The following is a 57,671-nucleotide window of genomic DNA, read 5'->3' as shown; positions in this document are numbered from 1 at the left end:
CCCGGCGCACGCGGCGCCGAGCCGTAGGTGGCGAGCACTGTGCACAACCATACCCGCTGGCCGTTGCAGGACCACTGCAAAGCCTGACGGATCACCTGTAGATCGAGATGCTGCACGCTTTACTCCGCCTTCAGCTCGGCGAGCTGCTGTAGGTTCAGGTCGCCGGGCAATCCACCCCAGGCCTGGCGCAGGTAGTTGACCATATCTATCACCTGTTGGTCATCAAGCTTGTCGGCAAAGCCCGGCATCGGCTGCATGCGCTCGAAGCCGGTGAACTGCTGTTCACGGATGCCTTCGAGGACCACCTTGACCAGATTGCGCGAGTCGGCCTGGCGCAGCACGGTGTTGCCGCGCATGGCTACGGCGATGTGCGGCTTGCCCTCGCCGTCGACCCCATGGCAGCCGGCGCAGACGTTCAGGTACTGCTGGTGGCCCCGCTTGGCACTGTCGCTCATCTGCTCCAGGGCAACGGACTCGATAGCCTTGGCCGGCGGCGGCTGGTCGCCCAGCAGGTAGGTGGCCATGGCCGCAAGGTCTGCATCTTCCAGGTGCTGGGTGCTGTGGTGCACCACCGGGAACATCTCGTTGAACATGCTGCCCTGGGCGCTGATGCCGTGCTTGAGGAAGGTGGTCAGGTCCGGCTGGGTCCAGCCGCGCTCGGCCAGGTCCTGGGCCAGCAGGCTTGGCGCCAGGTAGCCACCCAGCAGGCCGCCGCTCAGGCGTTGGTCCTGCTGCAGCGCACCGATTGCATTGCGCGGGGTATGGCATTCGCCACAATGGCCCATGACCTCTACCATGTACTGGCCGCGCTGCCAGGCCGGGCTTTTACCCTCGGTCGGCTGCAGTTGCACGCTCTTGCCATACAGCATGTTCCAGCCGCTGAGCCCCATGCGCACATTGAACGGGAAGCGCAGCGCGGTCTGCGGTGCCGGGCGGTTGATCGGCGGTATGGTCATCAGGTAGGCGAGGATCGCGTCCGAATCTTCACGCTTGATCAGGTGGTACGAGGTGTAAGGCATCGCAGGATAAAGGTTGGCGCCATCCTTGCGCTTGCCCTCGGTGACTGCGGCGAAGAACTCGTCGGCGCTGTAGTTGCCGATGCCATACTGTTTGTCCGGGGTGATATTGCTGCCATAAATGGTGCCGAACGGCGAATGGATCGGCAGGCCGCCCGCATACGGCGCGCCGCCTTCGGCGGTGTGGCAGGCCATGCAGTCGGCCGCGCGGGCCAGGTATTCACCGCGCTTGACCTGCGCATCGTCGGCCGCCAAGGCAAACGAACTGACAGCCAGCCCGAGGGCCAACGCCGAGGCGCTACGTACGAAGCCCATGTTCAACCCTCCTTGACCAGGCCGAGATCGTTGAGCACCTTGCGGGTGGCATCGTAGTAACGCACATAGCCTGTGCAGCGGCAGATGTGGTGACCGAGGCTGGCCTCGATGCGGTCCTCCACTTCGCTCTTCTTCAACGGCTGGCGCTGGGCCGTTTCCACCAGCACGGTAGCGGCATTGACGAAGCCTGGTGCGCAGTAGCTGCACTGGAAGGCGAACAGGTCGACGAACTTCTGCTGGATCGGGTTGAGCGTCAGGTTGCCGGCCTCGTCTTTCTTGGCATGGCCTTCGATGGTGCGAACCTTCTTGCCTTCGAAGTAATGCGCACCGGTGATGCAGGTGCGCACTTCTTCGCTGGTGCCGTCGGGGTTGTCGACGATCACCACGCAGGCGTGGCAGATGCCCTGGCCGCAACCCAGGCGCGAGCCGGTGAGGTTCTGGTGTTCGTGCAGGTAGTCGATCATCGCCAGGTCCGCGGGGACCTCGACCGGCCCGACCGGTTGACCATTGAGCGTCAGTTGCAGTGGACGGTTAGCCATTGAGGGCCTCCTTGATACGGGCTGGGGTGATGGGGAGATCGCGCACGCGCTTGCCGATGGCATGCGCGACGGCATTGCCGATGGCACCGACGACCGGGATCATCACCACTTCGGCGATGCCCTTGGAGGGGTCGGTCGGTGACAGCGGCGGGAGGATTTCGCTGGTCTGCTGCCACACCGCCACATCGCGCGCATGCGGCAGGCGGTAGCGGTTGAAGTTCCAGTCGCCCTCCCCGGGCCCACCCTCGTACAACGGCATTTCTTCGGTCAGTGCATGGCCAATGCCCATGGCGATACCGCCTTCGAGCTGGCCCTTGACCAGTTCCGGCACCAGCACCCGGCCACACTCGACCCAACTGTGGTGGTTGAGCACCTGCGTCTCCAAGGTGCCTTTGTTGACCTTGACCTCGACGATGGTCGCCACCGGGCTGTAGTAGGTGACCATGGCGTTGTTCAGCTGGGTGTCGGGGTAGGCTGCATTCTGCCGGTCGAGCAGGTGATAGCCATGGCTGCCCATCTGCGCCTTCTTGGCATTCACCGCACCATCGCCGTATTTCACCGCCATGGCATCGAGCGGGAAGCGCTCGCGCACGCCATCGATGACAAAGTCGGCCTCGGCCCAGCTCCAGCGGTTGAAGCCGTGTACGCTCACGCCAGTAACCAGCCCCATGTCGTGGGCCTTCTGCGCCAGCTGGGCAAACGGAATCGGCGCCAGGCCGTTGCCGGTCAGCTCACCGTTGACCCACACCGCATTTTCACGGCGCACCACCAGCGGGTTGGCCTGGCCGCCGTGCGGGCCTTGGCTCCAGATCGCCATGGCCGCCGGCCACAGCCCATGATTGAACAGCACACGCGCCGCTTCGCGGGTGGCATGGCTGAAGTAGAAGGCCGAGTTGGTGGCCGACGACGGCGACGCCAGCTTGCCGACCCAGCGCGGGTTGCGCAGTGCGGCGTCCTGTTCGGGCTGACTGATCAGGTAGGGGTTGCCGCTGGTGGTCAGCTGCAGCTCCGGCCATTCGGTGACCGCGGTCTTCACCTCGTCGGCCGAACGGCCAAGGAAGTCGCTGACCACCAGTGCTTGGGAAGTGGACATGCCAGTGCCCAGCTCGGTGCCGATGTGGCGCAGGCTGATGCGACCATCGGCGCTGAACTCGACACTGGCCATCGGCGCCTCGGAGCCTGTGCCGAAGTCCTTCTGGCAGATGGCGAAGCCGACGCCGTACCAGTGGTCCGGGTCCTTGGCGTCCATCTGTTGCTTGCGGGCCTCGCGGTTGCGCCACCACTCGTGCACAGCGGCCTTGTCGAGGATCTCGTAAAGGCGCAGGGCGCCGGCCGGGACCGCACCCTGGGTGTTCTTCATGCCCGATTTCAGCGCGTTGGCGCGGCGTAGGTCGATAGCATCGACCCCCAGGCGGCCAGCGATCTCATCCACCATCATCTCGGTGGCCGCCATGCTCTGCAGGGTGCCGTAACCGCGCATGGAACCGGCCTCGACGCCACGGGAGTAGTAGGCGGTCACCGACAGGTCGTTCTGTGGCATGTAGTAGATCGACTGGGCAGCAGTGGCGCCCACGGCGGCCACCGACGGGCTGTAGTTGATGCGCCCGCCGCCGTCGCAGCTCATGTCGGCGCGGAAGATCTTGAAGCTGTTGTCCTTCTTGTCCACCGCCAACTGGTAGCGGATATCGAAGGCATGGCGCTTGATGCCGCTCTGGAACTGCTCGTAGCGGTCGTTGGCCAGGCGGATCGGCACGCCGGCGCCGTAAAGCGCAGCCACCGCGGCATAGAAGACGAAGATGTTGTTGTCTTTTGAGCCATAGCCCACGGTATAGCCCGGGTGCATGTTCAGCGTGTTCAGGGCAAAGCGCGACGGATTGATCATGTGCACGCATTCCTGCGCCACTTCGAACGGGCACTGGGTGGCGACCACGAAGTGCAGCGTGCCCGTGGCCGGGTCATACCAGCCGTTACCGTTGTCCGGCTCCAGCGCGGCAGGTTCGATGGATGGCGTCTTGTAGCGCTCGTCGAACACCAGCCAGTCCTCGGGCGGGTTGTCCAGCTGCTCGGCCATGCGCTTGGCGTAGAACAACCCCTGTTCGGTCAGGTCGCCGTGCTGGTTGGGCTGCTTCGACCACACCGGCTTGCGGTTGAGAATGGTGGGGAACAGCATGGAGTTCTTCAGGCTGGAGAACTCATCGTCGTCGAACGGCGTGGCGCCACCCACCCGCACGAAGCGGAAGCTGCCATAAGGGTCGCGCTGGTACAGCGGCGCCTGGGCACCGTAACGGATCGCCTGCTGATTGAACTGCAGCTTGCGCTTGGCCTGGCGGAAGCGCTCGAAGTCGTGCCAGATCAGGATCGCCACCGGGTGGCCGATGAACATCGGCACCTTGCCGGGCGGCAGCAGCGGGTCGGGCGAATGGGCCTCGGGCCAGGCAATGCCGTCCTGTTCGAGGTCGGCGGCGGTGACGATGCGATCCGGCTGCAGGTCGCTGCCGAGCAGGCTGAGGTCATGGCCGGCATAAATCCGGTCGACCTTGGTCGCCTTGAGCAGCAGCGCATGACCTTGCTGCGCGGGCCAGCCGGGCATGTCCTTGGCGCGGATGTCGCGGGCGAATACTTTGTCGCCGCAGACCTTGGACAAGGCATCGTTACGGAAACGCGCCTTGCCGTCGTGGTTCATCCACTTCTGTGGCGAGGTGGTGACGCGCTCCTCCATCAACGCGGCGAAGGCCTGGCTGCCAAGTGGCGCCATGGTCACGCCGACACCAGCGACCAGGCCGCCTTGCAGGAAGGCGCGCCGGGAAATATCACGGTTGGACATGCTTGATCCTCTGGGCAGTTGGGCCTGCCCTTTCTTTTGATTCTTGGCCTGGCTTGAGAAAAGCTGACCTTGGCGTCAACTTTACAGCAATTGGGTGGGTAGAGGCAAAGTCAAGCCGACAATGTGTCGCGGTATGTATAGGGCAAGGGGCGGAATTCGCGCTTTGGCGGGTAGGTGTTTGGCGGGAGATTTTCAGCGGCTGGTAGGTGTTCGCTGGGAGATTTTCAGCGCCTGGTAGGTGTTCGCCGGGAGATTTTCAGCGCCTGGTAGGTGTTCGCCGGGAGATTTTCAGCGCCTGGTAGGTGTTCGCCGGGAGATTTTCAGCGCCTGGTAGGTGTTCGCCGGGAGATTTTCAGCGCCTGGTAGGTGTTCGCCGGGAGATTTTCAGCGCCTGGTAGGTGTTCGCCGGGAGATTTTCAGCGCCTGGTAGGTGTTCGCCGGGAGATTTTCAGCGCCTGTGAGATCGAGCGCCGCCCGCGCGGCGCTTCGCGGGTAAACCCGCTCCTACGTTTGTTTCGGGCCAGTCCCTCCTGCACCAGTCGCGCGCGACCGCCTTGTTTGTACGACGCGATATCGAGACATGCGCCAAGGCGGTCGCGCGCAAATCCCACAGGAATAATTGGCCCGAAACAAACGTAGGAGCGGGTTTACCCGCGAAGCGCCGCGCGGGCGGCGCTCGATCTCGCAGGCGCTGAAAATCCCCCGGCAAACACCTCAAAATTCCAACGCCGTCCCCTCAAAATTCCAACACCGCCCCCTCGAAAATCCAACAACAAAGACCCTGCAAACCCAGAACAAACTCTTACTACTCCTGACTCACCCCCAACCCCAACACCCGCGTTAACCTTCATTTAATCAACCCCAGCCAGCATGGCCCCATTCCCAGATCTGCCAAGGCGAAGACATGCGCGTTCTCCTGCTCTTCCTCACACTCCTACTGGCCGGCCCGTTGCAAGCCAACCCGTTCGATGTGAAACCAGACTTCCTGCCGGTTGACCAAGCCTTCGTGCTCACCCACGACCGCCAGGCCGACGGCCAGATGCGCCTGTACTTCCAGATCAAGCCGGGCTACTACCTGTACCAGAAGCGCCTGAAGTTCGATGGCCTGCCCACCGAGCAACACCCGCAACTGCCATCGGCACTCAACCATCACGACGAGTTCTTTGGCGACAGCGCGGTGTACCGCGACCAGCTTGAACTGCTATTGCCTGCCAACGCCCAGGGTCAGTTGCGCCTGGGCTGGCAGGGCTGTGCCGATGCCGGCCTGTGCTACCCGCCGCAAACCACCTCGATCGACTTGGGTGGCAGCGTAACGCCCGCCGCCGAGCAAGCCAGCGACCAGGCCCTGGCCAGCGGCCTTCAGCAAGGCCACCTGGCCTGGAGCCTGCTGGCGTTCTTCGGCCTTGGGCTGCTGCTGGCCTTCACCCCCTGCTCGCTGCCGATGCTGCCGATCCTTGCCGGGCTGGTGCTGGGCAATGGCGCCAGTGCCCGGCGCGGCTGGCTGCTGGCCGGGGTCTATGTGCTGAGCATGGCCCTGGTGTACGCCGGGCTCGGGGTGGTTGCTGCCCTGCTGGGTGCCAGCCTGCAGGCCTGGCTGCAGCAACCCTGGCTGCTGGGCAGCCTGGCAGGGCTGTTCGTGCTGCTGGCACTGCCGATGTTCGGCGTCTTCGAACTGCAACTGCCTGCCGCCCTGCGCGACCGCCTGGACCGCGCCGGGCAAGGTACCCGTGGCGGCAACCTGTATGGCGCGGCGTTGCTCGGGGCGTTGTCCGGCCTGTTGCTCGGCCCGTGCATGACTGCGCCGTTGGCCGGTGCGCTGCTGTACATCGCGCAGAGCGGTGACGTACTGCAAGGCGCGCTGGTGCTGTTCAGCCTCGGCCTGGGCATGGGCGTGCCGCTGCTGTTGCTGGTAACCCTGGGCAACCGTTATCTGCCGCGCCCGGGTGCGTGGATGAACCGGGTCAAGGGGGTGTTCGGTTTCGTGTTCCTGGCCATGGCGCTGTACACCGTGCGCAGCCTACTGCCTGCTACCTTGCTGCTGGCACTGAGCGGCGCCTGGCTGATCGCCTTGGCCTGGGCTGCCTGGCCAGCCCTGCAGCGGCTGCCGGCGTTGCGCGCCGTACCGCTGTTGGGCGCGCTGTGGGGCGGCCTGTTGCTGGTCGGTGCGGCAGCAGGCGGCGACGACCTCTGGCAGCCACTACGCCCGTTCGCCGGGGGTGGCAGCACAGCGGCCGCTGGCCAGCATGCCGAGGACAGCTTCGTCACCGTCAGCCGCCCCGAGGACCTGCAACGTGAGCTGGACGCGGCCAAGGCCCGCGGCCAGTGGGTGATGCTCGACTACTATGCCGACTGGTGCGTGTCGTGCAAAGTCATGGAAAAACAGGTGTTCGCACGCAGCGACGTACAGGCCGGCCTGGCCGGCGTACACCTGCTGCGCCTGGACGTGACGGCCGACAGCCCGGCCAGCAAGGCCCTGCTGCAGCGCTACCAGGTACCCGGCCCGCCCAGCATCATCTGGATCGGCCCGGAAGGTGAAGAACGCCGCGCGCGGCGCATCACCGGTGAGGTGGACGCAGCAGCGTTCCAGCAACACTGGGGCCAGACCAGGAGCCAAGGCTGATGCTGACCGTAACACTCGGGCCACTGACCATGGCCCTCAACCATCTGCTGATGCTCACCGCCCTGGTGATCGCCAGCGTGGTCGGCTGGTGGGTCGCCCGACGTGGCGGCGAGAGCCCGGAATCGGCGCTGTTCAACCTGTTCCTGATCGGCCTGCTGTGTGCCCGCGCCGGCTTCGTGCTGGCCTACTGGCCGATGTATCAGGACGACCCGCTGCAAATCATCGACATCCGTGACGGCGGCTTCCTGTTCTGGTCGGGCCTTGCCGGCATCGTGCTCGGAGCCCTGTGGCAGGGCTGGCGCCACCCCGGCCTGCGCCGCCCGCTAGGCTGGGCTCTGTTCAGCGGCGCGCTGTTCTGGGGCCTGGCCAGCCTCGGCGGCCACCTGTACAGCAAAGGCACCGAGCTGCCCGAACTGAGCCTGCGCAACGCCGGCGGCCAGGCCGTGGCATTGCACAGCTACCGCGGCAAGCCGCTGGTCATCAACATCTGGGCCACCTGGTGCCCGCCGTGTCGGCGTGAGATGCCAGTGCTGCAACAGGCACAAAGCGCTTACCCGCACGTGACCTTCCTGTTCGTCAACCAGGGCGAGACCCCGGAAAACGTCAGCACCTTCCTCGCCACCACCGGCCTGAGCCTGACCCACGTGCTGTTCGACGGCACCGGCCTGCTGGCCCAGCGTGTCGGCTCCATGGCCTTGCCCACCACCCTGTTCTACGACGCCAACGGGCGGCTGGTCGGCAGCCACCTGGGCGAACTGTCCCGGGCCAGCCTGCGCCACGCCCTGGAACCTTTCGACCGGGCCATTGCGCCCGCCCCTGCCGCACAAGGAAACTGACATGCGATTGACTGCACTGCTGCCCCTGTCCCTGGCCCTGCTGGCCGCCCCTGCCCTGCAAGCCGAAGAACTGCCCAAGGCGGTTCAGCAACTGCAAGCCAAAGGCGCCGTGATCAAGGGCAGCTTCGATGCGCCCAACGGCCTGCGCGGTTATGCCGCCGAGTACCAGAACAACGCCCTGGCCCTGTACCTGACCCCCGACGGCAAGCACGTGCTGGTCGGCAGCCTGTTCGACGAACAGGGCAAGGACCTGAGCGCCGAGCCGCTGCAAAAGCTGGTATACGCGCCGATGAGCAAGGAAATCTGGGCGAAAATGGAAAAGACCGCGTGGATCGCCGATGGCAAGGCCGACGCGCCGCGCAAGGTGTACCTGTTCAGCGACCCGAACTGCCCCTACTGCAACATGTTCTGGGAACAGGCGCGGCCGTGGGTAGAGTCGGGCAAGGTGCAGTTGCGCCATATCATGGTCGGCATCATCCGCGAGGACAGCCCGGGCAAGTCGGCGGCGCTGCTGGCGGCGAAAGACCCGGTCAAGGCCCTGCAGCAGCATGAAAAGGCCGGCAAGGCCAGCACGCTGAAGGCACTCGAGCAGGTGCCAGAGGCTGTGCAACAGAAGCTGGCGGCGAACATGGCGTTGATGGAAGAGATGGGGTTGCAGGCGACTCCGGCCATTTTCTATCAGGATGAGCAAGGCAACCTGCAAAGCCAGCAAGGGGCACCACGGCCGGAGATGCTTGGGAAGATTCTGGGCAAGCGCTAGTGCATGTGGTGGGGCACAGATCGAGCGCCGTGAAGCAGGCGACGTGGGGCATGGCACCGGCTACGCCGGTGTTCGCGGGTGAACCCGCTCCTACGGGGCTCGCGCTAACGGCTGGGTTTTGCGCCAGGCCCGTGATCGCAAGGCCTGCGCGGTCGGCCGTAGGAGCGGGTTTACCCGCGAAAGGGCCGGACCTGCTGGCCAATTTCCACCAGCCGTTCACCGTTGCCGCCGCCACTGTATTCGCGGGTAAACCCGCTCCTACGCTGATCGGGAGTGGTTGGCCATTGAGAGGGGGCGCCAAGCGCCCCTGCCCATCACAGCCCCTCCAGTTCAGCCATCAGGTCACTGAGCCGGTCGACCTTGTCATCATCCAGCGCACTGCCCTGCAGCCCCTGGACATACTCGGCCAACGCCTCCACCGTGCTGCACTCGAACATCGCCCGCAGCGGCACGTTCAGCTGTAGCTGCTTCTGCACCCGCGAAGCGATCTGCGTGGCCAGCAGCGAATGCCCGCCCAGCTCGAAGAAGTTGTCGTGCACCCCCACCCGCTCGGCTTTGAGCACATCGGCCCAAATACCCGCCAACACATCCTCCAATTCGTTGCGTGGCGCCTGATAGGCCTGACTGTACTGGCCGCCGATGTCGATGGCTGGCAGGGCCTTGCGGTCGAGTTTGCCGTTGGCGTTGTGCGGCAAGCTGTCGAACCAGCCCCAGTGCAAGGGCACCATGTACTCCGGCAACTCGGCACGCAGTCGTTGCTTGACCTGCTCCAGCAACGCGGCATCGGCACTGACGCCTTGGTGCGCCACCAGGTAGCCAACCAGATGCTTGCCGTTCACACCCTCCTGCACCGCCACGGCAGCATCGCGAATTTCCGCCTGCTCATGCAGCCGGGCCTCGATTTCTCCCAGCTCGATGCGATAGCCGCGAATCTTCACCTGATGGTCGATGCGCCCGACGTACTCCAGCACACCGTCCGGGCGTTGCCGCGCCAGGTCGCCAGTGCGGTACAGGCGTTCGCCCGGCGCCCCGTAAGGGTGAGGGATGAATGCCAGCGCCGTGCGCACCGGGTCACCGACGTAGCCACGGCCTACACCCGTACCAGCCACGCACAGCTCGCCCACCGCACCCAGCGGCACCAGCGCCTGGTCCTCGCCGAACAGGTACAGGCGGTTGTTGTCGGTTGGCGTGCCGATTGGCAGGTAGCTGCCTTGGGTCGAGGCGGCATCGACGCGGAAGAACGCCACGTCATCCGAGCACTCCGCCGGCCCATAGGCATTGACCAGGCCGATCTGCGGGTAGCGCTGCAGCCACTGCGCCGCCAGCTCCGGTGGCATGGCCTCGCCGGTCGGCAGCATCCAGCGCAGGCCGTCGAGGGCCTGGTGGTCGCTGGCCAGCATGCCCTGGATCAGGGACGGCACGCTCTCCAGCACGGTGATGCCGGTGGCCTGCACGTGCGCCAGCAGGCCCTGCGGGTCATGGGCGATAGCGTTAGGCACGATCTCTACCTTGGCGCCGAACAGCGGCGCAGCCAGGAACTGCCAGACCGAGATGTCGAAGCTTTGCGAAGCGGTCTGGGCAATCACGTCCTGCTCGCTCAGCGCCAGGTAAGGCACCTTGCTCAGCTGGTTGTTGAGCATGCCGCGCTGCTCGACCATCACCCCTTTCGGCAGGCCGGTCGAGCCTGAGGTGTAGATCACGTAGGCGAGGTTGTCCGGGCCACTGTGGATACCCGGGTTGTGGCTTGCGATCGGGTTGGCCTGGACGTCTTCCCAGACCAGCAGTTGCGGCCGCAGCGCAGTCTCCAGCTCACCGAGCAACTGCCGCCCCTGCTCGGCGCAGGACGCGCTGCACACCAACACTGGCGTGCGGCTGAGCTGGATGATGCTTTGCAGGCGCGCCGCCGGCAGGCCCGGGTCCAGCGGCAGGTAGCCGGCGCCGGCCTTGAAGCTGCCGACGATCATGCCCAGCAGCGGCAACCCACGCTCGGCAAGCAGTGCCACTGGCTGGTCCACGCAGACCCCGGCAGCCACCAGCGCATGGCCCAGGCGGTTGGCCGCCAGGTTCAGCCCGGCGTAATCATAGGAGGCCTCCAGGCAGCGGGCCACGGTACGCTGCGGATGCGCCACGACCTGCGCTTCGAACTGCGCGATGTAGCTCTGTTCCAGCGGATAAACCCGCTCGGTCCGGTTGCAGTCCTCCAGCAGGAAGCCTTGCTCCTGGGCGCTCAGCAGCGGTAGCTCGCTCACCTCTCCTTCAAAACCTTGTACCAGCGCCAGCAGCAGGCGCTTGAATTCGGCCAGCAGGCGCTCGACGGTCGGGTAGTCGAAGTAGCGCTGGTCGAAAGACAGGTGCAGGCCCAGGTCATCACCCGGGTAGCACACCGCCGTCAGCGGGAAGTTGGTGTGGGTACGGCCCGAGTCGGAGCTGGCGTTCAGGTGCTGGGCGTGATCGAGCACGGCGGTTTCAACCGGCGCATTCTCGAACACGAACAGGCTGTCGAATAGCGGCTGGCCCTTGGGCAGCTCGCTGCACGCCTGAATCGCCACCAGCGGCAGGTATTCGTACTCGCGCAGTTCCATGTTGCTTTGCAGCAGGCCCTGCAGCCACTGGCGCACACTGCAGCGCTCACCCGCCGCGGGCAACTGCACGCGCAGGGCCACGCTGTTGATGAACAGGCCGACGGTGCGCTGCATCTGCGGCATGCTCACCGGGCGCCCGGCCACGGTCACGCCAAAGGCCACATCGCGGTCGCCGCTGTAACGCGCCAACACCAGGGCCCAGGCCGCCTGGGCGAAAGTGTTGACGGTGAGCTGATGGGCCTGGGCCAGTTCGCGCAGACGCACGCCATCATTCACCTCAAGGCGGGTATAACAATCGCCGACGACCATGCCGCTACCGGCGTGGTCATGGCGCAGCGGGCGGTCGCTCGGGATGGCTGTGGCACGTTCGAAGCCAGCCAGGTTGGCTTGCCACCAGGCGCGTGCGTCGTCCAGGCCCTGGCGTTGCAGCCAACCGATGTAATCGCGGTAACGCGGCGGCACCGGCAGTTGGGCCTGACGGCCTTCGCCAAGGGCCTGGTAGACCTCGAAGAAATCGTTCATCAACAGCGAGCGGCACCAGGCATCGATAAGGATGTGGTGGTTGCTCATCATGAACCAGTAGCGTTCATCGGCCACGCGCACCAGGCGCAGGTGGAACGGTGCCTCGCTAAGCAAGGCAAAGCCGGCCTCGCGCTCCTGCTTGTGCAGGGCCTGCAGGCGCTGCTCCTGGGCATCGTCGGCCATGCCGCGCCAGTCCTGGTAGTCCACCGCCAGGTTGCCCGGCTTGTGGATGATCTGCAGCATCGCCTCGCCGCTGTTCCAGCTGAACGATGCGCGCAACGCTTCGTGGCGCGCCACCACCGCCTGCCAAGCCTGGGCGAAACGCTCAGGGTCCAAGGCACTGTTGATACGGTAGCGGTCCTGCATGTAGTACAGGCCAGTGCCCGGCTCCAGCAGGGTGTGCAGCAGCATGCCTTCCTGCATCGGCGTCAGCGGGTAAACGTCCTCGATCTGCGCGGCCGGGACCGGCAATGCGTCGATCTGCTCCTGAGTCAGGTGCGCCAGCGGGAAGTCCGATGGGGTGAAGCTGCCATTGCCATCGGCCAGGCAATGCGCGACCAGCGCCAGCAGCTCCTGACGATAGGCCTCAGCCAGACCCGCGATGGTCTGCTGGTCGTAGCGCTCGGCGCTGAAGGTCCAGCGCAATTGCAGAGCACCGCCATACACCTGGCCATCGACGCTCAACCAGTTGGGCAACGGCGCATCGAGGTCATGCGCCAACCCGGCCGGGGCCTCCAGGGGCTGGAACAAGGCTGTACTGTCGAACTGCTGGTCGAACTGGCCCAGGTAGTTGAAGGTGATGCGCGCCTGCGGCAAGGCCGCCATCTGCTCGCGCCCGGCGGCATCCGCCAGGTAGCGCAGTACGCCGTAGCCCAGGCCCTTGTGCGGTACATGGCGCAGTTGTTCCTTGATGCGCTTGATCGAACCGGCCCGCGCCGCGTCGTCTTCACCTGGCAGCGGACGCAGGCTCAATGGGTAGGCATTGGTGAACCAGCCGACGCTGCGGGTCAGGTCCATGTCTTCGAACAGCCCGTCACGGCCATGGCCTTCGAGCTGCACCAGCACTTCTTCATCGCCGCTCCAGCGGCACAAGGCCCGCGCCAGTGCAGTCAACAGCAGGTCGTTGACCTGGGTGTGGTAAGCCGCCGGGGCCAGTTGCAACAGCTGCCGGGTTTGCTCCACGTCCAGGCCGATGGCCAGGGTTTGAGCGTGGCGATGCAAATTGCCGCCCTGCGGATGGTCGCACGGCAATTCGCGACGCACACCGCCCAGCTGGCCTTGCCACCAGGCCAGTTCGTCACGCAGCGAATCGCTGCCGGCGTAGCTGGCCAGGCGCGCGGCCCAGTCGCCGACGGCGTGGGTCTTGGCCGGCAGAGGCTGGCCACGGTACAGCGCCTGCAGGTCTTCCAGCAGCACCCGCCAGGACACGCCATCAACCACCAGGTGATGAATCGCCAGCAGCAACCGCTGAGTGCCCTGCCCGTCACGCACCAGCAAGGCGCGCAGCAGCGGCCCCTGTTGCAGGTCCAGGCTGCGCTGCACGTCAGTGTAGAGGGCCTGACAATCATTGAAATCGGCGACAGTGGCGCTCCACAGCAGTTGCTCGGCGCCAGGCTGCGCGTACTGGGCCTGCCAGCGGCCCTGGGCGTCGCTGAAGCGCAGGCGCAGGCTGTCATGGTGCTGCACCAGCGCAGCCAATGCCTGTTCAAGGGTGGCCTCAACCAAGGGTTGGCGCACCTCCAGCAGCACTGCCTGGTTCCAGTGTTGCGGCTGTGGCAGGTCACTGTCGAAGAACCAGTGCTGGATCGGCGTCAGCCCGGCCTGGCCCTGGCGCAGGCCCTGCTCGACGGTGCTCGCAGCTTCGCTGAGCTGAACCACAGTTGCCAGGGTCTGGATGGTCTGATGCTGGAACAGGTCGCGTGGGGTGAATTGCAAGCCGGCCTGCCGGGCGCGGCTGACCACCTGAATCGACAGGATCGAGTCGCCCCCCAGCTCGAAGAAGTTGTCCTGCACGCCGACCCGGGCAACGTTGAGCACATCGCGCCAGATCTGCGCCAACTGTGCTTCCACCTCATTGCCAGGGGGCTGGTATTGCTGCCGCGCCTGCTCAAGGTCCGGCAATGGCAGCGCGCGGCGGTCGAGCTTGCCGTTGCCCATCAGCGGCAGACTGTCGAGCAGCACCAAGTGCGCAGGCACCATGTAATCGGGCAGGTGCTGGCGGGCATCGGCTTTCACCGCTTCGCGCAGCAGTTGTTGCGCGTCGCTACCGGCGGTGGCCTGCCTGCACACCAGATAGCCCACCAACTGCTTGCCGCCCGGCAAGTCCAGCGCCAGCACGACGGCCTCGTCGACATCGTCGTGCGCCTGCAGGCGGCTCTCGATTTCGCCCAGTTCGATGCGGAAGCCGCGGATCTTCACCTGCTGGTCGGCACGGCCGACATACTCCACCAGGCCATCGGTACCCAGGCGTACCAGGTCGCCGGTACGGTACAGGCGCCCGCCTTCGGCACTGAACGGGTCGGCGACAAAGCGCTCGGCAGTGAGGCCTGGCCGGTCGTGGTAACCCTGGGCCAGGCCGGCGCCGCCGACGTACAGTTCGCCAATACCGCCTTGCGGCAACAAGGCCAGATCCTCGTCGAGGATGTAGGCCGTACGGCTACCGATGACGCGGCCGATCGGTACGCTGCCAAGGTCTGCTGGCAAGGCCTCTGGGGCCAGGCACGCCAGCGGCATGACCACGGTTTCGGTCGGGCCGTAGGCATTGAAGCACTGCTGCGGCGCAAAGGCCTGGCGAATACGCTGCAGGTGCTCGCCGGTCAGCGCCTCGCCCCCGGTAATCACCAGGCGTACCGGCAATTGTTCGCCCCGCCCGCCCAGGTACTGCGCCAGCTGGCTGCCGTAGCTGGGGGTAAAGCCCAGAATGCTCACCTGCTGCTCGCGCACCAACTGGCAGATGTCCTCGGCGCCCCACTGCCCCTGGGCGCGCACTACCACGCGCGCACCACACAACAGCGGCACCCACAGGCGCTCGCTGGCAGCGTCGAAGTTGATGGAATAGAAGTGCAGCTCGCAGTCATCGCTGCGCATGCCGAATGCAGCGATCACCGCCTGGCAGTGCATGGCGAACTCGCCATGGCTGACCACCACGCCCTTGGGTTTGCCGGTAGAGCCTGAGGTGTAGATCAGGTAAGCCTGGTGCTGCGGCAGGCTGAGGTTGTCCAGCGGCGCATCGCTGTACGCCGCCAGGCTGGCGGCATCGTCTTCCAGGCTCCAGCTGGCCACGCCTTCAGGCAGCTCGCCCAGGGTGTGCAGCAGCGCACGCTGGCTGAGCAGCAAGCCGATGCGGCTGTCTTCGATCATGTAGCGCAGGCGGTCGAGCGGGTACTCGGGGTCGAGCGGTACATAGGCGCCGCCGGCCTTGAGGATGGCCAGCAGGCCGACGACCATTTCCAGCGAGCGCTCCAGCGCCAGGCCCACCCGCACCTGCGGGCCGACACCCCGTTCGCGCAGGGCACGCGCCAGGCGGTTGGCCTGCTGGTCGAGTTCGGCGTAGGTCAAGTGCTGGCCGGCGAAGGTCAGCGCGCCAGCCTGTGGCGTGCGCGCGGCCTGGGCGGCGAACAGACCGTGGAGGGTCTGGCCAAGGTCGAAATCGTGTTCGCCCTGCAATTGGCCTGTAAGCACTTGTTGCTCGGCACTGCTCAGCATTGGCAGTTCGCACAGGCGGTGTTGCGGGTTGTCGAGCAAACCGACCAGCAGTTGTTGCCAGTGCTCGGCCATGCGCGCGATACGCGGGGCGTCGAACAGGTCGCGGCTGTAGGTCAGGCAGCAGCCCAGCCGGCCGTCCAGGTCGGTCACCTCCAGGTACAGGTCGAACTTGGTGGCGCTGGCATCGTTGACCAGGTAGTCCACCTGCATGCCGGCCAGCGTGCGGCTTTGCTGGAAGGCCCAGCGCTGCACGTTGCACATCACCTGGAACAGCGGGTTATAGGCACTGCTGCGTGGGGGCTGCAGGGCCTCTACCAGTTGGTCGAACGGCAGGTCCTGGTGCGACTGGCCTTCGATGGCAGCCTGGCGAATCTGCTCCAGCAGCGCGCTGGCGGTCATCTGGCCGTCCAGCTCGCAGCGCAGCACCTGGGTGTTGAGGAAAGCGCCGATCAGGCCTTCGCTTTCCGGACGGATGCGGTTGGCCACCGGCGCGCCGATACGCAGGTCGCGCTGGCCACTGTAGCGGTGCAGCAAGGCGGCCAGGGTGGCGGTCATGGTCATGAACAGGGTCAGGCCGCGCTGGCTATTGAAAGCATGCACGCGGGCCACCAGTGCCGGATCGAGTTCGAAGCGGTACAGCTCGCCACGGTGGCTCTGGACTGCCGGACGCGGGCGGTCGGCAGGCAACGCCAGCACCGGGTGCTCGTCGCCCAGGCGGTGCTTCCAGTAGGCCAGTTGTCGAGCGCCCTCGCCGCTTTCCAGCCATTGCCGTTGCCACACGCTGTAGTCCAGGTACTGCACCGGCAGCGGCGCCAGTGGCGACTCGCGGTCATCGACAAAGGCTTCGTACAGCTCGCCCAGCTCGCGGGCGAAGATGTCCATGGCCCAGCCTTCGGTGACGATGTGGTGCAGCGTCAGCACAAAGAAGTGCTCGCGCTCGTTGGCCTTGACCAGGCAGGCGCGCAGCAGCGGCCCCCGCTCCAGGTCGAAGGGCTGGTGCGCCTGGTCGTCGGCCAGTTGTTGCAAACGTTGCTGGCAGGCATCGTCTGACAAAGCGCTGAAGTCTTGCCAGTCCAGATGCAGGCCGCTGTCTTCGGCCACGCACTGGTACGGCACGCCGTCGATGCTGGGGAACGTGGTGCGCAAGGTTTCGTGACGCACGATCAGCGCCTGCAGCGCACGCTCGAAGGCATCCACGTGCAGGGTGCCGCGCAGGCGTGCCATGCCGCCGACGTTGTACGCCGGGCTGTCCGGCTCCATCTGCCAGAGGAACCACATTCGCTGTTGCGAGTACGACAGCGGCACCGCCTGACGGCGGTCGACACGGGTGATTGCACCTTGCAGGTTGCGCTCCCCGGCCGCGCGCAGGCGGGCGATCTCGGCACAGAAGGCGCCCAGCTCGCTGGCTTCGAACAGGGCCTTGAGCGGCAGCTCGACATCGCAGGCCTGGCGGGTGCGCGAAACGATCTGGGTAGCCAGCAACGAGTGGCCACCGAGGGCGAAGAAGTCGTCCTGCAGGCCAATGCGCGGCAGATTCAACACGTCGCGCCAGATGGCCGCGACCTGTTGTTGCAGCTCGGTTCGTGGCTCGACATGCTCACGCTGCTGCCACACTGGAGCAGGCAGTGCCTTGCGGTCGACCTTGCCGCTGGGGCCCAGTGGCATCTGTGCCAAAGGGATGAGTTGCGCCGGCACCATGTAGGCTGGCAATTGCTCAGCCAGTACGGCCAGCACCTCGGCAGGCTGGGCGCTGCCACTGTAATAGCCGACCAGTTGCGCGCCAACGGCGTCCTTGTGGATCAGCACCAGCGCCTGTTCCACACCTGCCTGTGCCAGCAGGCAGGCCTGCACTTCCTCGGGCTCGACGCGGAAACCGCGCACCTTGACCTGCTGGTCGAGGCGGCCAAGGTATTCCAGGGCCTCCAGCTGAACCTGCCAGCGGGCGCGATCGCCACTGCGGTACAGACGCTGACCATTGCCGTCGGCCTGGGGTACGAAGCGCTCGGCAGTGAGGCCGGGGCGGCCCAGGTAACCACGGGCCAGGCCCGCGCCACCGAGGTACAGTTCGCCCGGCACACCGGGGGCGCTCAGTTCCAGCTCATCGTCCAGCACGCGGCACAGCACATTGCCCAGCGGGCGGCCGATGGGCGAGCGCTCGCCGTCCACCACCTGACAGTGCCAGTGGGTGACGTTGATGGCGGTTTCGGTCGGGCCGTACCGGTTGTGCAGCTGCACCTGCGGCAGCACCTGCAGCACGCGGTCACGCAGCGTGGCGGACAACGCTTCGCCACCCGAGAACACCCGGCGCAAGCTACTGCAGGCCCCCGCCTGCGGCTCCTGGACGAACACCTGCAACAGCGGCGGTACAAAGTGCAGCGTAGTCACCCCATAAGCCTGCACCAGGGCAGCGATACGCTGCGGGTCGCGGTGTTCACCAGGGCCGGCGAGCACCAGCTTGCAGCCGGTGACCAGCGGCCAGAAGCATTCCCACACCGAGACGTCGAAACTGATCGGCGCTTTCTGCATCAGCACGTCGCTGTCATTCAGCGCATAGGTCGTCTGCATCCACTGCAGGCGCTCGGCCAACGCCGCATGGGTATTGCCTACGCCCTTGGGCTGCCCGGTGGAGCCGGAGGTATAGATAACGTAGGCCAGGTTGTCGCCGTGCAGGTGCAGGCCGGGGGCATGGCTGGGCCAGCTGTCCAGGTGCAACTGGTCGAGGGCAATGGCGCTGACACCGTCGACCTGCGGCAGCTTGCCCAGCAGGCTGCTGTGGCTCAGTAGCAACCGGGCGTCGCAGTCGGCCAGCATGTAGGCCAGGCGTTCGGCAGGGTAATCGACATCCAGCGGCACGTAGGCACCGCCGGCCTTGAGAATGGCTAGCAGGCCGACCAGCAATTGCGGTGAGCGCTCGATGGCAATGGCCACACAGGTATCGGGGCCGACGCCTTTGTCACGCAGGTAGTGGGCCAGGCGGTTGGCTTGCTGGTGCAGCCCGGCGTAATCCAGGCTGCCCCCGTCCCAAACCAGGGCGGTGCGCTGCGGCGTCAGGCGTGCCTGCTCATTGAGTTGTTCGACCAACAGGTGCTGCGCTGCGGCGGCCGGTGCCTGGCCCCAACCCAGCAGCTGCGCACGGCCGGGCTCATCCAGCAGTTGCACGTCGCCCAGCGCCTGCTGCGGCGCGGCACACACCTGTTCCAGCAGCGCCAGCAGGTGATGGGCCAGACGTTCGACGGTGCTGGCTTCGAACAGCTCCGTGGCGTAGTCGAAGGCCAGGCTCAGGCGGCCCAGATGGTCCTCCTCACTGTGCAACTGCAAGTCGAACTTGGCTTCGCGGCTGTGCCACGCCAGCTCTTCGGCCAACAGCCCCGGCAGACGCCGCAGGGCTGACAGGTCGCGTTGCTGGTGGTTGAACATGACCTGGAACAGGCCCTGTTCGCGCGCATCTTTCAGGGCTTCGACAAGCTGTTCGAAGGGCAGGTCCTGATTAGCCTGGGCTTGCAACGTGGCCTGTCGTACCTGGGTCAGCAACTGGGTAAACGAGTGACGGCCATCGAATTGCGCGCGCAGCACCTGCGTATTGATGAAGAAACCGACCATGCCTTGGGTTTCCAGGCGCAAGCGGCTGGCGTTGGGCACGCCGACGCGGATATCGGCCTGGCCGCTGTAGCGCTGCAGCAGCGCCTGCCAACCTGCCAGCAGGACCATGAACAGGCTGGCCTGCTGCTGGTGGGCAAGGCTCTTGAGCGCTTCGCCAAGCCTGGCCGGCACCTTGAGGTTGAAGCGCGCAGCGCTGTGCTCGCGCTGGCTGGCGCGCGGGTGGTCAGTGCACAGGTCGAGCGCCGGCAGCTCACCACCAAGGTGTGCCTTCCAGTACTGCAACTGGCGTTCGGCTTCACCGTCAGCCAGCCATTGCCGCTGCCAGCTGCCGTAGTCGGCGTACCCCAGGGGCAGCGGCGCCAGGTTGGCCTCCAGGCCTTGGCAGCGAGCGGCATACAGCTTGGCGAATTCTTCGAGCAGGATGTTCAGCGACCAGCCGTCAGCAACGATGTGGTGCAGGGTCACCCACAGCTGATGCTCTTCGTCGCCCAGGCGCACCAGGGTTACCCGCAGCAGCGGGCCCTGGGTGAGGTCGAACGGCTGGCGGGCCTCGGTTTCCCGCAGCGCGGCGACCTGCTCGGGCGAGTGCCCTTCAAGGTCCAGGCGGTGCAGGCTGAACGGCTGTTGAGGCAGGATACGCTGCAGCGCCTGGCCATTCTCTTCGCTGAACACAGTACGCAGCGATTCATGGCGCGCCACCAGTGCCTGGAAGCTCACTTGCAGAGCATTGACATCCAGCTCGCCACGCAGGTGCAAGCCGGCGGGAATGTTGTAGGCCGCTGATTGCGGTTCCAGCTGCCACAGCAGCCACAAGCGGTTTTGCGCCAGCGACTGGGGCAACGCCCGGGCGCGCTCCAGCGTGGCGATGGCCGTGGTGGCTGCAGCGCCATCGGCGATGATCTGTGCCACAGCCTTGCTGTAGTCGGCCAGTACCGGCGCCTCGAACAGGGTACGCAGGCTCAGGTCGATACCCAACTCATCGGCCAGGCGCGCTGTGGCCTGGGTGGCTGCGATGGAGTTACCGCCCAGCAGCAGGAAGTGGTCGTCCGCGACCACCGCCTCTACCTTGAGGATGTCGCGCCACACAGCGGCGATGCGTGCTTGCAGCTCGTCGCCAGCGGATGCACGGGTACCGGCTTCGCTCACCTCAGGGAAACGGGCATAGCAGTCCAGGCTGCCATCGTCCATGCGCAGCCGGCAGGCAGAGCGCTGCAACTTGCCGCTGGAGGTCTTCGGCAGCGCGCCGGGGTTCAGCAGCAGGACCACGGCCGGGGCCTGTCGGCAGGCGTCGGCGACGACCTGGCGCAGGGTCTTGATCAGGTCCTGGGGCTTGAGTGCCTTTTGCACGTTGCGGCTGATCTCCACCGCGACACCGATGCCCTCCTCGCCTTGGTGCTCGACGGCGAACACTGCCACACGGCCTTTGCGCAGCACCTGAACTTCGCGCTCGAGGGTTTTCTCCAGGTCTTGTGGGTACAGGTTTTGCCCACGCACGATCAGCATGTCCTTCAGGCGCCCGGTGACGAATACCTCGCCGTCACGCATGAAGCCCAGGTCGCCGGTACGCAGCCAGGTCTGGCCGTCCATTTCGACGAAGGTTCGAGCGCTGGCTTCTGGGTTGCGCCAGTAGCCCCGGGCGATGCTCGGGCCGCCTGCCCAGATTTCCCCCACCTGGTTGTCGCCCAGCACTTGCAACTGTTGCGGCTCGACGATGCGTACCGCGTGCCCCGGCTGCGGGAAGCCGCAACTCATCAGCACGCTGCCAGTGCCGGGTTCGGCGCGGTTGGCGGCGAAGGCTTTGGCATCCAGCTCAAGCGCGGCGATACCCTGGCCACGACGGCTGCCGCTAACGAACAGGGTGGCTTCGGCCAGGCCATAACTGGCGAAGAAGCTCTGCGGGTCGAAGCCACAGGCCTGGAACTTGTCGGCGAAGGTGGCCAGGCTGTCCTGGCGGATCGGCTCGGAGCCGGAATAGGCCACGCGCCAGCGGCTCAGGTCGAGCCCGGCCAGCGAAGCCTCGCTGACCCGCTCGCTGCACAGGCGATAAGCGAAGTCGGGCCCGCCGCTGATGGTGCCACCGTATTCGCTGATGGCCTGCAACCAGCGCAACGGCCGGGCCAGAAAGTACCCCGGCGACATCAGCACGCAAGGCACGCCACTGAAGATCGGCTGCAGCAGGCCGCCGATCAGGCCCATGTCATGGTACAGCGGTAGCCAGCTGACGATCACATCGTCGGGGTTGAGGTCGATACCAAAGCCTTGGCGGATCAGTTGCTCGTTGGCCACCAGGTTGCCATGGCTGACCTGCACGCCCTTGGGCAGCGCGGTGGAGCCGGAGGTGTACTGCAGGAAGGCGATGTCATCGCCCTTGAGCACGGGTTCACGCCAGTTCGCAGCCAAGGCCGGGTCCAAGCCATCCACTGCCAGCAGTTGGGGGGCATTGTCCGCCGCCAGGGCTTCCAGGCCCTGCAGGCTGTCGTGCAGCGCCGCCACGGTCAGCAGCAGGCGCGGCTCGGCGTCATCGATGATCGACAGCAAACGCTCCTGGTGCTGCTGGCGCGCGGACTCCGGCGGGTAGGCCGGCACCGCGATCACGCCCGCATACAGGCAGCCGAAGAACGCCGCCACGTAATCTGGCCCGCTGGGGAACAACAGCACGGCACGGTCACCGAAGCTGGCGCGCGCCTGCAAGGCGGCGGCGATGGTGCGTGCACGCTGGTCGAGGTCCCGGTAGCTGAGCACGGCCTGCTCACCGGGCGTGTCGGCGAGAAAGCGCAGGGCAATCCTGTCCGGGGTCTGCGCGGCGCGTTGCGCCAGGGCCTGGACCAGCGAGAGCGGGAGTTCGAAGGCGTCCGTCATTGGGTGTTCCTGCCAGTGTCTGGTTAGGTCTGACAGCTGCTCCGCTAACGTGGGCGGGCAACGTATGCGACCGGGGATGTACACAGGGGAACGGATGGGCAGGGAGAGAAATTAGCGGGCAGGTCAGGCTTTAAGGGTTGATAAGGCATACCCCCAAAGCCAACCGCGCTTTAGAACTGAAACCCACAGATACTAATTACATTTCGCATTTGACAATTATTATCATCTTGAATAGTTTGTCGCACGTCGTAGGAAGCTTCCCAACCTTGGGCGCCTCCTCTCCCCTCTGTGACAAGGTGATTTCCATGGCGGAACAACTATCCACAAGTAAGTGCGATTCACCATTACTGCAGGCCTTCGTCGACAACCGCAGCATCCTGGTCAAGATCGCCGCCCGCATCACAGGCTGCCGTTCGCGGGCTGAGGACGTGGTACAGGATGCCTTTTTCCGGCTCAGCACCGCCCCGCAGATCACCTCATCGTTCAAGGCCCAGCTGAGCTACCTGTTCCAGATCGTGCGCAACCTGGCGATTGACCACTATCGCAAGCAGGCGATGGAGCTGAAGTACTCCGGTAGTGAGGAGGAAGGCATGAACGTGGTGGTGCAGAACGCCTCGCCCGAAGCCACCCACATCAACCGCGCCGCGCTGAATGACATCGCGGAGGCCTTGAACGAACTGCCGCCGCGCACCCGCTATGCTTTCGAGATGTACCGCCTTAATGGCGTGCCGCAGAAGGACATTGCCAAGGAACTGGGCGTATCGCCGACCTTGGTCAACTTCATGATCCGCGATGCGCTGGTGCATTGTCGCAAGACGGCCAGTCGGCAGGCCTGAAGATGGCTGCAAGCAAACGCGAGAGCGAACCTGGATCGCTCTCGCTTTTGCTTGCAGCGCTAGTGTGGTGTTTTGCAAATACGGCCAATAACTCGCGAGCGATTTTTGCGTTCAGGCAAGGCGTCGCGACGAGTCGTAGCCCAGCTACGGCGAGGAGCGACAACGCCGCATGAGCGCAAAAAGCGCCGCGAGTTATGGTCGTTATTTGTGAAACACCACACTAGCCCCTACGTCAGCTTGCAACGATCGAAAAACCGCTCCCGCCCCAGAATCATCAACGCCGCCCGCTTGTGAGGAAAGTCGAACTCCTTGTCGCAATGGAAACATTGGTCGTGCATGTAGCCAATCATCTTGCCATTGTCGGCGCGCGGCTCGGCCACCACCCGCTGGGTGCGCGGGTCATCCAGGAACAGGTAGTGCACCAACGCCGATAGCCAGCTGGCCACCTTGTGCGGCCCTCGGTGGCTCTCCTCTCCCACCAGCATATGGATACCACGGTCGTAGTCATCGGCCGGGTAGAAGGGGGCAATGCGGTCCTCCTTGGCCCAGTACGCCTCGAAGTAGGCAAACGGCTCGTCATCGAAACAACCGATCAACGTCAACGTATGCGGGTCGGCTTCGAGCTTGGCCAAGTATTCGCGGTGCTGCTCCAGCGTGCCACCCTCCTGCCAGAACGCCTCCACGCGAGGGTTGTTCTGCCAGCGGTTGAAACGCTCCAGGTCATGCTCGATCTCCAGGGTACGCAGCGATACCCAACTGCCCAAGCGCGCATCGAAGCGCCGGTACACTTCGCCCCGCGGCTTGGGCGCCCGGCGCGGGTGACGCTTGCCGTTGCTGATCTGCATCTGCTGCGGATATACCCCGGCAACCGACTCGCCCAGCCACGGCTGCGGCAGTTGCCAGAACAGTGCGCGCTCGCACAGGTACTGGCCAGGCTGTTCACCGGCCAGCAGCAGGCCACTGGCCAACGCCTGCGGCAACACTTCGGGCAGGTGCCAGGTCAGGCGCTGGCAGGCCGTATCGCGCGACAACAACCAATAACAGGCGGCCCACAAGGCTTGGTAGGGGCGCTCGGGGCAAAAGCGCTCAAGGTGAACGTGCAGAGAAGCGCCAACCTCCAGTCGCAACTGGATCAGGGGGCGGCCTTCAAGGGCCAGGCTTAACCAGCTGTCGCCCTCCTCGGCACTGAGGCTGCGCCAGCGTGGCGGTGACTGTGGCTGCGAAGCGGCATCGAACGGCATGGGCTTGACTCACGAAAATGAAGAAAAGGCACACTGCAGGGAACGTTGCCGCAACACGGGAATTTAGTCTTGCGGTGCAGCCACCTTGATTCGGTACGGCTCGAAGATGCGCGCCAGTTCACCGCTGTCACGCAGGCCACGCAGCAGGGCAGCGAACGACTGCTCGCCGATAGGCGCCCCCGGGCGCAGCAAGGCGTAGTGGTGATAGACCTGGTCAATGCGTTGCGAAGGCACCAAATGCGCCCTGCTCGCCGGGTTGCGTGCCAGGAAATCACTGAGGTAGGAACGCGTGACCAGGGCAATATCGGCGCGGCCGGCCTGCACCATCAGCAGGTTGCTGTCGTGGGAATAGGTCAGGGTCGCGTTGTATGTCTTGCGCAGGTAGTCCGGGTCAGCGTTGAAGCTCGCAAACGCGTAGTGGTAGCCGTTGAACAAGGCCAGGCGTTTGCCGCGCAGGTCATCGAAATAATGCGGATCATTGCCGTTTGCCTTGCGGGCGACGAACACTTCGGCATCTTCCAGGCCCATGTCCACGGTCTGATGGGCAATCTGCTCCCAGCCCCATTGTGGGTTCTCGAAAATCGCCATGTCGGTGCGGCCCTGCTGGAAGTCACCGAAGCGCCGCTGGATAGACGTAGGCACCAGAACGAAGTGATAGTGCTGCTGCGCCCGGTTGAGTGCATCGACCAACTGCGGCAGCAAACCGGTATCGGCACCTTGCTCGGGGCGCACTGTGTAAGGCGGGAAATGGGCTGCGCCAATCTTCACTTCAACCGCCTCGCCAGCCCATACCGGTGCCGCCAACCAGAACACGGCCAGCAGCATCAGGGTGGACAAGGCCTTGAGGCCGGGCGCTGGAGTCAAGACGGACACTCATCACGGTTTATGCCTGTATGCGCTTAAGCTAGGCGTTTTCCAGGGGCGACACAACTACTGACGCCTGCTCTTTGTGCCAAAGCAGGCGGCAAAATGCCATAGGATGCCGTATGCCCGGACATTGGCTACGCTCTAGCAGGATCTGCAGGGGAGCCTGGTATGGGCCATTGGTTGGTGATCGACCTGGAAGCCACCACCGACGATGGTGGGTGGCCGGTTACAGAGATGGAAGTCATTGAAATCGGCGCAAGCCTGGTTACCCGCGAAGGCCGCGAGGTCGACCATTTCCAGCGTTTTGTAAAGCCACGGCGGCGGCCGCAGCTGACCCCGTTCTGCCGTGAGCTGACCCACATCAGCCAGGCCGACGTGGACAGCGCCGCGCCGTTTCGCGAGGTGTGGGCAAGCTTCGAGCGCTGGCTGGGGCACCACCGCGGGCAGCTTCAGGCCTGGGTCAGCTGGGGCGACTACGACCGCCAGCAACTGCACCAGGAGTGGCAGCAGCACAGCCTCGACAGCCTGCTGCGCACATTGCCGCACATCAACCTCAAGCAACGCTTTGCCAAGGCCCGCCACCTGCAGCGCCCCACCGGCCTGAACGGCGCCCTGCAACTGGCCGGCATGCACTTTTGCGGGCAGCAGCACAGGGCCCTGGAAGATGCGCGAAACACGGCGCGGCTATTACCGTTGACCCTGCCCGCCAGCAGCCCCTGATAGCAGATGACGACGCCTGTGGGCTTGGGCATACTGGCCAGCCCTTTTTCAGCACCTCTTTTCAGGAGTCGCCCATGTTCCAGGTCAACGAGTACTTCAACGGCACCGTCAAGTCGATCGCATTCTCGGGCGAAGAAGGCCCGGCCACTGTCGGCGTCATGGCTCCGGGCGAATACGAATTCGGCACTGCCAAGCGCGAGATCATGCATGTGGTATCGGGCGCGCTGACCGTGAAACTGCCAGGTAGCGACAACTGGGAAACCTTCAACGCCGGTGACAAGTTCAACGTGCCGGCTGACAGCAAGTTCCAGCTGCAGGTGAAGGTGGATACCGCTTACCTGTGCGAATACCGCGACTAAGCGCCGACCTGTTCCGGCCTCTTCGCGGGTAAACCCGCTCCTACAGGGTGCTGAGCCGACCTTCGATGTTGTGCGGTCCTTGTAGGTGCGGGTTTGCCCGCGAAGAATCCAGCACTAGTCCTTCAGAAAATCAGCAACGCGTTCAGCCGCCGCCTGCAAATGCTGCTCATGGCTGAACCCCGAAGCCTTCAACGGCTTCAGGTCATGGTCCCCCGCCACTAGCCAGCCCACCTCGATCGCCGGCGACAACGCATACCCCGCCACCGCCTCGCGGTTACCCAGCGCATCCCGCTCGCCCTGCACGATCAACGTCGGTGTCTTCAACTCGGCCAGGTGCTCTACCCGTGGCTTCTCAGGTTTACCCACCGCGTAGAACGGATAGCCCAGGCACACCAGCGCATCCGCGCCCAGTTCGTCGGCCAGCAGGCTCGCCATGCGCCCGCCCATGGACTTGCCCCCCACGGCCAGCTTGCCCGCGACCAAAGGTCGCACTTGCCGGTACACCTCGCGCCAGCAGTCAAGCAACACCTTCTGCGGGTTCGGCGGCCGCTTGCCACCGGTAACCCTGCGCTCGGCCATGTACGGGAACTCGAAGCGCACTACCGCTACCCCAAGAGCCGCAAGCCTTTGCGCCATTTCGTCCATGAACCCGCTGTCCATCGGCGCGCCCGCGCCATGGGCCAGAATCAGGCACCCCTTGTAGTCATCCTGACCTGCAACCCGCGGAGGATCGCAGCGCAAGCCTGGGACATTTGCGACCTTCGCCCATTGATCCCCGTCAATACCGGCACTTTGCCCATTAATCATGCTTGCCTCGCTGTAAAGCCTGCCAAATAACCGTGGATGGGAACCCATACATGAACACAACCAGCAGTACCGCCTATAACTACAAGGTGGTCCGCCAATTCGCCATCATGACGGTGGTGTGGGGAATCGTCGGGATGGGGCTCGGCGTCTTCATCGCCGCCCAGCTCGCCTGGCCGTCCCTCAACTTCGACCTCCCCTGGACCAGCTTCGGCCGCCTGCGCCCCCTGCATACCAATGCGGTGATCTTCGCGTTCGGCGGCTGCGCACTGTTCGCCACCTCCTATTATTCGGTGCAACGCACCTGCCAGACCACCCTGTTCGCACCGGGCCTGGCCGCGTTCACGTTCTGGGGCTGGCAACTGGTTATCCTGCTGGCGGCCATCAGCCTGCCGCTGGGCTACACCAGCTCCAAGGAATACGCCGAACTGGAATGGCCGATCGACATTCTGATCACCATCGTCTGGGTGGGTTACGCCATCGTGTTCTTCGGCACGCTGATGAAGCGCAACACCAAACACATCTACGTCGGCAACTGGTTCTTCGGCGCCTTCATCCTGACCGTGGCGCTGCTGCACATCGTCAACAACCTGGAACTGCCGGTCAGCCTGACCAAATCCTATTCGGTCTACGCAGGCGCCACCGATGCCATGGTGCAGTGGTGGTACGGCCATAACGCGGTGGGCTTCTTCCTGACCGCAGGCTTCCTGGGGATGATGTACTACTACGTGCCCAAGCAGGCCGAACGGCCGGTGTATTCGTATCGCTTGTCGATCGTGCACTTCTGGGCGCTGATCACCCTGTACATCTGGGCCGGCCCGCACCACTTGCACTACACCGCCCTGCCCGATTGGGCGCAGTCGCTGGGCATGGTGATGTCGCTGATCCTGCTGGCGCCAAGCTGGGGCGGCATGATCAACGGCATGATGACCCTGTCGGGCGCCTGGCACAAACTGCGCAGCGACCCGATCCTGCGCTTCCTGGTGGTGTCGCTGGCGTTCTACGGCATGTCCACCTTCGAAGGCCCGATGATGGCCATCAAGACGGTCAACGCCCTGTCCCACTACACCGACTGGACCATCGGCCACGTCCACGCTGGCGCCCTCGGCTGGGTAGCGATGATCTCGATAGGCGCGCTGTACCACACCATCCCCAAAGTGTTCGGCAAAGAACGCATGCACAGCCTCGGCCTGATCAATGCACACTTCTGGCTGGCCACCATTGGTACCGTGCTGTACATCGCCTCGATGTGGGTCAACGGCATCGCCCAGGGCCTGATGTGGCGCGCGGTCAACAGCGACGGCACGCTCACCTACTCGTTCGTGGAAACCCTGGTGGCCAGCCACCCAGGCTTCGTCGTGCGCTTCGTCGGCGGCGCGATCTTCCTCAGCGGCATGTTCCTGATGGCCTGGAACACCTGGCGCACCGTGCGTTCGCCAGCGCTTGACGTCGCCCCTGCGAACGCCCAGTTGGCTTGAGGAGAAACGCCTGATGAAACATGAAGTCATCGAGAAAAACGTCGGCCTGATGGCCCTGCTGATGGTATTTGCCGTCAGCATCGGCGGCCTGACCCAGATCGTCCCGCTGTTCTTCCAGGACGTCACCAACAAACCGGTCGAAGGCATGAAGCCCTACACCGCGCTGCAACTGGAAGGCCGCGATGTCTACATCCGCGAAGGTTGCGTGGGCTGCCACTCGCAGATGATCCGCCCGTTCCGTGCCGAAACCGAGCGTTACGGCCACTACTCGGTGGCCGGTGAAAGCGTCTGGGACCACCCGTTCCTGTGGGGCTCCAAGCGCACCGGGCCGGACCTGGCCCGGGTCGGTGGCCGCTACTCGGACGACTGGCACCGTGCGCACCTGTACAACCCGCGCAACGTGGTGCCGGAGTCGAAGATGCCGTCCTACCCGTGGCTGGTTGCCCAGCCGGTCGACAACAGCCACACCGACGTCAAGATGCGCACCCTGCGCACCCTGGGCGTGCCGTACACCGACGACGACATTGCCGGCGCCCGTGAAGCGGTCAAAGGCAAGACCGAGATGGATGCCCTGGTCGCCTACCTGCAGGTGCTCGGCACCGCGATCAAGAACAAGAGGTGAGTGCGATGGAAATGGACATCGGCATGATCCGCGGTCTGGGCACCCTGGTGGTGATGATTGCCTTCATCGGCCTCACCCTGTGGGTCTTCAACCGCCGCCGCGACCGTGATTTCGCCGAAGCGCGCCTGCTGCCCTTCGTCGACGACCGCCTGCCCACTGCCGGGCAGGAGCCTGCTGCAAAAAGGAGTAACGGGCAATGACCACCTTCTGGAGTACGTACATCAGCGTACTGACCATCGGTAGCCTGATTGGCCTGACCTGGCTGCTGCTCGCCACGCGCAAGGGCCAGAGCAACAACACCACCGACGAGACCATGGGCCACAGCTTCGACGGCATCGAGGAGTACGACAACCCGCTGCCCAAGTGGTGGTTCTGGCTGTTCGTTGGCACCTTGGCGTTCTCGGTCGGCTACCTGATCCTCTACCCGGGCCTGGGCAACTGGAAAGGCATCCTGCCGGGCTATGAAAATGGCTGGACTGGCGCCAATGAATGGCAGAAGGAAATGGACAAGGCCGATGCCAGGTTCGGTCCGATCTTCGCCAAATACGCCGCCATGCCCGTAGAAGAAGTGGCGAAGGACCCGCAGGCACTGAAAATGGGCAGCCGCCTGTTTGCCTCCAACTGCTCGGTGTGCCACGGTTCCGACGCCAAGGGCGCCTTCGGCTTCCCCAACCTCACCGACAATGACTGGCGCTGGGGCGGCGATCCGGAAACCATCAAGACCACCATCATGGCCGGTCGCCATGGCGTGATGCCGGCCTGGGCCGAAGTGATCGGTGACCAGGGCGTGGCCGATGTGGCTGCGTTCGTGGTCAGCAAACTCGATGGCCGCACACTGCCTGAGGGCGCGAAGGCCGATGTGGAGAATGGGCAGAAGATCTTCGCAGCCAACTGCGTGGCCTGCCACGGGCCGGAAGGCAAAGGTACGCCCGCCATGGGCGCTCCGAACCTGACCCATCCGCAGGCGTTTATCTACGGTTCGAGCTTTGCCCAGCTGCAGCAGACCATTCGTTATGGTCGCCAGGGGCAAATGCCGGCGCAGGCCGAGATCCAAGGGAATGACAAGGTGCACCTGCTGGCGGCTTACGTGTATAGCCTGTCGCAGGATGGTTCGGCTGAGGCTGTGACGGCCAAGTGAGTTCGCCGAAAGGGATTTGCCAAGTGAGTTCGCCGAAAGGCATTCGCCGCCTGTGAGATCGAGCGCCGCCCGCGCGGCGCTTCGCGGGTAAACCCGCTCCTACGTTTGTTTCGGGCCAATTATTCCTGTGGGATTTGCGCGCGACCACCTTGGCGCATGTCTCGATATCGCGTCGTACAAACAAGGCGGTCGCGCGCGCCTGGCACAGGAGGGACTGGCCCGAAACAAACGTAGGAGCGGGTTTACCCGCGAAGCGCCGCGCGGGCGGCGCTCGATCTCTGCCCCACCACAACACTCAAACCTTACACTCCCCGCCCCACCACAACACTCAAACCTTACCCCCCGCCCCACCACAACACCCAGACCTTACACCCCGCCCCGCCACAACATCCAAACCTTACACCCCCGCCCCACCACAACACCCAACCCCTACACCCCCGCCCCACCACAACACCCACCCCCTACACCCCCGCCCCCCCATAACCCTCAAGCCTTACACTCCTCCGCCCACCACCAGCCTCAGCCCCCTTCCCTTGCACCCCCACCGAACACAACTAAGCTTGTTGCCTCAGTGGGCTTCGCTCCGAAAGGACCGGAGCAGACGCGGCGCATGGCCTGTCGCCGCCCCAGAAAAAGCTTGACCGATCGATCAGAAAAAGATGAAAAACGGTACACATTACAAATATTTATTTGTGTACAATCGCCCAGACCCGATCCCTGCGGGACATCAGTGAACGGGTCTGGACACGGGTCGGCGTACCAAAGTTGCGTTGCGGTAACCTTGCTGGTTATCAATACTGGCGCCGATTTTTCGACCAACAAGAACATCAAAACCGTGGAACCTTAGAATGAGCACAGCAATCAGTCCGACTGCTTATAACTATAAGGTCGTCCGCCAGTTCGCCATCATGACGGTGGTCTGGGGGATCCTTGGCATGGGCCTCGGCGTCTTCATCGCCTCGCAGCTGGTGTGGCCGCAGCTGAACCTGGACCTTCCCTGGACCAGCTTCGGCCGCCTGCGCCCGCTGCACACCAACCTGGTGATCTTCGCCTTCGGGGGCTGTGCGCTGTTCGGCACCAGCTACTACGTGGTGCAGCGCACCTGCCAGACCCGGCTGATCTCCGACAGCATGGCCGCCTTCACCTTCTGGGGTTGGCAAGCCGTGATCGTCGGCGCGCTGATCACCCTGCCGATGGGCTACACCACCACCAAGGAATACGCCGAGCTCGAGTGGCCGCTGGCGATCCTGCTGGCCATCGTCTGGGTTACCTACGGGCTGGTGTTCTTCGGCACCATCGTCAAGCGCAAGACCAAGCACATCTATGTCGGCAACTGGTTCTACGGTGCGTTCATCGTGGTCACCGCGATGCTGCACATCGTCAACCACATCTCGCTGCCGGTGAGCCTGTTCAAGTCGTACTCGGCCTACTCCGGCGCCACCGACGCGATGATCCAGTGGTGGTACGGCCACAACGCCGTGGGCTTCTTCCTCACCACCGGTTTCCTGGGGATGATGTACTACTTCGTGCCCAAGCAGGCCGAGCGGCCGATCTATTCGTATCGCTTGTCGATCGTGCACTTCTGGGCGCTGATCACCCTGTACATCTGGGCCGGCCCGCACCACCTGCACTACACCGCCCTGCCTGACTGGGCGCAGTCGCTGGGCATGGTAATGTCGATCATCCTGCTGGCGCCAAGCTGGGGCGGCATGATCAACGGCATGATGACCTTGTCAGGCGCCTGGCACAAACTGCGCACCGACCCGATCCTGCGCTTCCTGGTGGTGTCGCTGGCGTTCTACGGCATGTCCACCTTCGAAGGCCCGATGATGGCCATCAAGACCGTGAACTCACTGTCGCACTACACCGACTGGACCATCGGCCACGTCCACGCCGGCGCCCTCGGCTGGGTGGCAATGATTTCGATCGGCGCCGTGTACCACATGATCCCGAAACTCTACGGCCGCGAGCAGATGCACAGCATCGGCCTGATCAACGCGCACTTCTGGCTGGCCACCATCGGTACCGTACTGTACATCGCCTCGATGTGGGTCAACGGCATCACCCAGGGCCTGATGTGGCGCGCCATCAACGATGACGGCACCCTCACCTACTCCTTCGTCGAAGCCCTGCAGGCCAGCCACCCCGGCTACATCGTCCGCGCCCTGGGCGGAGCGTTCTTCGCCAGCGGCATGCTGCTGATGGCCTACAACGTGTTCCGTACCGTACGTGCCGCCAACCCGGCACAGGCTGAAGAGGCCGCCAAGATCGTCGTTGTGGGAGCGCACTGATGAAGCATGAAGCCGTCGAGAAGAACATAGGCCTGCTGGCCTTCTTCATGGTCATCGCCGTGAGCGTCGGTGGCCTGACCCAGATCGTCCCGCTGTTTTTCCAGGACGTCACCAACAAGCCGGTCGAGGGCATGAAGCCGCGCACCGCGCTGGAGGTGGAAGGCCGCGATATCTACATCCGCGAAGGCTGCGTGGGCTGCCACTCGCAGATGATCCGCCCGTTCCGTGCCGAAACCGAGCGTTACGGCCACTACTCGGTAGCCGGTGAAAGCGTGTGGGACCACCCGTTCCTGTGGGGCTCCAAGCGTACCGGGCCGGACCTGGCCCGCGTCGGCGGCCGCTACTCCGATGACTGGCACCGAGCGCACCTGTACAACCCGCGCAACGTGGTACCGGAATCGAAGATGCCTTCCTACCCGTGGCTGGTCGAGAACAAGCTCGACGGCAAGGACACCGCGAAGAAGATGGAAGTGCTGCGCACACTCGGCACCCCGTACACCGACGCCGACATTGCCGGCGCACGTGACGCGGTCAAGGGCAAGACCGAAATGGACGCCATCGTCGCGTACCTGCAGGGTCTTGGCACCATCATCAAGAGCAAACGGTGACGCTGATGGATATCGGGATGATTCGCGGCCTGGGCACCGTCGTGGTGATGGTGGCGTTCGTGGGCCTGGCGCTGTGGGTGTTCAACCCACGGCGTAAAAAGGACTTCGACGAAGCGACCCAACTGCCCTTCGCGGATGACCCCGAGGCCACTCGGCACGTCGAGCAAGCAAAAGCTTCTGGGAGCAAACAACAATGACAACCTTCTGGAGTCTGTACGTTACCGTCCTGACCCTGGGCACCATCTTCTCGTTGACCTGGCTGCTGCTGTCGACCCGCAAGGGCCAGCGCGAAGAGGTTACCGACGAAACCGTCGGGCATGCCTTCGATGGCATCGAGGAATACGACAACCCGCTGCCGCAATGGTGGTTCTGGCTGTTCGTCGGCACCATCATCTTCGCCCTCGGTTACCTGGTGCTGTACCCGGGCCTGGGCAACTGGAAAGGCGTCCTGCCGGGCTATTCATACCTGGATAACGACAAGCAGACCGAGTTTTCCAACGGCCAGCCGGGCTGGACCGGCGTGCACGAATGGGAAAAGGAAATGGCCAAGGCCGACGCCCGCTTCGGGCCGATCTTCGCCAAGTTCGCGGCCATGCCGATCGAAGAAGTGGCCAAGGACCCGCAGGCATTGAAAATGGGTGCGCGGCTGTTCGCCTCCAACTGCTCGGTGTGCCACGGTTCCGACGCCAAGGGCGCCTTCGGCTTCCCCAACCTCACCGACAATGACTGGCGCTGGGGCGGCGATCCGGAAACCATCAAGACCACCATCATGGCCGGTCGCCATGGCGTGATGCCGGCCTGGGCCGAAGTGATCGGTGACCAGGGCGTGGCCGATGTGGCTGCGTTCGTGGTCAGCAAACTCGATGGCCGCACACTGCCTGAGGGCGCGAAGGCCGATGTGGAGAATGGGCAGAAGATCTTCGCAGCCAACTGCGTGGCCTGCCACGGGCCGGAAGGCAAAGGTACGCCCGCCATGGGCGCTCCGAACCTGACCCACCCGCAGGCGTTCATCTACGGCTCGAGCTTTGCCCAGTTGCAGCAGACCATTCGTTATGGCCGCCAGGGGCAGATGCCGGCCCAGGAACAACTGCAGGGCAACGACAAGGTGCACTTGCTGGCGGCTTACGTCTACAGCCTGTCGCACCAGGCTGAGCCGGCCAAGGCTGAGTAAGGCAGGCCTGGCCTCTTCGCGGGTACACCCGCTCCTACACAGGATCCTTGTAGGAGCGGGTTTACCCGCGAAGAGGCCGGTACTGGCACAGCATTTCTAGCAGGCTGATGACCTGGATCAATTGACACCCGCCATAACACGTTTCATACCACGACCCAACGCGACTAAAGGTCGCAGTGCGATCCCATGCTGCCCTCAGCGGCGTATCATGGACCGCAGAGCGCTAGCAGATTGCGCGAGACTGCGGCCCGCACGCACAGGCCGCGGCGTTTCTCCACTGCCGTGGGACTTGATGATGAGCAAGCAAATTCCGGTACATGATGTGACCCCGCCTGCCAACAAAGGGAAGGATTCCGTCGACCTCTACGCTTCCCGGGAAAAGATCTACACCCGCGCCTTCACCGGCCTGTTCCGTCGCTTGCGCATGGTCGGCGGTGCAGTGCTGTTCCTGCTGTACTTCGGCACCGTGTGGCTGAACTGGGGGGGTCACCAGGCCGTGTGGTGGAACCTGCCCGAGCGCAAGTTCTACATCTTCGGCGCCACCATCTGGCCGCAGGACTTCATCCTGCTCTCGGGGATTCTCATCGTCGCCGCCTTCGGCCTGTTCTTCATCACGGTGTTCGCCGGCCGGGTGTGGTGCGGCTACACCTGCCCGCAAAGCGTGTGGACCTGGATTTTCATGTGGTGCGAAAAGGTCACCGAGGGTGACCGCAACCAGCGCATGAAGCTCGACAAAGCCCCCATGAGCGGCAACAAGTTCCTGCGCAAATTCGCCAAGCACAGCCTGTGGCTGCTGATCGGCTTTGTCACCGGCATGACCTTTGTCGGCTACTTCTCGCCAATCCGTGAACTGGCGATCGAATTCTTCACGGGCCAGGCCGATGGCTGGGCCTACTTCTGGGTCGGCTTCTTCACCCTCGCCACTTATGGCAACGCCGGTTGGCTACGCGAACAGGTGTGCGTGTACATGTGCCCCTATGCCCGCTTCCAGAGCGTGATGTTCGACAAGGACACGCTGATCGTGTCCTACGACCCACGCCGTGGCGAAACCCGCGGCCCGCGCAAGAAAGATACCGACTACAAGGCCCAGGGCCTGGGTGACTGCATCGACTGCACCATGTGCGTGCAGGTCTGCCCGACCGGCATCGACATCCGTGACGGCCTGCAGATCGAGTGCATCGGCTGCGCCGCCTGTATCGATGCCTGCGACAGCATCATGGACAAGATGAACTACCCCAAAGGGCTGATCAGCTACACCACCGAACACAACCTGTCCGGGCAGAAGACCCACATGCTGCGCCCGCGCCTGATCGGCTATGCCGTGGTACTGCTGGTAATGATGATCGGGCTGGCGACGGCCTTCGCCACCCGTTCGCTGGTCGGTTTCGACGTCAGCAAAGACCGCGTGTTGTACCGCGAAAACGCCCAGGGCCGGATCGAGAACGTGTACAGCCTGAAGGTGATGAACAAGGATCAGCGCGATCACCTCTACGTGCTGGACGCCGCCGGCCTGCCGGACCTCAAGCTCGAAGGCCAGCGCGAGATCCGCGTGGCCGCCGGTGACATCGTCAGCCTTCCCGTGCAGCTGTCGGTTGCCCCCGAGAAGCTGCCATCGACCACCAACGAAATCACCTTCATCCTCAAGAGCGCCGACGACAGCGACGCCCAGGTTGAAGCCAAGAGCCGTTTCATCGGCCCACAGATCCGCTAAGAGAGATAACGCACAATGCCTGCCGCCACCGCCGCCAGCCCCTGGTACAAGCACCTCTGGCCCTGGATCATCATCGGCATCCTCACCACCTCGGTGTGCCTGAGCCTGACCATGGTCAGCATCGCTGTGCACAACCCGGACAACCTGGTGAACGACAACTACTACGAGGCCGGCAAGGGCATCAACCGCTCGCTGGACCGCGAGCTGCTGGCGCAGCAGTTGGGCCTGAAAGCCAGTGTGCATCTGGACGAACTGACCGGCGAAGTGGACCTGCGCCTGACCGGTAGCAGTGCCCCGCAAAACTTGGAGCTGAACCTGATTTCGCCGACCCAGCCAGAGAAGGACCGCAAGGTGCTGCTGAGCCGGGTCGAAGCAGCACGCTATGTGGGGCAGCTGGAGGACAAGGTCGAGGGCCGGCGCTTTGTCGAGCTGCTGGGCAGTGAAGGGGGCCAGGTATGGCGCCTGTTCGAAGAGGAAAAAGTGGCGCATGGTGTGACCTTGCAGTTGGGTGACGAAGCCCTGCAAGGCGCCGAACACCAACAGTAGCAACACCGCAAATCCCTGTGGGAGTGGGCACGCCCGCGAATGCGATAGTTCAGGCAAAGGTATTTCCAGGTCTGACGCATTCGCGGGCGCGCCCGCTCCCACAGGGTTTCCTATCTGCCTGAGCAGTGTCTGCCCTATGACCCAACCGACCCCCTGCTACCACTGCGCCCTGCCCGTCCCCACCGGCAGCCGCTTCACCGCCGTGGTCCTCGGCCAGCCCCGGCAGTTCTGCTGCCCCGGCTGTCAGGCGGTGGCCGAGTCGATCGTCGCTGGAGGCCTGGAACATTACTACCAGCACCGCAGCGACAACAGCGCCAACCCCGAAGCCCTGCCCAAGCAACTGCAGGACGAACTGGCCCTGTACGACCGCAGCGACGTGCAGCAAACCTTCGTCCGCCACCAGGGTGAGCTGGCCGAAACCACCTTGCTTGTCGAGGGCATCAGCTGCGCCGCCTGCGGCTGGCTGATCGAAAAGCACCTGCGCAACCTGCCCGGTGTCGCCGAAGCGCGCCTGAACCTGTCCAATCACCGCCTGCTGCTGAACTGGGATGACAAGCAGCTACCGCTGTCGCGCCTGCTGGCCGAACTTCGCCAGATCGGCTACGCCGCCCACCCCTACCAGCCTGACCAGGCCGCCGAGCAATTGGCCCGGGAAAACCGCAGCGCCCTGCGCCGCCTGGGCGTGGCCGGGCTGCTGTGGTTCCAGGCGATGATGGCGACCATGGCCACTTGGCCGGAATTCAACATCGACCTGACACCCGAGTTGCATGCCATCCTGCGCTGGGTGGCGCTGTTCCTGACCATTCCCATCGTGTTCTACAGCTGCGCGCCCTTCTTCAAGGGCGCGGCGCGCGACCTGCGAACGCGCCACCTGACGATGGACGTTTCGGTGTCGCTGGCCATTGGCCTGGCGTTCGGCGCTGGCATCTGGACAGCCATCACTGGCAGCGGCGAGCTTTATTTCGACACGGTGGGCATGTTCGCCCTGTTCCTGCTGACCGGCCGCTACCTGGAGCGCCGCGCCCGCGAGCGCACAGCGGCGGCCACTGCGCAGCTGGTCAACCTGCTGCCAGCCTCATGCCTGCGCCTGGACGCCATCGGGCGCAGCGAACGCATTCTGCTCAGCGAGTTACAGTGCGGCGACACCGTGCAGGTGCTGCCCGGCGCGGTCATCCCTGCCGACGGGCGCATCGTCGAGGGCCGCTCCAGCGTCGACGAATCGCTGCTGACCGGCGAGTATCTGCCGCAACCACGCCGGGTGGGTGAGCGGGTCACTGGCGGTACGCTGAACGTCGAAAGCGCGCTGAATGTGGAAGTGGAAGCCCTCGGCCATGACTCACGCTTGTCGGCCATCGTCCGCCTGCTGGAGCGCGCCCAGACTGAAAAACCGCGCCTGGCGGAAATTGCCGACCGCGCCTCGCAGTGGTTCCTGCTGTTCTCGCTGCTGGCCGCCGTTGCCATCGGCCTGTGGTGGTGGCACCTGGACCCGACACGGGCGTTCTGGATCGTACTGGCCATGCTCGTGGCCACCTGCCCTTGTGCCCTGTCTTTGGCTACGCCAACCGCACTGACCGCCGCCACCGGAACCCTGCACAAGCTTGGCCTGCTGGTGACCCGCGGCCATGTGCTGGAAGGCCTGAACCAGATCGACACGGTGATCTTCGACAAGACCGGTACACTGACCGAGGGCCGCCTGACCTTGCGCAGCATCCGCCCGCTCGGCAGCCAGGCCGCCGACCGCTGCCTGGCCCTGGCCGCGGCGCTGGAAAACCGCTCTGAACACCCCATCGCTCGCGCCTTTGGTCGTACCGCCACACCTGCCGATGACGTACAGAGCGTACCCGGCCTGGGCCTGGAGGGGCTGGTCGACGGCCAGCGCCTGCGCATTGGTCAGGCTACCTTCGTCTGCGCCTTGAGTGGTGCGGAAATCCCCGCTGTGCCCGAGCCTCGCGGCCAATGGCTGCTGCTGGGCGACCGCCAGGGACCCATGGCCTGGTTCGGCCTGGATGACCGCCTGCGCGACGATGCCCCGGCCCTGCTCGCTGCCTGCAAGGCGCGCGGCTGGCACACCCTGCTGCTGTCGGGCGACAGCTCGCCGATGGTTGCCGAAGTGGCCGCGCAGCTGGGTATCGAGCAGGCCATTGGCGGCCTGCGCCCGGATGACAAACTGGACCGCCTGAAAGCCCTGCAGGCTGGCGGGCGCAAGGTGCTGATGCTCGGCGACGGGGTCAACGATGTACCCGTACTGGCCGCCGCCGATATCAGCATCGCCATGGGCAGCGCCACCGACCTGGCCAAGACCAGTGCCGACGCCGTCTTGCTGTCCAACCGCCTGCAAGCGCTGGTGCAGGCGTTCGAGCTGGCCCGCCGCACCCGCCGCAACATCCTCGAGAACCTGCTGTGGGCGACCCTGTATAATGGCCTGATGTTGCCGTTCGCCGCGCTCGGCTGGATCACGCCGGTGTGGGCCGCCATCGGCATGTCGGTCAGCTCGCTGATCGTGGTGCTCAATGCCCTGCGCCTGACCCGGATGCCCGTGGCATCGGGCCCGCTGCCCCACGAAGCCCCTATACACGGGAGGAAGTCGCCATGCCCGCCCTCTATGTCATGATCCCGGCAGCGCTGCTGCTGGTCGGCGTGGCCGTGTACATCTTCTTCTGGGCGGTAGACAGCGGTCAGTACGATGACCTTGAAGGCCCCGCCCACAGCATCCTGTTCGACGATCAGGACCCGCGCCACCAGGCGGCAGTGAAGCCTGACGATGCCGCAGCCGACACCGACAAGGAACCACCACCCCGTGCCTGACCTGCTTCCGCTGCTGGGCTCGGCACTGGTCCTTGGCCTGCTAGGGGGCGGTCACTGCCTGGGCATGTGCGGCGGCCTGATGGGCGCACTGACCTTGGCCATCCCCCCCGAACAACGCGGCAAGCGCCTGCGCCTGTTGCTGGCGTACAACCTGGGGCGCATTTTCAGCTATGCCTGCGCCGGCCTGTTGCTGGGCCTGGCCGGCTGGGCCGTGGCCAGCAGCCCGGCAGCGCTGGCGCTGCGGGTGGTTGCGGCACTGCTGCTGATTGCCATGGGCCTGTACCTGGCCGGCTGGTGGAGCGGGCTGACCCGTATCGAGGCACTGGGCCGCGGGCTGTGGCGGCATATCCAGCCGGTGGCGTCGCGATTGCTGCCAGCGTCCAGCCTCCCTCGGGCATTGCTGCTGGGCGCCCTCTGGGGCTGGCTGCCGTGCGGGCTGGTGTACAGCACCCTTTTGTGGGCGGCCAGCCAGGGCAATGCCGGCTACAGCGCCGGGTTGATGCTGGCGTTCGGGGTGGGCACCTGGCCGGTGTTGCTGGCAACCGGGCTGGCTGCCGAACGGGTGAACGCCCTGTTGCGGCGACGCAGCGTGCGCGTGGCGGGCGGTGTGCTGGTGATGCTATTCGGTGTCTGGACACTGCCGGGCCCACACCAGCACTGGCTGATGGGCCATTGACGGGGGCTGCAAAGCAGCCCCAATGCCCTTGATACAAATCAACACAGTTTCCTACAGACGGCCATAGACTCCGGTGCACTGCTGCTCTTTCCGGGGACTACCCTCATGCTCGACGACCTCCGTTGGGATACCGACCTGATCCGCCGCTACGATCTCGCCGGGCCACGCTACACCTCTTACCCAACCGCCGTGCAACTGCACAGCGAGGTGGGTTCGTTCGACCTGCTCAACGCCCTGCGCGAGAGCCGACGGGCCGTGCGCCCGCTGTCGCTGTACGTGCATGTGCCGTTCTGCGCCAACATCTGCTACTACTGCGCCTGCAACAAGGTCATCACCAAAGACCGCGCCCGCGCCGCGCCCTACCTGCAGCGCCTGGAGCAGGAAATCCAGCTGGTCGCCTGCCACTTGGACCCTAAACAGCGTGTTGAACAGCTGCATTTTGGCGGCGGCACACCGACCTTCCTCAGCCATGTGGAACTGCGCCAGCTGATGGCCACCCTGCGCCAGCACTTTCACCTGCTGGACGACGATTCCGGCGACTACGGCATCGAGATCGATCCTCGCGAAGCCGACTGGTCGACCATGGGCTTGCTTCGCGAACTGGGCTTCAACCGCGTCAGCCTGGGTGTACAGGACCTCGACCCGGCCGTGCAGCGCGCGATCAACCGCCTGCAGAGCCTGGAACAGACCCGCACCCTGATCGAGGCTGCGCGCACGCTGCAGTTTCGCTCGGTCAACCTCGACCTGATCTACGGCCTGCCCAAGCAAACCCCGGAAGGCTTTGCCCGCACCGTGGAAGAAGTGATCCGCCTGCAGCCCGACCGCCTGTCGGTGTTCAACTATGCCCACCTTCCCGAGCGCTTCATGCCGCAACGGCGCATCGACAGCAACGACCTGCCCAGCGCCGCCGCCAAGCTGGAGATGCTGCACGCCACCATCGACCAACTGACCGCCGCCGGTTACCGCTACATCGGCATGGACCACTTCGCCCTGCCCGACGACGAACTGGCCATTGCCCAGGAAGAAGGCACCTTGCAGCGCAACTTCCAGGGCTACACCACCCACGGGCACTGCGACCTGATTGGCCTGGGCGTGTCGGCGATCAGCCAGATCGGCGACCTGTACTGCCAGAACAGCAGTGACCTCAACACCTATCAGGACAGCCTGTCCAACGCCCAGCTGGCCACCCAGCGCGGCTTGCTGTGCAACCACGACGACCGCATACGCCGGGCGGTGATCCAGCAACTGATCTGCCATTTCGAGCTGGATTTCGAACCCATCGAACAGGCTTTCACCCTGGATTTTCGCGGTTACTTCAACGACCTCTGGCCCGAGCTGCTGACCTTGCAGCGCGACGGCCTGATCAGTCTGGACGACAAGGGCATTCGCATCCTGCCCGCCGGCCGGCTGCTGGCGCGCTCGGTATGCATGGTGTTCGACGCGTATCTGGCGATGCACAACCGCCAGCGTTTCTCGCGAGTGATCTGAAAAACAAGGCGTTCAACCGCATGGACAAGCTTCCTTGTCAGGCACACTATGAGCACACATGGACTCCCGGCAGGCCACCTGCCGGGGTTTCGCCAGCGCGCACCATCATCGCGCACACTGGCTTACACCCTGTGTCGTGAGTTACCCTTACGACTTATGTGTGCTTTCCCACAAGGATCGATTCAAATGTCCGAGCCAGTCAAACTGCGCCCACACAACCAGGCCCATTGCAAGGATTGCAGCCTGGCCCCCCTGTGCCTGCCTCTTTCGCTGAACCTGGAAGACATGGACGCGCTGGATGAAATCGTCAAACGCGGGCGGCCGCTCAAGAAAGGCGAGTTCCTGTTCCGCCAGGGTGACAGTTTTGGCTCGGTCTACGCAGTACGGTCCGGGGCCCTGAAAACCTTCAGCCTCAGCGACAGCGGCGAGGAGCAGATCACGGGCTTCCACCTGCCCAGCGAACTGGTCGGCCTGTCGGGCATGGATACCGAGGCCTACCCGGTATCGGCCCAGGCTCAGGAAACCACTTCGGTGTGTGAAATCCCCTTCGAGCGGCTGGACGAGCTGTCGGTGCAACTGCCACAGCTACGCCGCCAGCTGATGCGGGTAATGAGCCGCGAAATCCGCGACGACCAGCAAATGATGCTGCTGCTTTCGAAAAAGACCGCCGACGAGCGCATTGCCACCTTCCTGGTCAACCTGTCGGCGCGCTTCCGCGCCCGCGGCTATTCGGCCAATCAGTTCCGCCTGAGCATGTCGCGCAACGAAATCGGCAATTACCTTGGCCTGGCGGTAGAAACCGTGTCGCGGGTGTTCACCCGCTTCCAGCAGAACGGCCTGCTGCGCGCCGAGGGCAAGGAAGTGCACATCCTCGATCCGATCCAGCTGTGCGCGCTGGCCGGTGGTGCAATCGAGGCCTGAGGCTGATCTTTAGCGGGTATACTTGGGCATTCGTTTTCCTAGGATACCCGCAACAATGCACAGCGACGCCTTCGACCTCAAAGCCCTGATCCGCCCGGTAGTGGACTTCCCCAAACCGGGTGTGATCTTCCGCGACATTACCCCGTTATTCCAGTCGCCACGCGGGCTGCGCTATGTGGCCGACCAGTTCATCGAGCGCTATGTCGAGGCGGAATTCAGCCACATCGGCGCCATGGACGCGCGGGGCTTCCTGATCGGCTCGATCATCGCCCACCAGCTGAACAAGCCGCTGATCCTGTTCCGCAAGCAGGGCAAGCTGCCAGCCGACGTGCTGAGCGAGGGTTACCAGACCGAGTACGGCGAAGCCTTCCTGGAAGTGCATGCCGACAGCCTGTGTGAAGGCGACTCGGTGCTGATCTTCGATGACCTGATTGCTACTGGCGGTACGCTGCTGGCGGCGGCCAACCTGGTGCGTCGTACCGGGGCGCAGGTGTTCGAGGCGGCGGCGATCATCGACCTGCCGGAACTGGACGGGTCGCGTCGGTTGCAAGCGGCCGGGGTGCCTACCTTCTGCCTGACCGAGTTTTCCCTCAGCGAGTACTGAGTGGGCTTTTGGGGCTGCTTTGCAGCCCATTCGCGGGTAAACCCGCTCCTACGAAGGCCGCGTATGTTTTGTAGGCGCGGGTTTACCCGCGAATGGGCCGCCAAGCGGCCCCAATGAATCAGAGCGAAATGGGCCGGCGCCCTGCAAAGGCATGGGCCAGGGTACCGCCGTCTACCATCTCCAGCTCGCCGCCCAGTGGCACACCATGGGCAATGCGAGACGCCACCAAGCCCTTCTCGCTCAGCAACTGGGCAATGTAATGCGCCGTCGCCTCCCCCTCCACTGTCGGGTTGGTCGCCAGGATCACCTCGGTAAAGGTGCCCTGCTCTTCGATCCGCGCCATCAGCTGCGGAATACCGATCGCCTCAGGCCCCAGGCCATCCAGCGGCGACAGGTGCCCCTTGAGCACAAAGTAACGGCCACGGTAGCCCGTCTGCTCCACCGCATACACATCGGTCGGCCCCTCGACCACGCACAGCTGTGTGTCGTCACGGCGCGGGTCGGCGCACTGCGGGCACAGCTCCTGCTCGGTGAGGGTGCGACACTGGCGGCAATGCCCTACCCCTTCCATGGCCTGGGTCAAGGCCTGAGCCAGGCGCATCCCGCCACTGCGGTCGCGTTCGAGCAGTTGCAGGGCCATGCGCTGGGCGGTTTTCTGACCGACACCTGGCAAGATGCGCAGGCCGTCGATCAGTTGGCGAATGAGGGGGCTGAAGCTCATGGGAAAGGCCTGACAATTCAATAAGAGGCGGTTTATACCCAGCGGGGGCGGTGGCGTCAAATCAGGTCACCCCAAGTCTACGCGGCCTGCAGTTTTATGAGAGCAACTGCCTTGCACAAAACTGGAAAGCCAGTGTGATCACTGTGGGAGCGGGCATGCCCGCGAAGCAGGCTGCACAGTGGATGGCACGGGCTTCGCCCGTGTTCGCGGGCATGCCCGCTCCCACAGTGATCGTGCAAAATTTCAAAGTTCGAGCAAAACAGTTGTCCCGACATAAAAAAGCAGACCGCGTCTGGGTTGAAATCTACGCAAAAAAAACGCCGCTGATATCAGCGGCGTTTTTGAGTACCTCAATGCCTTAGAACGGCATCTTGAAGCCTGGCGGCAGCTGCATGCCGGCGGTCATGCCGCCCATCTTTTCCTGGCTGCTTTGCTCAACCTTGCGCACGGCGTCGTTCAGCGCAGCGGCAATGAGGTCTTCCAGTACTTCCTTGTCGTCTTCGTCAGTCGACATCAGGCTCTGGTCGATGCTGACACGCTTGACGTCATGACGACCGGTCATCACCACACTCACCAGCCCGCCACCGGACTGACCGGTGACTTCGGCGTTGGCCAGTTCTTCCTGCATCTTCTGCATTTTTTCCTGCATCTGCTGGGCCTGCTTCATCAGGCCGGCCATGCCACCTTTCATCATGGGGTATACCTCGATTGGGTCATGTGATGCGGCCCGGCACCGGGCCGGCCGCATGGTTATCCATTACTGGCCCTGACTGACCAGGGCTTCTACAGGCTCAATAGTATCCTGCCGCACCTTGGCGCCGAACAACTTGATCATCTGCTGGATCAACGGATCCTGCTCGATCGACGCGACGGCGTCCTGCTGGCGCTCGGCTCGCTTGCGTGCCGCCGCCTGAGCCGGGGTTTCCTGCTCGGGCAGGATCAGCTCGATGCGCAGGTTCAGCGTGCGCCCCAGGTGCTGGTTGAGCGCTTCGTTCAGGCGCCGCTGCTGGGTGGCGTTGAACAGCGCCCCCTGGCCAGGGTCCAGGTGCAGCAACCAGTCGTCGCCATCGGCGGCAATCAGCGTACAGTTTGCCGCGATGTTGCCTGTCATCCCGGACACAGGCAACTGTGGGAATAATTCCAGCCATTGCAAGGCCAGGCCGGTGGCCGGTTTGGCTGCCGGCAACGGTTCGGCAGCCGGTTTGGACACGTCTTCCTGAACATGTTCGGCCAACTCGTCCAGGTAGCTGAAACCTGCCGGATCGCTTTCGCCACCGTAATAGTCTTCGTCAAGCGGCGGCTCATCGTCGCGCTCCATCCCCACGGCAGCGTAGGCAGACGGGTCGAAAGGCGGCTCGTCGTGTGCCGGGGCGGCCTGTGTGGGCGCCACCGGGGCAACAGGCTCGGGCGCAGGTGCCGGTTCAGGCGCAGGTTCGGCCGCTAACGGCGCGGGTGCAACGGCAGGCTCTTCCCACGGCAGGTCGACCACTTCGGCAACAGGCTCAGGTACGGAGATGGCCTCGGCTTCGGCCTTCAGCTCAACATCTGCCTCGGCCTCCGGCTCATGATCAGCCGTCGCGGGTGCTGGCACCTCCAGCTGCGGGGCTTGCGCAACAGGCTCCGCCGGCACAGCCGCGACAGGCGATGAAAGCGCGGCCGGCGCCGCGGCTGCCACCTGCCCTGCAGGATCAGCTGTGGCCTGGCTGATCCCCGTTGGCTTTAGCACCGGCTTCGGTGCGTCGTCCGTGTCTGCCGGGCGGAACGCCAGCATACGCAGCAGCACCATCTCGAAGCCACCGCGCGGGTCCGGCGCAAGGGGCAGGTCACGGCGGCCAATCAGGCCCATCTGATAATAGAACTGCACATCCTCGGCCGGCAGCGCCGAAGCCAGCGCCAATACCCGCTCGCGATCACCCTGGCCGTTGTCTACCGCTTCGGGCAGCGCCTGGGCAATGGCTACACGGTGCAGCACATTGAGCATTTCAGCCAGAACGCCCGACCAGTCCGGCCCTTGCTCGGCCAAATTACGCACGGCCTCCAGCAAAGCCCTGGCATCGCCTTCGAGCAGTGCCTGCAAGACCCCATACACCTGGCCATGGTCGAGGCTACCCAACATGGCACGTACATCGGCGGCCAGTACCTTGCCTTCACCGAAGGCGATGGCCTGGTCGGTCAGGCTCATGGCATCGCGCATGGAACCATCGGCGGCACGGCCCAGCAGCCACAGGGCATCCTCCTCGAACGGCACGTTCTCGGCGGCCAGTACGTGGCTGAGGTGCTCCACCACCCGCTCCGGGCTCATGTTCTTCAACGAGAACTGCAGGCAGCGCGACAGGATGGTGGCCGGCAGCTTCTGCGGGTCGGTGGTGGCGAGGATGAACTTGACGTAGGGCGGCGGCTCTTCCAGCGTCTTGAGCAAGGCGTTGAACGAGTGGGTCGAGAGCATGTGCACTTCGTCGATCAGGTAGACCTTGAAGCGCCCACGGCTAGGGGCGTACTGCACGTTATCGAGCAGTTCGCGAGTGTCCTCGACCTTGGTACGGCTGGCGGCGTCGATCTCGATCAGGTCGACGAAACGGCCTTCGTCGATTTCCCGGCACACCGAACAGGTGCCACAGGGGGTGGAGGTGATGCCGGTTTCACAGTTCAGGCACTTGGCGATAATACGGGCGATGGTCGTCTTGCCCACGCCGCGGGTACCGGTGAACAGGTAGGCATGGTGCAGGCGCTGGTTGTCCAAGGCATTGATCAAGGCCTTGAGCACATGGGTCTGGCCGACCATTTCGCGGAACGAGCGCGGACGCCATTTTCGTGCAAGAACCTGATAACTCATCGAAAAACCATCGTAGCCTGATCGAGCGGAAGATCGCTAATGCTAGCGGAGCGGGGGCAAAATTGCACCCTGCGCAACTCGTCTAAGCTTGGAATGGCGCATTGTCCAGGGAGGATTGCCTTTGCGAAGACTGCTGGCCCTGTTACTGCTGTGGTCTACAAACAGCCTGGCTGACCAGCCGGTGCTGCGCTTCTCCGTAGCCGAGAGCTGGAGCATGCCCCTGGTACGCATCGAAGGTGATCAGCCAGTGGAGGGATTGCTTTACGACCTGATGCAAGCCGTTGCCAGGCAAGTGGGCGCTCGCCCCGAGTTCCACGTCATGGCCCGCCTGCGCCTGGAGGAAGCCATGAGCAGCGGCGATATTGATGTGCGTTGCTACGTCAGCACCCAGTGGCTCAACGACCGTCCAAGGGATTTTGTGTGGAGTATCCCGCTGATTCACCAGCGCGACGTACTGGTTGGCCGCGCCGGCGACAGCACCCCGATACCCCCGGAGCAACTGCCACCCCAGGCGATCGGCACGGTACTGGGCTACACCTATTCAACCCTGCAACCACTGCTGGACCACGGCCAATTGCACCGTGAGGACAGCCGCAACCAGTTGCTGGTGCTGCAAAAGCTGCAGGCCGGCCGGTATCGCCATGCGGTGAGCAACCAGTTGTCGTTGCAGTGGTTCAACCAAGGGTTGCCAGCGGAGCAGCAATTGCAAGCGCTGGCGGTGCTGGACGAACAGGATTTGGGGTGCATGGTGCGCAACGATCCGGCGATACCGACACAAGGGCTGTTGCGGGCGTTGGTAAGGATGAAGCAGTCGAGGGAGATAGAGCGGATTTTGCAGCGGTATGAAGCGACGGGCGACCCGGACAGTATGTCTGTGGCCCGCCCCGAAATACCCAGCAAAATGCCGGCACACAGCCAGCGCAACTAACGCCCTGCTCATTTCGCGAACGCTTGCGCAAACACTGTGAGAGCAACTGTCTTGCTCAATTTCTAAAAGCTGGCGCGTTCTCTGTGGGAGCGGGCTTGCCCGCGAACACGGGCGAAGCCCGTGCCATCCACCGCGCTATATTCTTCGCGGGCACGCCCGCTCCCACAGCGTTGTGCGGCACACTACAATCTCTATCACAAACTCAACGTCACCGGCCTTTACGTTCAAACGCCACGCTGACAGCATCCGCCTGCCCCCAGGCAATCTGCATGGCCCGCAACCCATGCTCCAATAACTGCCTGGTTTCTTCGTCCTGAATACGCTCAAGCGCCCGGCGGCTATCGCTGTAGGCGAACATCAGTTAGTGGGAAACATTCATCAACGCGAACTCCATCGGGACGATGCCTTCGCTGATCGCGCGGGAAAGGGATTTGCCTTGGGGAAGATCGAAGACGTGGGGCGGATCGGGGACCAGTTTTTTCATGACAGCTCCGTGTTGGCTGTGTTGTCCCCTTCTGCTTCCACGCATTAGGGTGGCAACTGTACGCGGGGTGGAAGACCAGGCACACGGTAGACCCGGCAGGTACGAATACCTCCCGCGCACAGCCGCCATAAATGACAACTGTCCCATGTGCCACCCAGGCTTCCACACCCGATCGCTGAACTGACAGCGACCGCGAAAGCCTAGTGGGCGAGGTTGACCGGGACAATCAGACGGGAGTCGACGGAACACGTAGGATAATTCGCTATGCCTGCCTGACGTGTAGGGGCTTCCCTAGACCGTTATCAGACCTATCTTAAAAGCGGGCACTCTGATCATGTGCTTACTGTAATCGGGATCCCTGTCTTCACACCAAAGCCCGTAAATACGCACTCAAGAACAACCCCACACCAAACACAAAATGCGTGGCCAGGCTCTTCAGACAGTTCCGCGCAGGTGTCGGCGTTCTGGACGCAAAGAACCCTGCCCCCATCGCCGGCTGCATGAGGCAAAACGGCGCCACGACTGTACCCACACCTACAACTACTGCAGGTAAAAGAGTAGGCGACCGCAACCAGCCCTCCCCTACGATCACAACCAGCAGCATCGCGAAAAGCACGCCGGTGGCGTAGTGAATCACCCATCCCCACGCCAACTCATTTCGCACCGGTTCCGCTTTGGCAATCGCTTGGTGCGAAACACGCCCGCCTAGCAAGTGCCCCGCCCAACGCCCGACCATGGCAAAGTTCAGCGTTGCCACACCCAACCGCCTCAGCAGCAGGCCCCACAGGTCCATCACTACAGTGGCGCCGATGCCAATCGGCAACGCAGCTAAAAACATAGCAGTAAACGTCATTGAACAAGCCCTCGAAAGTTGACGGTCCTTACCCATGCCGCGCAGCATAGAAGTTGAAGTCAACTTCAAGTCAAGGGCCCGAAATGGACATTGCCGACGTCGCCAAACGCACTGGCGTACCCGCATCGACACTGCGTTACTACGAGAAGAAAGGCTTGCTCAAGTCCTTGGCCGGGCGCGGCCAGCGACGACAGTTTGCAGCCGACGTGGCGGACAGGCTGGCGCTGATCGCCCTGGGGCAGGCTGCGGGGTTTTCGCTGGATGAAGTGGGGGCGATGCTGGTGGACCTGCAGGTCGACCGGCAGATGCTGATGGCCAAGGCGGACGAGCTGGATGCGCGGATCAAGCGGTTGCAGGCGATGAGCAAGGGGTTGCGGCATGCCGCGCAATGCCCTGAGAAAGATCATCTGGCATGCCCCAAATTCCAGCGGCTGATGAAGCTGTCGGCGGCGGGAGCATTGGGCGAAAAGCAGGAAAGAACGAGGGCGTTCGTTACAGATTGAGGTTTTGCGGCCCCAGAAATGGAGGCGGCCCCACCAGCCACACCCCGGCACTCGATGTTCCCGCTATGGCTGCTCCCTTCCGGGCCTGCATAACCTCCTTAGGAGAATGTTCAGAAATCGGAGAAAGCCTTATGGGACAGGGGCTTCAGGCTGATGGGGTAGTAAAAATTCTACCCGTCCAGACAAACAGCATGGGCGCTCAGAAAACAAGGTGTGACCAGAATTGTTCCACTTTCATGGTCCACTTTACTGGTCCACTCTGGTGCTCCCAAATGACCTACATCGTCCGCCGCCAGTCCGTCTACTACCTCAACCTTCGACTACCAAAGCACCTGTTCCCCAACCGTCATACCCTTCGTGTATCCCTGCGAGTGCGTGAGCGTCAGATAGCTCTATTCCTAGCAACCTCACTTGTCCAGAAGGTGTATAGCCACTTGAGTGAGCACCCGTTGACCGCTCCTGAGACGCTGCGTGTGCTTTGTGAGCATTGGCGTGAAGCGACACCTCAACCTTTCGTCCCTACTGCTCCACGCACGGTTTCGGCAGCCACACAGAAGCCGATAGCCGAAGGCCCCACGCTGGCCACCCTCTCCAAGCTATATATAGAAGAAGGTAAACGCGGTGGCACATGGCGACAAACCAGCACCGAAGACATTGAACGTGCGCTAGCTGAGCTGTTTGAGCTAATGGGTGACATGCCTGCGGTAGCCTTCGATGCTCAACAAGCCCGCCTACTCAAAGAACGGCTTAGCCGTTGCCCCCAATACTTCGGCTTACGGCCAGAATTCAAGGGAAAGACGTTGAAACAGGTGGTTGAGTCAGGCAGCACCTACAAGACCATCACCGCCGTCACGGTGAACAACCGGCTACGTAAGCTTACCGCCTTCATCAACTGGTGCAAGGTGAATAGGTATGTCAAGGAAAACCCTTTAGCGGGTATGAAGGTAATGACTGGCTCAGCAAAGGAAGCAAGGCTGTCATTTGATCGCCACGATCTAGTCGCTCTGCTGGACTGTGAAACATTGCGAAAAGAAAGCAGCAAATATCAATGGCGATTTTGGATACCACTACTAGGTCGTTACACCGGGGCACGGCTGGAAGAACTGTGTCAGCTAAGGATTGATGACTTTATCGAGCAACAAGGTATCCAGTGCTTCCGTATTGATGACAGCAGTGAAGGTCAGAATCTCAAGAACATAGGTAGTCGTCGTGTGCTACCCATCCACCCTACTCTAATCGAACTAGGTTTGTTACAGCTCGTTGAGTCACTAAAGGCATCCGGGGGTAATCGCCTGTTCCCTGAGCTGGAACCGGTGCGTGGCAAGCTGGGTCACGCCCCATCGAAATGGTTTAGCAGGTACAAGACGAAGATAGGAATTACCGACACACGGAAGACATTCCACAGCTTCCGTCATACATTCATTGATGACCTTCGTGACGCTACAGTACAGGATTCGTTAATAAAGCGCATGGTCGGACATGAGGACAGTTCAGTCACCTTTGGCATTTATGGCAGTAGAACGCCGCTATTGGCTATGCACAAAGCCTTGCTATGCATTAAGCCGACTACGAACCCTAATAAAAGTTCGAAGACAGCAGGAGCAACTATTGACAAAATACCAACTTAGTTGATAGTATATAAGGTATCTGGAATTGTCTTGAAGTTCGATTTTAGATATTTATCTACGTCTTTATTGACGTATTTTGAGTAGGCTGTACTTCCCTCTTTTAGGTACAGCCCTCACGCCTTTGACTCCCCTCTAGCTTTCAAAGGCACTTATTCTTTTCTTACCCTCAGAACCGCGAAAGCAGTGATGAGGGTTTTCTTTGTCCAACAGAATATCCGTTTCGACATTCTATACGACACAAACCAATAACTCATAGACCTAAGGAGGTTTTTATGACGAATACCCGTGCCTGCAACATCTGCAATAAATCGCTTAACAACAAACGACTTGATAGTAAAACGTGCTCAAGCTCTTGCCGCAGCAAGCTCTTTAGGCTCAACCAAACAAAATCAGTACTGGTTAAATTTAGGATCTCAAGCGAAGCCTATACCGACTTGACTATTAAGGCTTTCTTTGCTGGACAAAGCATCAGCGACCACATTGCACAGCTGGTAGTGAAGCAATGAAAAACCACCTACACATTCACTGCGCATCAAATTTGATTGTTAAAGCTTTTGAAGCTTTCGAACCAGACCAACCGAGTAGTCAGTACCGCCTGATTCCTGTCAGTGACTTGGTACTTGAGAAATACTATGCTGCCCTTGCTAGACACAAGGATGGAACCTGTGTCGATGTGGATGAGTTCGCTTTGCTCAGCCCCTCATTCAGAGAGGCACTACGGGTTTCTTGCCCCTAACCCCATATGCCTCCAGAACGCTCTATTGTTCGTTTTGAGCGATGTTTCTTTAAGGTAGGCTACCCTACAGCCCCCCCTATTTCCGCATCTCTGCAAGCCACATATTTCGTGACCTGAGTATGCGAAAAATGCTTAGCCACGGACTTATTTAAGAAGGAAACCTGCAATGACAAAAGTAACAAGCTACGATCTTGATAAAATATTGGCCATTGCGCAAATACGACACTACCAGCATCTAAAACAAGCTGCTGCTGGTTCTGGAGATAAAGTCGAATACAGGCGCTGCGCAGATCAAGTTGACATTATCACCACGGAATACGGCCTAAGACAAAGCGAGGATGGCACTTATGAATAACATTACACAAACAAAGGAAACTACAATGACTGAAAAAACTAGAATCACTGGCGCTCCCCCAAAGTATGAAGAAGCTGAATTCCGTCGTCAGCTCAATGATCAGATAAAGCTGTATAAGCTAACAACAGCATCCATGGAAGGTGTACATGCGACCTTGCCTCATGACTTCCTTGAGCTTGTTGCTACAAAGGTTGCAGAGGGATACACCATCGCCCGCAACCATGCGGTGATTGCTGATCCACTTCATTACAGTTGCATGCTGATCAAGCCAGATGCTTTGCAAGCTCTAGATATTGCAGAGCTGAAGCTAAAAGTGAAGGCGGACTATGTGGAATGGTTAGAAACGGAGCGTACACATTACCAAGGCCTGCTGCGCCAGCAGCTGATCCAAGCCCAAGAAGAGAGAGAACGGAAATCAGCCGAGCAAGCTAAAGCTAAGAAACTGGCTCAAATCGAGGCAGAGGTGCAGGCGTGCTACTCTCCTTTGGAGATTCCCACTTAATCCAACCTGAGTGTAAACAGTGGAAACAACAGGAATAAATGCCCTTCTGGCTATTGCTTGAGGGGTTTTTTTATGTCTGCAAGAAGTTACACATGCCCGTTTGACCCCGATATTTGTTGGGGATGCCCGGTATGGGTGCTAAACACAAAATCAATTTCCACTCTCATTTATGATGGATGCAACAGATTCAACAGATTATTTGAGAAATAGAGATCGATCCCCAGTGACCATAGGCCCTACAGCGCACTCTCAGGCGGTTCTGGGCACGATCCGGCATCAGGTAGGGAAAGGTGGTGGTCAAGACGGTGTAGGCGCTTAGCCTGAAGCCTTGAGGGCGCTGGCATAGGATAACCAGCAGCGTGGCGGTAGCCATCCAAGAGCCATGAGCATGTTGACTTTATCTTCCGAACACAGTATAAGCAGGACCTAATTTCAGCACCATAACCTCCACGCGGCCACTTTCATTTCAGAAAAATGTCCCGCAGGAGGCTTTGTCGTGTCTGGGATTTACCCAACCAAACCGGCACAACCCGAGAGGAATTGCCTATGAAACTACCTGAACAAATGAGGACTACAGCAAATGAGGAAAGGAAAACGCCCCACTACACCACATGCTATTGATATCCGCCGTACGGTGGCCAATACCAGAACCAGCGTTACAGAAGACGGCTTCGTCTTTGATACCGCCACTGGTGAAGTGATCGGCAGCTACACCCTGCACGATTTCCCCCCCGCTCCGTATGATTGCAAACCGAGTCTCAGCGGATGCCGTAGTGCTGACGACCTAGACGAGCATCTGGAGCTGGTAGACCGTCGCAAGTTGCCACCGCATACGCTGCATTCCCTGACTGATGCTCAGGATCAGGCACATGGTGTATGGCGCCGAACGGGATTGGATTGCCGCATCACTCTCCCAAAGATGAACCTTCTGAAAAACCTGCATCATCTGGTGATATACCGGAACATTATCATCATGTGCCAAGCTGATCTGGCCAAGGCATTGGGTACAACAGCCTCAAACCTGATGAAGAAGCTCAAGCCGCTGATCGATGCCAACATGGTAAGGGTGAGCACCTCAAAGCAAGGTATCCGCATAGGTGAAATAAAGCTGACGATCAACCCTCGATTTATTTTTCGGGGCGATGACTATATGCGGGGTAAATATATAAAATGCTGGTATCAGGATTGGATTAGTCAGCATCCTCAATCAACATCAAGCATGAACAAAAGGGTATGGGCTTACAGCGCCATTGCCACAGCAGCGATAGCGGCTTGATCCAAGCTGTTAGCTTGTGATCATCCTATGGGCAGATTACTGTGCGTAGTTTTTTGAAAAAAGTGACGCAAGAAACGGCCCATAGACCACAGAAATCAAGGGGCTTAGCAAATTCCTTATATTAAAATAGAATTTGCTTCTCTTGTGGGCAGGAGGCCACAGAGGGCTTTACCCCTTGTGGACAGAGGTGGACACAGATGAGATTCAAGACAACCGTCCTCTAAGAAAGATCCACTCAAGAAATGAGGGGAAATCTAAATCAATCACATTGATTTCCCCAAAAATAAAATAATGTTATTCATCTAAGATGATATGTCTGTGTATCAGCAAGGCTGGCCTTTACACAGAAAAGTGAGCAATAGGAATTGGTACTCGAGAAAGATGGGGTGATTAATAAAATTAATCTAAATCACCCCGGCATACCAAAGAGATTATCTTCAGGGGCAACGCCCCTAAATTGTGTATCAACAACACCTTGTTGTTAAGGTGTGCTCCTGCGAAAACGCAGAGTAAGATCAAGAGCAGGCTGTCTTTGGATTTTATTAATCCAGCCCTAAAAGCATTCGCTGACGCTCACAGAGCAACCATTTCCAGTGCCAGCACTGAACAACCTTGTGTAGGGAAATCGTCTACAGTCGCCTGTGAAGGCTGACACATCTCTGTGTAGCATCTAGTGCCCCGGTGCCCCGCACCGAATACTCTTGTGTTGTTGGCCACGCCCTCGAAGCGACAACTCAGGAAGGTGGGGGCTGAATCCATCAATCACAATCACCCCACATTTCTTAGAAGTTTCCTCTAGAGCGTAGACCTTCTTGTAATTGATCGGCATATTTCCTAATTCATCTCAGATGATTAGAGCTTACTCCGCTCCATGCATCTATTGTATTCTTGCTCAGCAAACTCTTTTACCGCCCGAGCTTGATTCTCAGGCAAGGATAACTGAGAGCGCTGAAAAGCCTCTTGGATAAGGTATTGCCCAGCTTTCCATTCATCAACGGCATTCATCATCTCTGGCAACGGGATCCCCTGTTGTCGCATTTCCATGACTAGCTTAGCATCATCGTAGACATTCATACAGTAATGCCTACCCGATTTAGAATTAGCTGAGCCCGCATGTGAATTGAAACTAGCGCTAAAAGCTCCACCCATAGCCACTGCCAAAACCAATACCTTTACACACTTCATCACTACAACTCCTTTTGCTTATAATAAAAACTCACTAAACCAAAACGACATTTACGCCAGCGCTTTAGATCGACGGATTTTAGTCAACAAACTCAATCGCTAAGTCCTACACTAGAACGTAGCAATCGACATAAAGGCTCTGATCAGTAGTCACGCCGGTCTTACAGGCACCTATGTATCTATGCACGTTGAGCATGGATCGTTGCTGAAAATGTGTGTTAACACTGCCATTAAGGTTCTCTCGCTCAGACTCTTTTCAAGGGTCAGTCAGCGTCATGCTTCCCTAAGGGATAGATTATCCCTTTTTCAGATATCCGGAAAGGGGATATAGCTTGGGACGCTACCGTTATGTAGCCATCCCTATGCCAAAATCAATCCATCGACCTGAGCACCAAGCCTTGATCCACCTTCTGAGAAGGTACAGGGAAGCAGCGGGGCTTACGCAGACTGAGTGCTCGAAGAGGATGGGGCGCGCCCAGTCGTTCATGAGTGATGTGGAGACCGGTACGCGGCGACTGGACGTCGTACAGCTTCGGGACCTGTGTACGGTTCTTGGCATCACGCTGATTGAGCTGGTATTAGAGCTGGAAAAAGCTATCAATGCGAGGCGCTGACCGTTGGACCTTTGACGGCCAGCAGGTCAGTCGTCGTAGTTATCTGCATGATGCTGATCTATGGCAGCTTGAGTTCGTCTGACACCAACATCTACGTTGGCCCAATCTTTGACCATCTTCGCCACGCCATGAAAGCCGGGGAAAAGAGTTGACCCATCAACCCCCATCTTAGAGCACAGAGTTAAGAGATCAGGAGCTTCACTGACTGGTAGCGTCATCTTGATGAGGGGTCTAAGGCTTCGTCCACCGCTATAGATTTCCTCCAAGTCATCCAGCGCCTCTGGCACATATGGATCAAAAACGCTGCACTCTCTGAGATTGTGAGTAGTAAATAATCCAGACTGTGCTGCTTGGTTCTGACTTGTGCCGCCCGGCGTTCTTATAATCTTCACGGTCTCCAAAGATTCATGAAACGTGGTGTCTAACGCCCATATGGCGATCTTGGGCATCGTCATGTCATGCAACTCAAAGCTGGCCGATGAGGCTGCAAAATAACAGGCTACAAAACTACGATCAGTCCAATCAAGAAGACGTGTCGGCACTTCATAATGCTGAGCCACTGCTAAAATCTGGTGCATTTCTTCCTGGGGCCACGGTCTTGCAGCACTAATAAAACGGCCGCGCTCATTAGAGTTAAGATTTTTTTTGATTTCCTCGGTGTAGCCCGGCACGATCAAGCCTGATCGGTCACAGCCTTTTAAGAATTCCTTCAATATATCCAGTTCGAAATGCAATTGACCTAAAGTTGATTTGTCGAACATCCTGTTCGGCGAGCCATAGGCAAATGATCCTGCATCATTGCGGCAGACAGATGGGGTGAGCTTGTATCGGTCGCTTGGCTGACCACGAAAGACATACTTTCCAGCATCCCAAATCTCGTTAAGAGGCGAGACATAATCCAGCAGTTCCCGTGCCGTTTCGAATGCAATCTCTACTGGGCTTCCCATGACTTCCTCAGCGTATCAGTGGCGATTGACAAGTCTACTGTTTCTTGGATACCGCTATCAATTGACTCTACATTTCCGATAGTCACCAACCCGCACGTTCACACAATAGTGAGTCCAGATGCCAGAGATGCCCCTACACCCCTACCACAAACGCCGCTACGGGCCGATTCGATTTTCCAGCGTTCACTTCGATCAACAGCCACTCGCTACTGATCAATGAGTCTGACTGAGAGGCTAATGCGCCTATCGTCGCCGTGGTACCAACAATCGTCCGTTAATCGACACCAGCAGAAACAGCCGAGTATTGGTGTCATAAATTGTGCTTCCGATTTGATGATACTACCGATAAAATGACACCACACTTTATGAGTACAGCAGGAAGCCAACCATGTCCCGCACCTTCGTTTATGCCCGTGTCTCCACAACTGGCCAAACCACTGACAACCAACTGCTTGAAATACGTTCGGCTGGATTCGATGTGCAGGATCATCGGGTGATTGCTGAGACAGTCAGTGGCAGTACACAAGCCAGCGAGCGCCCCGGCTTTCAAAAGCTGTTGGAACGCATGGAGAAGAGTGATGTGTTGATCGTCACCAAGCTGGACCGTCTTGGCCGGAATGCAATGGATGTGCGAACAACTGTAGAATCGCTCTCCGATCATGGTATCCGCGTTCACTGTCTTGCTTTGGGTGGTGTAGACCTCACCAGTGCAGCAGGCAAGATGACCATGCAGGTGTTAAGTGCAGTAGCAGAGTTTGAGCGTGACCTGTTGGTCGAGCGTACCCATGCAGGGATCAACCGGGCAAAATCGGAAGGCAAAAAGCTGGGCCGGCCCGTGGCAGTGGGTACAACCAAAGAAGTGAAGGAATGCAAGGCGAATGGTTTGAGCCAGAGTCAAACCGCTGAGAAGCTGAATATTAGTTTGGCCACCATCAAGCGTCATTGGAACAAGTCAGTGGAGTGATGGTTTCTGGCTAACAGCTTCGATTTGAGAGCCGCAGATAACACCCGCTTCTCTCTATAAATATCAAAAAACAACTTC

47 protein-coding genes (1 of these 47 running past the window's edge) are annotated in these 57,671 nt (G+C 61.8%); 31 read left to right on the top strand and 16 right to left on the bottom strand.

The features are described 5' to 3' along the window. The 4 genes in view from AC3RCM_RS08670 to AC3RCM_RS08655 are tightly spaced (at most 3 nt apart) and all read right to left on the bottom strand, a layout consistent with a single transcriptional unit that may run on beyond the window. Positions 1-116 carry the start of an XdhC family protein gene (locus AC3RCM_RS08670; RefSeq protein WP_064493222.1) on the bottom strand. It extends 856 nt beyond the left edge of the window, so 116 of the gene's 972 nt are visible here — the first part of the coding sequence; the start codon lies at positions 114-116; the stop codon falls past the left edge of the window. A 3-nt stretch (positions 117-119) separates the two neighbouring features. Continuing rightward, positions 120-1,331, bottom strand: a complete 1,212-nt coding sequence (locus AC3RCM_RS08665; RefSeq protein WP_020193764.1) for a cytochrome c — start codon at positions 1,329-1,331, stop codon at positions 120-122. Between the two features lie 2 nt (positions 1,332-1,333). After that, entirely contained in the window at positions 1,334-1,870 is a 537-nt protein-coding gene (locus AC3RCM_RS08660) for a (2Fe-2S)-binding protein (protein WP_003254265.1), read from the bottom strand. Continuing rightward, on the bottom strand, positions 1,863-4,694 hold the full coding sequence (locus AC3RCM_RS08655; protein WP_492629522.1) for a xanthine dehydrogenase family protein molybdopterin-binding subunit: 2,832 nt from the start codon (positions 4,692-4,694) through the stop codon (positions 1,863-1,865). The genes AC3RCM_RS08660 and AC3RCM_RS08655 overlap by 8 nt, the downstream gene beginning before the upstream one ends. Before the next feature lie 904 nt (positions 4,695-5,598). Here AC3RCM_RS08655 and dsbD point away from each other — a divergent pair. The 3 genes from dsbD to dsbG are packed head-to-tail and all read left to right on the top strand — an operon-like array spanning position 5,599 to position 8,910. Further along, complete coding sequence (gene dsbD / locus AC3RCM_RS08650; protein WP_492629521.1) at positions 5,599-7,314, top strand: protein-disulfide reductase DsbD; 1,716 nt, start codon at positions 5,599-5,601, stop codon at positions 7,312-7,314. Next, positions 7,314-8,150 (top strand): TlpA disulfide reductase family protein, encoded by an 837-nt coding sequence (locus AC3RCM_RS08645; RefSeq protein WP_143999548.1) that lies wholly within the window; start codon positions 7,314-7,316, stop codon positions 8,148-8,150. The genes dsbD and AC3RCM_RS08645 overlap by 1 nt, the downstream gene beginning before the upstream one ends. A 1-nt stretch (position 8,151) precedes the next feature. Next, on the top strand, positions 8,152-8,910 hold the full coding sequence (gene dsbG, locus AC3RCM_RS08640) for a thiol:disulfide interchange protein DsbG (RefSeq protein WP_014861740.1): 759 nt from the start codon (positions 8,152-8,154) through the stop codon (positions 8,908-8,910). Between the two features lie 314 nt (positions 8,911-9,224). On the opposite strand, the gene AC3RCM_RS08635 is transcribed toward dsbG, so the two are convergent. Next, complete coding sequence (locus AC3RCM_RS08635) at positions 9,225-22,178, bottom strand: non-ribosomal peptide synthetase (protein ID WP_492629520.1); 12,954 nt, start codon at positions 22,176-22,178, stop codon at positions 9,225-9,227. Between the two features lie 305 nt (positions 22,179-22,483). On the opposite strand from AC3RCM_RS08635, the gene AC3RCM_RS08630 reads away from it, so the two are divergent. Next, on the top strand, positions 22,484-23,014 hold the full coding sequence (locus AC3RCM_RS08630) for an RNA polymerase factor sigma-70 (RefSeq protein WP_010954997.1): 531 nt from the start codon (positions 22,484-22,486) through the stop codon (positions 23,012-23,014). 227 nt (positions 23,015-23,241) lie between these two features. Here the strand turns inward: AC3RCM_RS08630 and AC3RCM_RS08625 are convergent, their stop codons facing one another. Together AC3RCM_RS08625 and AC3RCM_RS08620 are read right to left on the bottom strand one after the other, a co-directional pair. Further along, positions 23,242-24,255 (bottom strand): GNAT family N-acetyltransferase, encoded by a 1,014-nt coding sequence (locus tag AC3RCM_RS08625; RefSeq protein WP_064493226.1) that lies wholly within the window; start codon positions 24,253-24,255, stop codon positions 23,242-23,244. 63 nt (positions 24,256-24,318) lie between these two features. Further along, entirely contained in the window at positions 24,319-25,119 is an 801-nt protein-coding gene (locus AC3RCM_RS08620; RefSeq protein WP_064493227.1) for a substrate-binding periplasmic protein, read from the bottom strand. A gap of 171 nt (positions 25,120-25,290) precedes the next feature. Between AC3RCM_RS08620 and AC3RCM_RS08615 the strand changes: the two genes are divergently transcribed. Continuing rightward, on the top strand, positions 25,291-25,842 hold the full coding sequence (locus tag AC3RCM_RS08615) for a 3'-5' exonuclease (RefSeq protein ID WP_064493228.1): 552 nt from the start codon (positions 25,291-25,293) through the stop codon (positions 25,840-25,842). 74 nt (positions 25,843-25,916) lie between these two features. Then, the gene (gene ppnP / locus AC3RCM_RS08610) at positions 25,917-26,201 is read left to right on the top strand and encodes a pyrimidine/purine nucleoside phosphorylase (protein WP_003254278.1); all 285 of its coding nucleotides are present in this window, start codon (positions 25,917-25,919) and stop codon (positions 26,199-26,201) included. 114 nt (positions 26,202-26,315) lie between these two features. On the opposite strand, the gene AC3RCM_RS08605 is transcribed toward ppnP, so the two are convergent. Then, complete coding sequence (locus AC3RCM_RS08605; protein ID WP_064493229.1) at positions 26,316-27,008, bottom strand: alpha/beta family hydrolase; 693 nt, start codon at positions 27,006-27,008, stop codon at positions 26,316-26,318. 50 nt (positions 27,009-27,058) lie between these two features. On the opposite strand from AC3RCM_RS08605, the gene ccoN (AC3RCM_RS08600) reads away from it, so the two are divergent. From ccoN (AC3RCM_RS08600) to AC3RCM_RS08525, 16 genes are all read left to right on the top strand, one after another. Beyond that, positions 27,059-28,483 (top strand): cytochrome-c oxidase, cbb3-type subunit I, encoded by a 1,425-nt coding sequence (gene ccoN, locus AC3RCM_RS08600; RefSeq protein WP_064493230.1) that lies wholly within the window; start codon positions 27,059-27,061, stop codon positions 28,481-28,483. A gap of 13 nt (positions 28,484-28,496) precedes the next feature. After that, on the top strand, positions 28,497-29,105 hold the full coding sequence (gene ccoO, locus AC3RCM_RS08595; protein ID WP_010955002.1) for a cytochrome-c oxidase, cbb3-type subunit II: 609 nt from the start codon (positions 28,497-28,499) through the stop codon (positions 29,103-29,105). Between the two features lie 5 nt (positions 29,106-29,110). After that, positions 29,111-29,305, top strand: coding sequence for a cbb3-type cytochrome oxidase subunit 3 (locus AC3RCM_RS08590; protein ID WP_010955003.1), 195 nt, complete (start codon positions 29,111-29,113; stop codon positions 29,303-29,305). After that, a complete protein-coding gene (gene ccoP, locus AC3RCM_RS08585; RefSeq protein WP_492629519.1) occupies positions 29,302-30,243 on the top strand; it encodes a cytochrome-c oxidase, cbb3-type subunit III in 942 nt (313 codons plus the stop codon). The genes AC3RCM_RS08590 and ccoP (AC3RCM_RS08585) overlap by 4 nt, the downstream gene beginning before the upstream one ends. Positions 30,244-31,091: 848 nt before the next feature. Then, a complete protein-coding gene (gene ccoN, locus AC3RCM_RS08580) occupies positions 31,092-32,534 on the top strand; it encodes a cytochrome-c oxidase, cbb3-type subunit I (protein ID WP_003254284.1) in 1,443 nt (480 codons plus the stop codon). Further along, positions 32,534-33,142 (top strand): cytochrome-c oxidase, cbb3-type subunit II, encoded by a 609-nt coding sequence (ccoO, locus tag AC3RCM_RS08575; protein WP_010955006.1) that lies wholly within the window; start codon positions 32,534-32,536, stop codon positions 33,140-33,142. Before ccoN (AC3RCM_RS08580) ends, ccoO (AC3RCM_RS08575) begins: the two co-directional genes overlap by 1 nt. A 5-nt stretch (positions 33,143-33,147) precedes the next feature. Further along, positions 33,148-33,339 carry a CcoQ/FixQ family Cbb3-type cytochrome c oxidase assembly chaperone gene (locus AC3RCM_RS08570; RefSeq protein ID WP_003254287.1) on the top strand — a complete coding sequence of 64 codons (192 nt, stop codon included), beginning with the start codon at positions 33,148-33,150 and terminating at the stop codon, positions 33,337-33,339. Continuing rightward, positions 33,336-34,313, top strand: a complete 978-nt coding sequence (gene ccoP, locus AC3RCM_RS08565; protein WP_492629518.1) for a cytochrome-c oxidase, cbb3-type subunit III — start codon at positions 33,336-33,338, stop codon at positions 34,311-34,313. Before AC3RCM_RS08570 ends, ccoP (AC3RCM_RS08565) begins: the two co-directional genes overlap by 4 nt. A gap of 295 nt (positions 34,314-34,608) precedes the next feature. Continuing rightward, positions 34,609-36,024 carry a cytochrome c oxidase accessory protein CcoG gene (gene ccoG, locus AC3RCM_RS08560; protein ID WP_029615636.1) on the top strand — a complete coding sequence of 472 codons (1,416 nt, stop codon included), beginning with the start codon at positions 34,609-34,611 and terminating at the stop codon, positions 36,022-36,024. Positions 36,025-36,039: 15 nt separating this feature from the next. Continuing rightward, on the top strand, positions 36,040-36,570 hold the full coding sequence (locus AC3RCM_RS08555; protein ID WP_492629517.1) for a FixH family protein: 531 nt from the start codon (positions 36,040-36,042) through the stop codon (positions 36,568-36,570). 136 nt (positions 36,571-36,706) lie between these two features. Continuing rightward, the gene (locus AC3RCM_RS08550) at positions 36,707-39,181 is read left to right on the top strand and encodes a heavy metal translocating P-type ATPase (RefSeq protein WP_492629516.1); all 2,475 of its coding nucleotides are present in this window, start codon (positions 36,707-36,709) and stop codon (positions 39,179-39,181) included. After that, complete coding sequence (gene ccoS / locus AC3RCM_RS08545; protein WP_010955011.1) at positions 39,160-39,375, top strand: cbb3-type cytochrome oxidase assembly protein CcoS; 216 nt, start codon at positions 39,160-39,162, stop codon at positions 39,373-39,375. The genes AC3RCM_RS08550 and ccoS overlap by 22 nt, the downstream gene beginning before the upstream one ends. Further along, a complete protein-coding gene (locus tag AC3RCM_RS08540; RefSeq protein ID WP_064493447.1) occupies positions 39,368-40,051 on the top strand; it encodes a sulfite exporter TauE/SafE family protein in 684 nt (227 codons plus the stop codon). The genes ccoS and AC3RCM_RS08540 overlap by 8 nt, the downstream gene beginning before the upstream one ends. A gap of 105 nt (positions 40,052-40,156) precedes the next feature. After that, a complete protein-coding gene (gene hemN / locus AC3RCM_RS08535; RefSeq protein ID WP_010955013.1) occupies positions 40,157-41,539 on the top strand; it encodes an oxygen-independent coproporphyrinogen III oxidase in 1,383 nt (460 codons plus the stop codon). Between the two features lie 186 nt (positions 41,540-41,725). Continuing rightward, positions 41,726-42,460, top strand: a complete 735-nt coding sequence (fnrA, locus tag AC3RCM_RS08530; protein ID WP_003254301.1) for a Crp/Fnr family transcriptional regulator FnrA — start codon at positions 41,726-41,728, stop codon at positions 42,458-42,460. Between the two features lie 55 nt (positions 42,461-42,515). Then, positions 42,516-43,064 carry an adenine phosphoribosyltransferase gene (locus tag AC3RCM_RS08525; RefSeq protein ID WP_009683910.1) on the top strand — a complete coding sequence of 183 codons (549 nt, stop codon included), beginning with the start codon at positions 42,516-42,518 and terminating at the stop codon, positions 43,062-43,064. 118 nt (positions 43,065-43,182) lie between these two features. Here AC3RCM_RS08525 and recR read toward each other — a convergent pair whose 3' ends face one another. The 3 genes from recR to dnaX all read right to left on the bottom strand — a co-directional run bounded on the left by recR (position 43,183) and on the right by dnaX (position 46,618). After that, entirely contained in the window at positions 43,183-43,785 is a 603-nt protein-coding gene (gene recR / locus AC3RCM_RS08520) for a recombination mediator RecR (protein ID WP_492629515.1), read from the bottom strand. 358 nt (positions 43,786-44,143) lie between these two features. Continuing rightward, positions 44,144-44,479 carry a YbaB/EbfC family nucleoid-associated protein gene (locus tag AC3RCM_RS08515; protein WP_003254305.1) on the bottom strand — a complete coding sequence of 112 codons (336 nt, stop codon included), beginning with the start codon at positions 44,477-44,479 and terminating at the stop codon, positions 44,144-44,146. Positions 44,480-44,542: 63 nt separating this feature from the next. Continuing rightward, entirely contained in the window at positions 44,543-46,618 is a 2,076-nt protein-coding gene (dnaX, locus tag AC3RCM_RS08510; protein ID WP_492629514.1) for a DNA polymerase III subunit gamma/tau, read from the bottom strand. Positions 46,619-46,739: 121 nt separating this feature from the next. Between dnaX and AC3RCM_RS08505 the strand changes: the two genes are divergently transcribed. Continuing rightward, positions 46,740-47,546 (top strand): substrate-binding periplasmic protein, encoded by an 807-nt coding sequence (locus AC3RCM_RS08505; RefSeq protein ID WP_064493450.1) that lies wholly within the window; start codon positions 46,740-46,742, stop codon positions 47,544-47,546. A gap of 208 nt (positions 47,547-47,754) precedes the next feature. On the opposite strand, the gene AC3RCM_RS08500 is transcribed toward AC3RCM_RS08505, so the two are convergent. The 3 genes from AC3RCM_RS08500 to AC3RCM_RS08490 all read right to left on the bottom strand — a co-directional run bounded on the left by AC3RCM_RS08500 (position 47,755) and on the right by AC3RCM_RS08490 (position 48,883). Beyond that, on the bottom strand, positions 47,755-47,904 hold the full coding sequence (locus AC3RCM_RS08500) for a hypothetical protein (protein ID WP_231114320.1): 150 nt from the start codon (positions 47,902-47,904) through the stop codon (positions 47,755-47,757). Between the two features lie 3 nt (positions 47,905-47,907). Continuing rightward, entirely contained in the window at positions 47,908-48,030 is a 123-nt protein-coding gene (locus AC3RCM_RS08495) for a hypothetical protein (protein WP_269200514.1), read from the bottom strand. A 364-nt stretch (positions 48,031-48,394) separates the two neighbouring features. Then, positions 48,395-48,883 carry a DUF2938 domain-containing protein gene (locus AC3RCM_RS08490; protein WP_064493451.1) on the bottom strand — a complete coding sequence of 163 codons (489 nt, stop codon included), beginning with the start codon at positions 48,881-48,883 and terminating at the stop codon, positions 48,395-48,397. A gap of 83 nt (positions 48,884-48,966) precedes the next feature. Between AC3RCM_RS08490 and AC3RCM_RS08485 the strand changes: the two genes are divergently transcribed. The 6 genes from AC3RCM_RS08485 (at position 48,967) to AC3RCM_RS08460 (ending at position 53,883) form a co-directional block, all read left to right on the top strand. Then, positions 48,967-49,386 carry a helix-turn-helix domain-containing protein gene (locus AC3RCM_RS08485; RefSeq protein WP_064493452.1) on the top strand — a complete coding sequence of 140 codons (420 nt, stop codon included), beginning with the start codon at positions 48,967-48,969 and terminating at the stop codon, positions 49,384-49,386. A gap of 272 nt (positions 49,387-49,658) precedes the next feature. Then, a complete protein-coding gene (locus AC3RCM_RS08480) occupies positions 49,659-51,014 on the top strand; it encodes a tyrosine-type recombinase/integrase (protein ID WP_492629513.1) in 1,356 nt (451 codons plus the stop codon). A gap of 272 nt (positions 51,015-51,286) precedes the next feature. Continuing rightward, entirely contained in the window at positions 51,287-51,520 is a 234-nt protein-coding gene (locus AC3RCM_RS08475; protein WP_492629512.1) for a hypothetical protein, read from the top strand. Positions 51,521-51,916: 396 nt separating this feature from the next. After that, complete coding sequence (locus AC3RCM_RS08470; RefSeq protein ID WP_492629511.1) at positions 51,917-52,105, top strand: hypothetical protein; 189 nt, start codon at positions 51,917-51,919, stop codon at positions 52,103-52,105. Between the two features lie 25 nt (positions 52,106-52,130). Continuing rightward, a complete protein-coding gene (locus AC3RCM_RS08465; protein WP_492629510.1) occupies positions 52,131-52,607 on the top strand; it encodes a hypothetical protein in 477 nt (158 codons plus the stop codon). Between the two features lie 580 nt (positions 52,608-53,187). Beyond that, complete coding sequence (locus AC3RCM_RS08460) at positions 53,188-53,883, top strand: replication/maintenance protein RepL (protein ID WP_492629509.1); 696 nt, start codon at positions 53,188-53,190, stop codon at positions 53,881-53,883. Between the two features lie 852 nt (positions 53,884-54,735). Here AC3RCM_RS08460 and AC3RCM_RS08455 read toward each other — a convergent pair. Continuing rightward, the gene (locus AC3RCM_RS08455) at positions 54,736-54,957 is read right to left on the bottom strand and encodes a hypothetical protein (protein ID WP_492629508.1); all 222 of its coding nucleotides are present in this window, start codon (positions 54,955-54,957) and stop codon (positions 54,736-54,738) included. Between the two features lie 473 nt (positions 54,958-55,430). On the opposite strand from AC3RCM_RS08455, the gene AC3RCM_RS08450 reads away from it, so the two are divergent. Beyond that, the gene (locus AC3RCM_RS08450) at positions 55,431-55,682 is read left to right on the top strand and encodes a helix-turn-helix domain-containing protein (RefSeq protein ID WP_492629679.1); all 252 of its coding nucleotides are present in this window, start codon (positions 55,431-55,433) and stop codon (positions 55,680-55,682) included. 26 nt (positions 55,683-55,708) lie between these two features. Here the strand turns inward: AC3RCM_RS08450 and AC3RCM_RS08445 are convergent, their stop codons facing one another. After that, positions 55,709-56,629: an FRG domain-containing protein gene (locus AC3RCM_RS08445; protein ID WP_492629507.1), complete on the bottom strand. Its 921-nt coding sequence runs from the start codon at positions 56,627-56,629 to the stop codon at positions 55,709-55,711. A gap of 388 nt (positions 56,630-57,017) precedes the next feature. Between AC3RCM_RS08445 and AC3RCM_RS08440 the strand changes: the two genes are divergently transcribed. After that, positions 57,018-57,593, top strand: a complete 576-nt coding sequence (locus tag AC3RCM_RS08440) for a recombinase family protein (RefSeq protein WP_492629506.1) — start codon at positions 57,018-57,020, stop codon at positions 57,591-57,593. Positions 57,594-57,671: the final 78 nt, after the last annotated feature.

The organism is Pseudomonas sp. GW823-FHT05G12, assembly GCF_058795575.1.
Note: the sequence above shows the minus strand (reverse complement) of the source record. Positions and strands in the feature narration are given on the sequence as shown.

Excerpts from the sequence above, each read along its gene's own strand:
- AC3RCM_RS08590 (WP_010955003.1), top strand. The coding sequence starts at position 29,111 with ATGGAAATGGACATCGGCATGATCCGCGGTCTGGGCACCCTGGTGGTG.
- AC3RCM_RS08665 (WP_020193764.1), bottom strand. The coding sequence starts at position 1,331 with ATGGGCTTCGTACGTAGCGCCTCGGCGTTGGCCCTCGGGCTGGCTGTC.
- ccoG (WP_029615636.1), top strand. The coding sequence starts at position 34,609 with ATGAGCAAGCAAATTCCGGTACATGATGTGACCCCGCCTGCCAACAAA.
- recR (WP_492629515.1), bottom strand. The coding sequence starts at position 43,785 with ATGAGCTTCAGCCCCCTCATTCGCCAACTGATCGACGGCCTGCGCATC.
- AC3RCM_RS08470 (WP_492629511.1), top strand. The coding sequence starts at position 51,917 with ATGACAAAAGTAACAAGCTACGATCTTGATAAAATATTGGCCATTGCG.
- ccoO (WP_010955006.1), top strand. The coding sequence starts at position 32,534 with ATGAAGCATGAAGCCGTCGAGAAGAACATAGGCCTGCTGGCCTTCTTC.
- dsbD (WP_492629521.1), top strand. The coding sequence starts at position 5,599 with ATGCGCGTTCTCCTGCTCTTCCTCACACTCCTACTGGCCGGCCCGTTG.
- AC3RCM_RS08485 (WP_064493452.1), top strand. The coding sequence starts at position 48,967 with ATGGACATTGCCGACGTCGCCAAACGCACTGGCGTACCCGCATCGACA.
- AC3RCM_RS08555 (WP_492629517.1), top strand. The coding sequence starts at position 36,040 with ATGCCTGCCGCCACCGCCGCCAGCCCCTGGTACAAGCACCTCTGGCCC.
- AC3RCM_RS08605 (WP_064493229.1), bottom strand. The coding sequence starts at position 27,008 with ATGATTAATGGGCAAAGTGCCGGTATTGACGGGGATCAATGGGCGAAG.
- dnaX (WP_492629514.1), bottom strand. The coding sequence starts at position 46,618 with ATGAGTTATCAGGTTCTTGCACGAAAATGGCGTCCGCGCTCGTTCCGC.
- ccoS (WP_010955011.1), top strand. The coding sequence starts at position 39,160 with ATGCCCGCCCTCTATGTCATGATCCCGGCAGCGCTGCTGCTGGTCGGC.
- AC3RCM_RS08455 (WP_492629508.1), bottom strand. The coding sequence starts at position 54,957 with ATGAATGTCTACGATGATGCTAAGCTAGTCATGGAAATGCGACAACAG.
- AC3RCM_RS08440 (WP_492629506.1), top strand. The coding sequence starts at position 57,018 with ATGTCCCGCACCTTCGTTTATGCCCGTGTCTCCACAACTGGCCAAACC.
- AC3RCM_RS08570 (WP_003254287.1), top strand. The coding sequence starts at position 33,148 with ATGGATATCGGGATGATTCGCGGCCTGGGCACCGTCGTGGTGATGGTG.
- dsbG (WP_014861740.1), top strand. The coding sequence starts at position 8,152 with ATGCGATTGACTGCACTGCTGCCCCTGTCCCTGGCCCTGCTGGCCGCC.
- AC3RCM_RS08490 (WP_064493451.1), bottom strand. The coding sequence starts at position 48,883 with ATGACGTTTACTGCTATGTTTTTAGCTGCGTTGCCGATTGGCATCGGC.
- AC3RCM_RS08630 (WP_010954997.1), top strand. The coding sequence starts at position 22,484 with ATGGCGGAACAACTATCCACAAGTAAGTGCGATTCACCATTACTGCAG.
- AC3RCM_RS08500 (WP_231114320.1), bottom strand. The coding sequence starts at position 47,904 with ATGTTCGCCTACAGCGATAGCCGCCGGGCGCTTGAGCGTATTCAGGAC.
- ccoN (WP_003254284.1), top strand. The coding sequence starts at position 31,092 with ATGAGCACAGCAATCAGTCCGACTGCTTATAACTATAAGGTCGTCCGC.
- AC3RCM_RS08475 (WP_492629512.1), top strand. The coding sequence starts at position 51,287 with ATGACGAATACCCGTGCCTGCAACATCTGCAATAAATCGCTTAACAAC.
- AC3RCM_RS08495 (WP_269200514.1), bottom strand. The coding sequence starts at position 48,030 with ATGAAAAAACTGGTCCCCGATCCGCCCCACGTCTTCGATCTTCCCCAA.
- ppnP (WP_003254278.1), top strand. The coding sequence starts at position 25,917 with ATGTTCCAGGTCAACGAGTACTTCAACGGCACCGTCAAGTCGATCGCA.
- AC3RCM_RS08525 (WP_009683910.1), top strand. The coding sequence starts at position 42,516 with ATGCACAGCGACGCCTTCGACCTCAAAGCCCTGATCCGCCCGGTAGTG.
- AC3RCM_RS08625 (WP_064493226.1), bottom strand. The coding sequence starts at position 24,255 with ATGCCGTTCGATGCCGCTTCGCAGCCACAGTCACCGCCACGCTGGCGC.
- AC3RCM_RS08645 (WP_143999548.1), top strand. The coding sequence starts at position 7,314 with ATGCTGACCGTAACACTCGGGCCACTGACCATGGCCCTCAACCATCTG.
- AC3RCM_RS08615 (WP_064493228.1), top strand. The coding sequence starts at position 25,291 with ATGGGCCATTGGTTGGTGATCGACCTGGAAGCCACCACCGACGATGGT.
- AC3RCM_RS08635 (WP_492629520.1), bottom strand. The coding sequence starts at position 22,178 with ATGACGGACGCCTTCGAACTCCCGCTCTCGCTGGTCCAGGCCCTGGCG.
- ccoP (WP_492629519.1), top strand. The coding sequence starts at position 29,302 with ATGACCACCTTCTGGAGTACGTACATCAGCGTACTGACCATCGGTAGC.
- AC3RCM_RS08450 (WP_492629679.1), top strand. The coding sequence starts at position 55,431 with ATGCCAAAATCAATCCATCGACCTGAGCACCAAGCCTTGATCCACCTT.
- AC3RCM_RS08550 (WP_492629516.1), top strand. The coding sequence starts at position 36,707 with ATGACCCAACCGACCCCCTGCTACCACTGCGCCCTGCCCGTCCCCACC.
- AC3RCM_RS08480 (WP_492629513.1), top strand. The coding sequence starts at position 49,659 with ATGACCTACATCGTCCGCCGCCAGTCCGTCTACTACCTCAACCTTCGA.
- AC3RCM_RS08445 (WP_492629507.1), bottom strand. The coding sequence starts at position 56,629 with ATGGGAAGCCCAGTAGAGATTGCATTCGAAACGGCACGGGAACTGCTG.
- AC3RCM_RS08515 (WP_003254305.1), bottom strand. The coding sequence starts at position 44,479 with ATGATGAAAGGTGGCATGGCCGGCCTGATGAAGCAGGCCCAGCAGATG.
- ccoP (WP_492629518.1), top strand. The coding sequence starts at position 33,336 with ATGACAACCTTCTGGAGTCTGTACGTTACCGTCCTGACCCTGGGCACC.
- ccoN (WP_064493230.1), top strand. The coding sequence starts at position 27,059 with ATGAACACAACCAGCAGTACCGCCTATAACTACAAGGTGGTCCGCCAA.
- AC3RCM_RS08460 (WP_492629509.1), top strand. The coding sequence starts at position 53,188 with ATGAGGAAAGGAAAACGCCCCACTACACCACATGCTATTGATATCCGC.
- fnrA (WP_003254301.1), top strand. The coding sequence starts at position 41,726 with ATGTCCGAGCCAGTCAAACTGCGCCCACACAACCAGGCCCATTGCAAG.
- hemN (WP_010955013.1), top strand. The coding sequence starts at position 40,157 with ATGCTCGACGACCTCCGTTGGGATACCGACCTGATCCGCCGCTACGAT.
- AC3RCM_RS08465 (WP_492629510.1), top strand. The coding sequence starts at position 52,131 with ATGACTGAAAAAACTAGAATCACTGGCGCTCCCCCAAAGTATGAAGAA.
- ccoO (WP_010955002.1), top strand. The coding sequence starts at position 28,497 with ATGAAACATGAAGTCATCGAGAAAAACGTCGGCCTGATGGCCCTGCTG.
- AC3RCM_RS08655 (WP_492629522.1), bottom strand. The coding sequence starts at position 4,694 with ATGTCCAACCGTGATATTTCCCGGCGCGCCTTCCTGCAAGGCGGCCTG.
- AC3RCM_RS08660 (WP_003254265.1), bottom strand. The coding sequence starts at position 1,870 with ATGGCTAACCGTCCACTGCAACTGACGCTCAATGGTCAACCGGTCGGG.